Below are 56002 nucleotides of genomic sequence, written 5' to 3'. Positions count from 1 at the left end.
GAAATGCAACCGTTTATCCGGCGTGGCCAGCATCTCCTGGCGCTTGAGCCGCGCGGAGACGGCGGCCAGGACGGGCTTGTCAATCGTCTGCTCGCGGGTCGTCCGGATCAGGCTCTGGAAGGCGAGCAGGACGGCCTTGGCATATCCGCTTGTCTGCAGCAGTCCGGGAATGATGGTCGGCGTGAACTCCCGCACCGTGACGGCGTTCGTCTCCCAGTCTCCGACCGCGTTCTGGCGAGTGGCCAGGTTGAGTGGTGCCGGCCGCCAGTCGGTGATCCGGTTCTGCGCCTCCGCTGAGCGCTGAGCCAGGTCCAGGGCCAACTCGTGGCTCGCACCCAGTGCGCGAGCGATCTTCTCGATGTCCCGGGGATCCGGTGCGGCCTGGCCGCGCTCGATGCGGGATATCTTCGGCTGGCTCATGCCCACGAGCGCGGCGAGTTCCGTGCCGGAGAGGCCGCGCTGTTTGCGCAGGCGGGCGAGGGTGACGCCGGGTGGCTCGTCAGGGGCGGGAGGTGCACTGTCGGTTGCAGACATGATGCTCCTCCCGCCGCTGTGTGCTGACTTCGCTTGATCAGGAAAGCTTACGGAGCGCCTCGGCTAACAGATGGGACGGGATCTCGACGAGCATCTCGCCCTCCGGCACGTCGATGCCGGTGGACGCGGTAGGAACGATGTATCCCTGGACGACGATGTTGCCCGGAGTGCCCTCGTAGACGGTTGGGCAGGAGCTGGTCCCGCACTGCGTGGCGGCCAGTACTCGCAGGGGACCACGAGGCAGCGCTTCGTCGGAAGCGGGGAAGAGTGCCTCACCGATGTTCTTAGTCACGGGTGTATACCTTCATTCATCCTACATGGATAATCAAGGTCGACACGCCATCATCTGCGACATCGCTGCGTGCCGCCTCGCTGATCATCTCGAACCTAGCAGTGTATTCGGGTTCATGTTCGTAGTCTGCATACCCCCTTACTTATTCACGGCCGGTGAATAACACTCAGAGTTGCCGAAGCAAATCGATGAGTAGGGGTGAGCTCATGATCATTTACTCGGTACCGGAACCGGTGCTGACGGCAGCGGCCCTGCCGTTGCCCGAACATCCGGCGCTGTACCTGGCCGTCGCCGGCTTCTGTCTGATCGCCGCGTTGAGGTCGCTGCGGCAGGCGCTGGAGCCGATCGGGGTGGTTGTCGAGACGGTGAAAGCGACGATCGTGGTCGCGTTCTCGATCAGTGTTGCGCTGATCTTCCTGCTGGCCGCCGCGCTCAGCGGCTGACTGCCCGACCCGGGGGAGACGATGTCGACGTTCGTGGCGTTCGTCGTGGTGGCGATCGTGGTGGTGTTCTTTCTGGTGGTGGAGCTGGTCGTCGCGACGATTCCGCTGCTGATCGTGGTCACGCTGGTGCCGCCGGGGGAGCGGCGCGAGCTGGCCGAGGTGCTGGCAGCCGCCGATCACGGGCGGCGCCTGCGGGTCTGGCCGGCGCTCCGGGCCGCCGTCGCCGCACGCAGACTGCACTGACTCGCGGGTGACTGCACGGCCGTCACCGCCCGCGGACCGCGCTGCTGTGCCGAAAGGGCCCGCGCGGTCCTGCGGAAATGGGATGCCTGCCGCTCACCGGCGCGGCTATCCTGCCCGGGACATGGACATCAGACGTACCAGCAAACGCATCTCATCGGTTCTCCGGCATCGGCCGGACAGCGTCGGCATCACCCTCGCTCCGGACGGATGGGTTCCCGTTCCGACGCTGCTCGCGGCCCTGCACCTCACCCGCGAGCAACTCGGCCGCGTCGTCGCCGAGAACGACAAGCAGCGGTTCACCATCGAGCGGACGCCGGACGGGGAGCGGATCCGCGCCAACCAGGGCCACTCCGTCACCGTCGACCTGGGCTATGAGCCGCAGGATCCGCCGGGCACGCTCTTCCACGGCACGGCCGACCGGAACCTCGCCGCGATCCGCGAACAGGGCCTGGTCAAGGGCCGCCGGCACCACGTGCACCTCTCCCCGGACCCGGACACCGCCCGCACGGTCGGCGGCCGCCACGTACGGCCGGTCGTGCTCACGATCGACGCGGGCCGGATGGCGCGCGACGGCCACACCTTCTTCCGCAGCGCGAACGGCGTCTGGCTGATCGACGCGGTCCCGCCGCAGTACGTTACCGGCTGAAGACCGCAGCGCAGCAAGCGATCACCGCTGCCTAGACTGTGTTGATGAGCGCCATATCCGCGGAGTTCACGGATCCCCGGATCGTGGCGTTGCACGACGCGCGGCACCCCCAGCCGCCGCAGCATCCGTTCTACGTCGACGTGGCGGCGCAGCTGCCGGCGGTGTCGGTCGCGGATGTCGGGACCGGCACCGGGCGGCTCGCGGCGGAGCTGGCCCGGCGCGGCCATCGGGTCACGGCGGTCGACCCCTCCCGCGCGATGCTGGACGTGGCCCGGCGGCATCCGATCGGCGCGCTGATCACCTGGATCCACGGTGACGCGCGCGATCTCCCGGCGGCCGCGTTCGAGCTGGTGGTGCTCTCCGGCGGCGTGGTCTCCGAGATCGTCGACGACCGGGAGCTGATCGCCACGTTCGCGGCGGCCCGGCGTGCGCTGCGGCCGGGTGGGCGGTTCGCGTTCGACGCCCGCCGGTTCGGGGCCCGGGACTGGACCACCTGGACGCGCGCCCGGTCGTACCAGGAGCTTCCCGCGGGTGCGGCCGCCTGGCGGGACAATCCACGCGTGTCCGGCGACCGGGTCCGCTACCGGGCCGGCTACCGGCTCGCGGACGGCACCGAGATCGAACTGGAGCGGGAGATCCGGTTGCGCTCCGACGCCTGGTACGCCAGCGTGCTCGAAGAAACCGGTTTCCGTGTCGACCCGACCGACGACGACGGGCCCGGCCTGGTGGTGCTCGCCACCGCCGGCCCGCCGCGCCGCGCCTCCGCGCTGCGCTTCGACCCCCGCCCGGACCGGCTGTGGGCCGTCGTCGACGACGGTGCCGGCCGCCCGGCCAGCGTCCCGATGCCGGACGACTCGCTGGAGATGATCGCCCGCCTGCGCCGGATGGGCGTCGCGCTCGACCAGATCGTCACGGCCGCGCAGGCCGCGGGCCTGGACTGGGACCCGGCCGGCGAGGTCCGCGCCCGCTCCGAGGCCGGCATGGACGAGTGGCGCCGCCGTGACCGTGAGGAACGCGAACGCCGCAAACAGGCCTTCCGTGACCGAATGGCCCCACCGGCCGCCTCCGCGTGACTCGGCGCCTCCCCGGACCGCGGCCCTGACACTCGCGCGATGAGTGGCCCGCCGCTCGTAACGCGAAGACCAAGATCCTGACCATGTTCCCGCCACCACGCCGGAAGCGGGAAATGGTCTGATCTTGTCTTTGAGGTGGTTACTTCGCGAGGCTGCGGGCGATGACCAGGCGTTGGATCTGGTTGGTGCCCTCGACGATCTGGAGGAGCTTGGCCTCGCGGAACCAGCGTTCGACCGGGTGGTCGGTGACGTAGCCGGCGCCGCCGAGGACCTGGACGGCGTCGGTGGTGACGCGCATGGCGGTGTCGGTGGCGAAGAGTTTGGCCTGGGCGGCCTCGATGCGGAACGGGAGGCCGGCGTCGCGGAGGCGGGCGGCGCTGTAGAGGAGCGCGCGGGAGGCGGCGATGCCGGTGGCGGCGTCCGCGAGCATGAAGCCGATGCCCTGGAAGTCGACGATGCGCGAGCCGAATTGCGTGCGTTCGCGAGCGTAGGCCACGGCGTAGTCGAGCGCGGCCTGGGCGAGTCCGACCGCGCAGGCGGCGATGCCGAGGCGGCCGGCGTCGAGCGCGGACATGGCGATGTGGAAGCCCTGGCCCTCGGCGCCGATCAGGCGGTCGGCGGGGACGTGCGCGTCCTCCAGCACCACCTGTGCGGGTGCGCCGGCGTGCAGGCCCATCAGGCGTTCGCGCGGCTGCGGCGTGAGGCCGGGGGTGGTGGCGTCGAGCAGCAGGCAGGAGATGCCGTCGCGGCCGGGGCCGCCGGTACGCGCGAAGACCGTGTAGAAGTCGGCGCTGCCCGCGTGCGTGATCCACGCCTTGGTGCCGTTGAGCACGTATCCGGAATCGTCCCGGTCGGCGCGGGTGGCGAGCGCGGCCGCGTCGGAGCCGCCGGCCGGTTCGGAGAGGCAGTACGCGCCGAGGCGTTCGCCGCCGATCAGATCCGGGACCAGCTTCTGGACCGTGTCGTCGCCGAACACGGCCGCGGGGTAGGCGGAGAGCGTGTGCACGCTGACCGCTTCGGCGACGGTCAGCCAGCGGTAGGCGAGGCGTTCCAGCACGCGCAGGTACACCTCGTACGGCTGGTCGGCGCCGCCGAGCGCGGCGGGGTAGGGGAGTCCGAGCAGGCCGGCGCGGCCGAGCGTCCGGACGATCTCCCGGGGGAACTCGCCGCGTGCCTCGTGGGCGGCGGCGGTCTCCGGGGTGAGTTCGCCTTCGGCGATCTCTTCGACGAGGCCGAGCAGGTCGCGGGCCTCATCCGAGGGCGGGATCCACATGCGGCTCAGGTTAACGCTCGTTAGGCGGTACGTGCGAGTAACGTCTGCAGACCATGGATTACGTGCGGCTCGGTGCCACCGGACTGAAGGTTTCCCGGATCTGTCTCGGCATGATGACCTACGGCTCGCCCACGTGGCGGGAGTGGGTGCTGGACGGCGACGCGGCCAAGCCGATCGTGCGCCGCGCGGTCGAGCTGGGCGTGACGTTCTTCGACACCGCGGACATGTATTCCCTGGGCGGCAGCGAGGAGGTCACCGGCCGGCTGCTGCGCGCGTTCTTCCACGGCCGGGAGGACTACGTGCTGGCCACGAAGGTCTTCCACGTGATGGGCGACGGGCCGAACGACCGTGGCCTGTCCCGCAAGCACATCATGTCCTCGATCGACGACTCGCTGCGGCGGCTCGGCACCGACTACGTGGATCTCTACCAGATCCACCGGTGGGACTACGACACGCCGATCGAGGAGACGATGGAGGCGCTGCACGACGTGGTGCGCGCCGGCAAGGCCCGCTACCTCGGCGCGTCCAGCATGTTCGCCTGGCAGTTCGCGAAGGCGCAGCACGTGGCGCAGCGCAACGGGTGGACGCCGTTCGTGTCGATGCAGCCGCAGTACAACCTGGTCTACCGCGAGGAGGAGCGGGAGATGCTGCCGTTCTGCGCGGACTCCGGCGTCGGCGTGATCCCGTGGAGCCCGCTCGCGCGCGGCCTGCTGACCGGGTCGCGGACCCGGGAGGGGTCGCACACCACGCGTGCGCGTACCGATGCGATCGCCCGTGATCTCTACACGGACGACGATCTCGCGGTGGCGGAGGAGGTGCGGCGGATCGCGGACGCGCGCGGTCTGCCCGCGGCGCAGGTGGCGCTGGCGTGGGTGCTGTCCCGGCCGGTGGTGACCGCGCCGATCGTGGGCGCGTCCAAGGTCGGGCACATCGAGGACGCGGTGTCGGCGGTGTCGGTGACGCTGTCCGACGAGGAGATCAAGGCACTCGAGGAGCCGTACCGGCCGCACGTGGTCACTGACCACTCGTAAGCTCAGCGTCACTGACCACTCGTGAATCCTGCGAAAGTCCCGGACAAACGCGAATAAAGCGACAAAATGAACCGGTGACCGGATCTCATCGCTCGCCGGGACGGCATCACCAGGTTCAGCCCGCGGGGAACGCGCGCTGGCGCTGGCTCGTCGGCATGGGGGCGGTGATCGCGCTCGGTGCGCTCGGCGTGCACCAGGTCATGGCGGACGAGTCGGACCCGGTGCCGCCGGTCGAGGAGTTCACCAGCCGGATCGCCGGGATGAGCACGCTCGACGCGCTCCCGGCCGGGCTGCCGAGCTGGGAGCCGCAGCGGAAGATCGCGCCGAACGGGTTGAAGGTCGCGGCGCAGGCGATGGGCGAGCAGTTCCTGCTGCACACGAAGTCGGGCGACAAGACCTTCCTGCCCGGGGTGAACCTGGGGTCGACGACGCCGGGCCACCAGCCGGGCGAGCTGGCGATCACGGCGGAGGACTACCGCGCGTGGTTCGCCGCCATGGACCACCTCGGCATCCGCGTCGTCCGGATCTACACGATCCACCCGCCCGCGTTCTACCAGGAATTGGCTGCACACAACCGCAAATATCCCGAAAAATCGCTCTATCTGGTGCAAGGCGTGTACCTGCCGGACGAGTCGTATGTGCAGAAGGGCGACCTGTACGACAACGCCGTGACCACCGCGTTCATCCGCGAGCTGAAGGACGCGTCCGCCGCGGTCTCCGGCACGCTCGACCGTGAGCCACAGCCCGGTCGCGCGTCGGGGGAGTGGAGCGCGGACGTGAGCCCTTGGCTGGCCGCCTGGATCATCGGCGTCGAGTGGGATCCGACCGGCACCCACGCCTCGGACGAGAAGAACAGGGACCGACCGGCCTTCGCGGGTACGTACTTCCGCAGCGAACCGGACGCCTCGCCGACCGAGCGCTGGCTGGCGACCCGGATGGACAACCTGGCGTCCGCCGAGGCCGCACGCGGCCGGAGCGCGCCGATCGCGTTCGTGAACTGGCCGACCACCGACCCGCTGCGGCATCCCGAGGAGCCGCTGCCGCAGGAGGACCTGGCCGGCGTGGACGCCAACAAGATCAAAGCCACAGAAGCCTGGCCAGGGGGTACGTTCGCGAGCTACCACGCGTACCCCTATTATCCGGATTTTCAGCGACATGACCCGTCGCTGCAGAAGGCCATCTTCAATGGACGCCCGGACCCCTACGCGGGCTATCTGACCGCGCTGCGCCGTCACCACGCGGGCATGCCGGTGATGGTCACGGAGTTCGGCGTGCCGTCCAGCCTCGGCACCGCGCACGCCGGCCCGCTCGGCCGCGGCCAGGGCGACCACAGCGAACGCGAGGCGATGGGCATCGACGCGGACCTGCTGCGCGTCATCCGCGGCACCGGGATGGCCGGCGGTTTCCTGTTCGGCTGGACCGACGAGTGGTTCAAGTTCACCTGGAACACGATCGCCCACCAGCTCCCCGCGGACCGCCGGCAGCTCTGGCACGACCCGCTCACCAACGAGCAGCACTTCGGCATCATCGCCACCGACGCGAGCGGCCCGCCCGAGGGCTGGCCGCAGCAGGTGCTCGACACGCCCGAGTCGTCGATCGCCACGCACGCGGTCGCCGCCGTCAACGAGTCCTACCTCGAACTGGGCTTCAAACTGGCGAAGCCGGCACCGAAGGCGCTCACGCTCGGCCTGGACGTGCTCCCGGACGTGGTCGGCCCGCCGCCGCCCGGCTCCACCGACGAGGGCGCGGACCTGGCCGTCCAGCTCGACCTGGAGCAGAAGACCGGCCAGGTGTGGGTCCGCGAGAAGCTCGACCCGATGCCGCTGGACTACCAACTCCCCGACGGTCTGCGCCCGGCCCCGGTCAACGGCTGGCAGCGCTACCAGCAGATCATCAACCGGGACCTGACCGTGCCGTCCAGCGGCCGCGAGCTGCCCGCCGAACTGTTCGACGCCGGCGCGATCGACGCGGGCGTCTGGGACCCGACCGCACAGAACGCGGACGACCGGAACCTCTGGCGGATCACCGACGACGGCACGCTGACCATGCGCATCCCGTGGGCGTTCGCCGGCTTCGCCGACCCCTCCTCGCTGCAGGTGCTGGTCCCGGACGGGAACGTGGCGACCACGCGTACCGCCACCGGCGTCCGCGTCCGGCTGGCAGCGGAGGGCAAGCTGGAGCCGCTCGACGAGGTCGCCTGGGAGCCGTGGAACCGCGTCTACTACACCGAGCGCCTCAAGGCGGGCGCGTCCGTGCTGCGCGACGCGCTCCTCGAGACCGGCGGCGGCGCGATGCCCGCCCCGTCGTCCTCGCCCGTCCCGTCCGTGACCGCCGCACCGGTCGGCGACAGTGTCGGGTAAGTTTTCCGATGTGGAAGAGATCGACCGGGCGATCGTGACGGCGCTGACCGCGGACGGGCGGCTGTCGTACACGGACCTCGCGGAACGCGTCGGCTTGTCGGTGTCGGCCGTGCACCAGCGCGTGCGCCGCCTCGAGCAGCGCGGCGTCATCAAGGGCTACACCGCCCGCGTCTCCTACGAGGCGCTGGACCTGCAGCTCACCGCGTTCGTGGCGATCCGCCCGTTCGACCCGTCCCAGCCGGACGACGCCCCGGACAAGCTCGCGCACCTGTCGGAGATCGAGAGCTGCTACTCCGTCGCCGGCGAGGACTTCTACATGCTGCTGGTCCGGGTGGCGAGCCCCGGCGAGCTGGAGCGCCTGCTCCAGCAGATCCGCACCGCCGCCAACGTGACCACTCGGACCACGGTGGTGCTCTCCACGCCGTACGAGGGCCGTCCCCCCGCCGTCAGCGCGAGTTCCACTCCAGAATGACCGGCCGGCCGTGCTCGAACCCGAGCCGGCACATCGTCGCCGTGTCCAGCCTCAGCCGCCCGCCCACGCGCACCGGCTCCTCGATCCACCGCGCCCCGACGACGCGCAGCGCATGCCCGTGCGCGACCAGGGCCACGTCGCCGTGCTCAAGGTGCTCCTTCGCCTTCGTCAGTACGCGGTCGATGCGCGCCCCGATCTGATCCGGCGTTTCGCCGCCGGGCACCCCGTCGTCCCACAGGTACCAGTCCGGCGCCGTCTCGTGGATCTCCTTTGTGGTGATCCCCTCGTAGTCCCCGTAGTCCCACTCGGCCAGATCATCGTCGATCGCGGTCACCCGCAGCCCGGCCAGCTTCGCCGTGCGCTGCGCCCGTCCCCGCGGACTGCACAGCACCGCCGCGAACTCCCGCCCCACCAGTTTCAGTCCGACCTCGCGCGCCTGCTGCTCCCCGTCCGCGGTCAGCTCGATATCGGTCCGCCCGGTGTGCCGCCCCGCCTTGCTCCACTCGGTCTGCCCATGCCGCACCAGCACGATCTCCGCCATGATCCCCAGTCAACCAGACGCCGCATCCGTCCCTTGTCGTCCCCGCGCCCGCCCGTCTCCCCTGCACGTCAGCCCGCGTCGCTCACGTCCGAAATTATTCCAGCCTCCTAGGATGCCCTGCCGGCCGTGCGCGACCTGACAGAGTCTCCACCATGTCGACGAACCGGAAGACCGTAGAGACCTACCTGGACGGCTTTCGCCGGAACGATCACGCGCAGATCCTCAGCTGCCTCACCGAGGACATCGAGTGGACCGTCTTCGGCCACTTTCACCTCAAGGGCAAAGCCGCCTACGACGAGGCGATCGAAGGCCCCGGCTGGCTGGGCCCACCCCAGCTCGACGTCGTCCGCATGGTCGAGCAGGACGACACCGTCATGGCCGAGCTCCGTGGCGTCGTCCCCACCCCCGACGGCACGGCGACCCTCTCCATGGCCGAGGTCTTCGTCATGCGCGACGGCCTGATCGCCGAGCGCCGCGCCTGGGTCATCCCTGTAAACTAGCTTCCTAGGAAGCCTTTACACGTGGTGCTCCGCACCACAAAGAGCTGAACAGGTGCCTCCGGCACCCACCCCCGAAGAACGGACCTTTGTTTGGACGTGCGCGAGATTGGAGACCCTGAGGACAACAGCGCACAACCGGAGGTTGAGACATGAGCATCACCGACAAGATTCGGAACAAGGTCGATGAGCTGAAGGGCGAGACCAAGGAGCGCTACGGGGACGCGACCGACAACGAGCGTGTGCAGGCCGAAGGCGCCGCCGAGGCGACCGAGGCCCGCGCCCGCCAGGCCGGCGAGCACGTCAAGGACGCGGCCCACGACGTCGGCGACGCCTTCCGCGGTCACCGCTGACGCATAAGGACCGATAGAGCGACGGAGGGGCCCGGACAGGTGAGTCCGGGCCCCTCGCCGTGCGTGAAGCGTCGTATCCTCTGCGCCATGTCCAGCCGTCCGATGTCCCGTGACCGTTATCCGGAGCGTGTGCAGCGCGTGCGGGATCTGGCGGCCGCCGGTGATGATCGTCGGCTGGCGGAGGAGCTGGTCGATCTGGCCGGCGCGAACGATGACGTGTGGCGGCATGACGGGGCGACCGTGCGTACCGTCGTGTGGCGGTTGTCGCCTGCCCGCCGGCACGCGCTGATCCTGGACGCGGCGGATCGCGCGCCGATCCACACCCTGGTCGGTCTGCTGGGCTGGCTCGGTTACGGCCTGGAGGCGGACGCCCTGTCGTGGCGTGCCGGCCTGATCCTGATCGAGGCGGCGTCCGCGCGCCCGACCGGTTTCGTGGACGATCTGGCCGTGCTGGCGCAGGTGGCCATGCGGGAGACCGGTGTGGTTCCGCCCGGTCTGGTGGCGGTGATGCGGCGTACGCAGCGGTGGCTCGGCACGGATGCGACCTCGCTGGAGTCCTGGCTGGCCTCGGAGCAGTGCCTCAACGCCGGTGAGGTCTGGGCGGAGGCGGCGAACGCGGAGTGTCCCGACAGTCGTCTGCTCGCGCTGGCGCTGGAGGTGTCCACCCCGCAGCCGAAGATCAAGTGGTCGCGGCGGGCCGTGGCGCTGGTGGAGGAGCTGGGTGTGCCGTGGTGCCGGAAGCTGATCCACCGGTGGTGTGCGCTGGTTCCGGCGGGCCGGACGATCGTGTTGCGGCGGGTGGCGGACGAGCCGGACGTGAACGAGGCGCTGGATCCGTACAACGCGCAGGCTCTTCGGGGTCTGCTGTTCGTGCTGTCCGTGTTGCCGGCCGATGAGGAGGATGTGCCGGTGGCGGGCGCGCTGGGGGAGTACGCGGCGCAGAAGGTGCCGGGTCACGGCCCGCGGAGTCAGGTGGTGGCGTACGCGGCGGTGCACGCGTTGGAGTCGTTCGGTTCGGTGGGTGCGTTGCGGGAGTTGGAGCGGTTGCGGGCGCTGGGTCCGGCGCGTGGTGTGGCGGGCCGGTTGGATGCGGCGATCATGCGGCGCCGGGTGGCGTTGCGCTGATGGGCTCCGGCATGATCAAGTCGTGCTGGCGACGTGAGGGACGCCCTGATCACCGCTGGGGTAGCAGGTGTCGACGATGCGTGCCGCGATGTCCGGCCCGCTCCAGAGTCGCTCGAGCCAGGGTCCCGCGAACAGTCCGACGAGGGTGGGCGTCCCGTCTGCTTCCGTGGCGTCGAGCCATTCACTGATCGACCCCTCTTCCGGCCCATAAATCCGGAAATATGGGGCCGGATCAGGCCAGAAGCGCGTGTCGCTCCGGAGGATGATCTTCTCGACGCGGCCGGCCCCGAGGTGTGCGAGCGCCGCTTGGTGCGGCGCGGGAAGCGCCGGCGTGAACGTGATGTCGCGCAGCGGGCCGAGCGGCACGGTCACGATCGCCGCGTCCGCCCGCAGCTCTCCGTTGATCACCACGCCGTCCGCGTCGGCCCGGATGTCCCGCACCGGCGAGCTCAGCGACACGGCCACGCCGTCCGCGAGATGGTCCACGAGCCGCTGGTAACTTCCGACGATCCACCGATCGCCCTCGCCGACGCCGGGTTCGAATCCGTACCGCGCGCTCATCCAGTCCAGCGATGCCCCGGAGTCGATCGTGATGGCCGTGTCGACGACGCGTCGCAGGTGCTTGGAGACGCCGCCCGGCCAGGCGTCGAGCACGTCGGTGATGGACGAGTGCGTTTCCGCTGCCGCCAGCCGTGATCGAAGTTCGTCCTCAAGGTCAAGATCAAGAGATTCGAACTCCGTGGGTACGACTCGGAGCTCCAGTTTGTCCGCCAGTCTGCCGAGCACGTTGTCGTCGTACTGCTGCAGCCAGTTCGCCCCGAGATCGAAGACGAACCCGCCGACCTCGACCCCGGTGGTGCGCCCGCCGACCCGGTCCCGCGCCTCCAGCACCCGCACCTCGGCCCCGTGCGCGCGCAGTTGCTGCGCCGCGGCGAGCCCGGCCATCCCGGCGCCGACCACGATCACGTCCCGGTGCCCGGCGGTCCAGGCCCAGTCCGCCGCCGCGATCCCGGTCTCGTAGGCCCCGTGCGTCATCCCGGCTCGTGCCGGATGCGTGGCTTCCCCCGCGATCCGTAGCCGTCCGCCGATCGGGGTTCCCAGTGCGGTCCGGTCGTCCGGGCTGCCGTGCCGTCCGATCAGGCTCCAGGATCCCTGTGCCCAGGGGTCGTCGCCCCAGTTCGAGGCCGTGCTCGCGATGATCGGCATGGGCGGGGAGGGTATCAGCGTCCTGCCCAGTAGGCGCGGCCTTTTTCCGGGAGGGTGTCGATCGGGTCGTAGTAGGGGTGGAGGGTGTCGAGTTCTTCGTCGTCGAGCGGGGTGCGGTAGTTCTTGCTCCACAGGGTGATGCCGCGTTCCCTGTCGTAGTCGGTGACCATGTGGACCCAGCGTTTGCCGACGTAGGGGACGTCGCAGACGATGCGTGGCGTGGCGTATCCCGGGAGGTAGCCCATGATGTCGTGCTGCAGGGCCTGTGCGCGGTGGACCGGGAGTCGCCAGTGTTCGGCGCCGGGGATCATGTCGCACAGGTAGAAGTAATAGGGCAGGATGCCGGCCTCGCCCTGGAGTGCGAAGCAGAGGTCGAGCAGGTCCGTGGTGGTGTCGTTGACGCCGCGCAGGAGGACGCCCTGGTTGCGGACGTCGCGGACGCCGACGGCGAGTGCGGTCCTGGCGGCGCGGGCGACGAGTGGTGTGAGGGTCTGGGCGTGGTTGACGTGGGTGTGGAGTGCGAGGTTGACGCCGCGGCGGGCTGCGGTGCCGGCGACGCGTTCGAGTCCTTCGACGATGTCCGGCTGGAGCCAGTGCTGGGGGAGTGCGGCGAGGGCTTTGGTGGCGAGTCGGACGTCGCGGACGGTGTCGAGGTCGAGCAGTCGCATGAGGTAGGACTCGAGTTGCCGCCAGGGCACGTTGGCGATGTCGCCGCCGGACACGACGACGTCGCGTACCTCGGGGTGGGCGCGCAGGTAGTCGAGGTGGGCCTGGTGCCGGTCGACGGGTTTGAGCGCGAGTTTGAGCTTGGTGACCGCGGGTGTGCTGTTCCCGACGAGGTCCATGCGGGTGCAGTGCCCGCAGTACTGGGGGCAGGTGGGTGTGAGTTCGGCGAGCACTTTGGTGGGGTAGCGGTGGGTGAGTCCTTCGGCGACCCACATGTCGTGTTCGTGGAGTGAGTCGCGGCGGGCCATGGGGTGTGACGGGTGGTCGGTGCGGCGGTCGCTGTGGATCGGGATCATGTAGCGGCGGATCGGGTCGGCGCGGAACGCGTCGACCCGCATGGTGTTGAGCATCTGTGGCGGGATCAGCATGGACATGGTGGCGTTGCGGGTCTGGTCGGTCGCGAGGTCGTCGTAGAAGGCGTCGTCGGCGAGCGTGCCGAGGACGTCGCGGAGTTGCCGGATGTTCTTGATGCAGTGGGCGCGCTGCCATTGGGCGGATTCCCATTCGTCGCGGGTGACGTGGCGCCAGCCGGGGAAGCGGGTCCAGTCGGGTTCGGTGAGGGTGTGGCGGCCGTAGGTGTACGGCTGCCGGGTGAGGGTTTGCGTCACAACGGCCTCCCGCAAAGAATTTTCCTCAGTTGACCGCAGATTACTGGAAATCCTCCTGTGCAGTGAATATTCTGCCGTAAGTTTTACGTGAGGGAGGCGGGGATGGGAATCGGTCTGGACCGGGTGGTCTCGCCGCCGGGCGTGCTGCCTCAGGCGGCCTGGCGCCTGGACCCCGACCCGAGGATCAGCCCCGCGGAGACGCGGGTGCGCGTGGAGCGCCTGAACCTGGACGCCGCGAGTTTCCGGCAGTTGCGTACCGCGCACGGTGACGGCATCCGCGACGAGGTGCTGCGGATCGTGGCCGCGCGCGGCAAGATGCAGAACCCGGTGACCGGCTCCGGCGGGATGCTGGTCGGTGTGGTCGACGAGGTGGGTCCCGAGGCGACGCACGGCCTGAAGGCGGGCGACCGGATCGCGACGCTGGTCAGCCTCACGCTCACGCCGCTCGCGATCACGGACGGCCTGCGCCGCTGGGACGGCCGTTCCGAGCAGGTCCCGTGCGAGGGCCACGCGATCCTGCACGGCCGCACCATCGCCGCCGCGCTCCCCGGCGACCTGGACACCTCGCTCGCCCTGGCGGTGATGGACGTGTGCGGTGCGCCCGCGCTCACCGCCCGCCTCGTCGCTCAGCACCCGGGCTGCACCGTGGCGGTCGTCGGCGCCTCCGGCAAGTCCGGATCGTTGTCGCTGGCAGCGGCAGAAGGCGCTGGTCGTACCGTCGGCGTCTGCCCTGATGATGTCGAGGCCGCCCGTCTGCGGGAGGCCGGCCTCGCGGACGAGGTCGTGGTCGCCGACGCCCGTGACCCGGTCGCCATGGCGAGGGCGGTGCAGGCGGACATCACGGTCGTCTGTGTGGACGTGCCCGGCTGCGAGCACGGCGCGATCCTGGCGACCCGTCCCGGCGGTACCGTCGTGTTCTTCTCGATGGCCACCGACTTCGCCGCGGCCGCGCTCGGCGCGGAGGGCCTGGCCGCGGACGTGACGCTGCTGATCGGGAACGGTTTCGTGCCCGGTCACGCGGAGCTGGCGCTGGGCCTGGTGCGTGCTGTTCCGGCCCTGCGGGACCTGCTGCGTGCGCGGATCCGGGCAGACTGAGTCCCATGACTGACGACGTGCTCTACCGTGGCGGGACCGTCCACTCCGCCGCCGCGCCCGGGGCCACCGCGCTGCTGGTCTCCGGTGGCCGGATCACCTGGCTCGGCGCCGCCGCGGACGCGCCCGCGGCGGGCAGGACCGTCGACCTGGACGGTGGTCTGGTGACGCCCGCGTTCGTGGACGCGCACGTGCACGCCACGTCGACCGGCCTGAACCTCGGTGGCCTGGACCTGACCGCGACCCGCTCCGCCGGGGACGTGCTGGCCGCGGTCGAGGACGCGGCGAAGGGCCTGCCCGCCGACGGTGTGCTGCTCGGTCACGGCTGGGACGAGTCCACCTGGGAGTCCCCGGTGCTGCCCGGCGCGGACGAGATCGCGGTCGCGGCCGGTGGGCGGCGCGTCTACCTGTCGCAGGTGTCCGTGCACTCGGCGCTGGTGTCGTCGCCGTTGCTGCACGCGTCGCCGACGATCGCGGCCGCGGCCGGGTTCGACTCCTCCGGCTGGCTGCGCGTCGACGCCCACCACGTGGTGCGGGACCTCGCGCTCGCGTCGGTGAGCCCGGCGCAGCGGCGGCAGGCGCAGAAGACCGCGCTCGTGCATGCGGGTGCGCTGGGGATCGGTGCGGTGCACGAGTGCGGCGGCCCGCGGATCTCCAGCGAGGACGACTTCGCCGAGGTCCTGGCCGCGGGTGGCCCGGAGCGCGGGCATCCGGAGGTGTTCGGCTACTGGGGTGAGCTGGGCGCGGCCGCGAAGGCGCGTGAGCTGGGGGCGGTCGGTGCCGGTGGGGATCTGTTCGCGGACGGTGCGCTCGGCTCCCGGACCGCGTTCCTGGGGCACGACTACGCGGACGAGCCCGGTAGTCGCGGGCACGGCTATCTGACCGTCGCGCAGGTCCGTGATCACCTGTTGGACTGTCACGCGCACGGGGTGCAGGGCGGGTTCCACGCGATCGGGGATGCCGCGAGCGCCACGGTCCTGGCGGGGATCGGCGAGGTCGCGGCGCGGCTGGGTGTGGAGGTGGTGCGGGCGGCGAGGCACCGCATCGAGCATGCGGAGCTGCTGGACCGCACGCTGATCGCGCGGATGGTCGAGTCCGGGGTGGTCGCGTCGGTGCAGCCGGCGTTCGACCGGTTGTGGGGCGGCGCGCGGCTGATGTACGCGGCGCGGCTGGGTGTGGAGCGGGCGGCGGCGTCGAATCCGTTCTCGGCGCTGTACCGGGTGGGGGTGCCGATGGCGTTCGGTTCGGATGCGCCGGTGACGCCGCTGGACCCGTGGGGTGCGGTCCGGGCGGCGGTCGGCCATCACACGCCGTCGAGCCGGATGAGCGTGCAGGCCGCGTTCGCCGCGCATACCCGTGGTGGCTGGCGGGCGTTGCCGGGGACGGTGGCCGGGGGTGCTTTGGAGCCGGGTGCGCCGGCCACGTTCGCGGTGTGGGACCGGGTGGCCGACGTGGCCGCGGCGGCGGAGGTGACGCCGGTGTGCCGGCGCACGGTGGTGCACGGAGTGACGATCCACGAGGGATGAGGGGGTGCGATGGCCGGGAAACTGGACCTGGATCCGCTGCTGGTGGCGCGGGCGCGGGAGCTCGCGGCCGCGGCCGGTCGTCCGGTCGTCGATCTGGCCCGCACGCACACGACGGTGTCGGTGGAGCGGGCGATGCTGCGCCTGTTCGGCCTGACCGGTGCGGACCCGGACGGCACGCCGTGGGTGAACCGTCTGGTGGACGAGATCGTGGCGCAGAACGGCCTGGCCGGTGGTGTGGTGTTGCCGGCGATGCACGCGCTGCGCCGCTATCAGCCGTTGCGGGGTGCGTCGTTCGGTGAGGGCCTGCAGGTGCTGGCGCAGAAGGCGGCGGCCGGTGCGGTCTCGTTCGGCGGCCCTTTCCGCGGGGCCGCGCGTGAGGCGGCGGTCCGGGCCGCGCGACGCGCCGTGTCGAAGCTCGACGCGACGCGTCTGACCCGCGAAAAGCTGATCCGGCGGTACGGTGACGCGCCGCGGCGCCCGTGGATCTACCTGATCGTGGCGACCGGCGACATCTACGAGGACATTCCTCAGGCCGTCGCCGCGGCGCGGGCCGGGGCGGACGTGATCGCGGTGATCCGGTCGACCGGCCAGTCCCTGCTGGACTACGTGCCGGAGGGCGCGACCCGGGAGGGTTTCGCGGGTACGTATGCGACCAGGGAGAACTTCCGGCTGATGCGGGCCGCGCTGGACGGGGTGTCGAGGGAGCTCGGCCGGTACGTGCGGCTGACGAATTATGCCAGCGGGTTGTGCATGCCGGAGATGGCCGCGCTCGCCGGTCTGGAGCGGCTGGACATGATGCTCAACGACAGCATGTACGGGATCCTGTTCCGGGACATCAACCCGATCCGGACGTTCGTCGACCAGCGGTTCTCCCGGCAGATCCACGCCCGTGCCGGGATCATCATCAACACCGGCGAGGACAACTACCTGACCACGGCCGACGCGGTCGCGGACGCGCACACCGTGACCGTGTCGCAGCTGCTCAACGAGTATTTCGCGCACGAGGCCGGGCTGGCGGACGGGCAGTTGGGGCTGGGGCACGCGTTCGAGATCAACCCGGACCTGCCGGACTCGCTCAGGTTGGAGACCGCGCACGCGCTGCTGGCCCGCGAGCTGTTCCCGGACGCGCCGCTGAAGTGGATGCCGCCGACGAAGCACATGACCGGGGACGTGTTCCGCGGGAATCTGCTCGACGGCATGTTCAACCTGGTCGGCGCGCTGACCGGGCAGAGCATCCTGCTGGTCGGCATGATGACCGAGGCGGTGGTGACGCCGTGGCTGTCCGACCGGGACATCGCGCTGCAGAACGTGCGCTACGTGCTGTCCGCGGCCGGGGACATGGCCGAGGACTTCGTGCCCGCGCCCGGCGGTTTCGTGCAGCAGCGTGCGCACCGGGTGCTCGGTGAGGCGGTGGAGCTGCTGGAACGGATCGCGGCCGGGTCGCTGCTGGGCGCGATCGCGGACGGCACGTTCGGCATCATGAGACGGCCGCCGGACCGCGGCCGTGGTCTGGACGGGGTGGCCCGCATGTCCGAGGACTACTTCAGCCCGTTCGACGGGCTGCTGCCGTGATCCGCCCGTACGGGGACACCACCGGTGACGGCATGGTGCAGACCTCGTTCACGCTTCCCGTGCCGGCCGGGCGTCGTGCCGACGGTGCCGCGCTGCAGCTCGCGGCCAAGATGGGGATGGAGCCGGCGATGCTGGTGCATTCGCGGGCGATGGGGGACGGGCACACGTTCTTCGTCGTCTACGGCCGGGTGCGGCACGCCGTCGACCTCGGCGCCGTCACCGTGGCCGAGCGGGACTTCCCGCTGCTGACCGCGACCGAGATCAACACTGCGGTGAAGCGGCGGCTGCGCCGCAAGCTCGCGATCGTCGGTGCCTGCATCGGCACGGACGCGCACACGGTCGGCATCGACGCGATTCTCAACGTGAAGGGCATCGCCGGTGAGAAGGGCCTGGAGTACTACCGGGAGCTCACGGTCACGAACCTCGGCGCGCAGGTGTCCGTGCCCGACCTGGTCGAGGCCGCCGCCGGCGCGGATGCGGTCCTGGTCTCCCAGGTCGTCACCCAGCGGGATGCGCACCTGCACAACACGCGGGAGATGTCGGCGGCGTTCCGGGAGGCGATGCCCGCGCACCGGCGGCCGCTGCTGATCGTCGGCGGGCCGCGCTTCGACGAGGGCATGGCCGCGGACCTCGGCGTCGACCGGATCTTCGGCCGCGGCACCACGCCCCGCGAGGTCGCTTCCTACCTCGTGCACCGTCTGGCCGGGGAGCCGTCATGATCGGGTTGCAGGTCGTCCACCGCCGGTACGTGCCGTACGCGCACGCCCACTACGCCGGGAACCTCGTCGACGGCGCGTACGCGCTCGGCCTGTTCGGCGACGTCGCCACCGAGGTCTGCATCCGCGCCGACGGTGACGAGGGCCTGTTCGCCGGCTACGCGGACGTGCGGTTCCTCGCCCCGGTCCGGGCCGGGGACGTGGTGGAGGCGACCGCGGTCCTCACCCGGGCCGGGAACCGGTCCCGGACGCTCGACCTGCGCCTGACCGTGGTGTGCCGTGGCCGCCCGGACGTGCGTCCGTCCGCCGCGGAGGTGCTCGACCCGCCGCTGCTGGCGGTCACCGCGGTCGGCACCGTCGTCATCCCATGATCATCTGCGCGGACCTCGGTTCGACCTGGACGAAAGCCGCACTGGTACGCGAGGAGGACGGCGACCTGGTGGCCACGTCCGCGGTGCCGACCACCGTCGGCACCGACGTCGTCCACGGGCTCGACCGGGCGGTGGCGCTGCTCGGCCCCGACGCGCGCGGGGCGTCACTGCGGGTCTGCTCGTCGGCCGGCGGCGGGCTGCGGATCGCGGTCCTCGGCCACGAGCAGCTCGTCACGGCGGACGCGGGGCGGCGGGTGGCGCTCACCGCGGGCGGGCACGTCGTCCACGTCGCCTGGGGACGCCTGGGCACGGCCGCGATCGCGGCACTGCGCGCGGCCCGGCCCGACCTGCTGCTGTTCGCCGGCGGCACCGACGGCGGCGACGAGGAGACCGTCCTGCACAACGCGCGACGGCTCGCGACCACCCGCTGGCGGGTGCCGACCGTCTACGCCGGGAACGCCGTCTGCGCGCCTGCCGTCCGGGAGATGCTGCCAGGGGTGACCGTCTGCGGGAACATCCTGCCCCGCCTCGGCGTCCTCGACCCGGCGGCAGCCCGGGACGCGCTGCGGGCCGCGTTCCTGCACCACGTCATCGGCGGCCGGGGACTGTCCCGCAGCCGGCGCTTCACCCGCCACGTCCACGCCGCCACCCCCGACGCCGTCCTCACCGCGGTCACGCTCCTCGCCGCGCACCGGGACCTCATGGTGATCGACGTCGGCGGCGCCACCACCGACGTCTACTCCGCTGTCACCGCCGACCCCGACCGGCCGCGCACCACCACCGGCACGCTCCGGTGCGCCCGCACCGTCGAGGGCGACCTCGGCATGCGCGCCGGCGCCCCTGGCATCGTCGCCGCCGCCCGCGCCGAGCGCCTGCTGACCGACGACGACGCAGACCGGCTGGAGATCGCCGCAGCGGCCCGCGCGGCCGATCCCGGTTCCGTACCCACCACCGGCCGGGAAAGGGCCGCAGAGGAGCGCCTGGCCGGGCTCGCGCTGACCGTCGCGCTGCGCCGTCACGCCCGCCACGCCGACCCGGGCGGCGCGCTGCGGGACCTGAGCGCGGCCCGGCTCGTCGTCGGCTCCGGCGGCGTCCTGCGCCACCACGGCCCGGCCGCGCTGCACACCGCGCTCGGCGACCACGCCGGCGCCTGGCCCGTCCCGGCCGGTGCGGTCGTCACGGTCGACGCCGCCTACGTCCTCGCGGCCGCGGGACTGCTCGCCCCCGACCACCCGCGGGCGGCCCGGCGGCTGCTCGACCGGACGTCGGGGACGTGAGCGCACCCGAACGGGCGAACCGCCCAGCTGCGCCGGGGCACGGATATGCCGGTGACGCACGTAAAAGACCGCACCGCAACCAAAGAGAAAGCAAACCCCGGTTGACGCCCAACCATCCCCAACGCGTAAAGTTCTTGAGTCCAAGCGCGGGCAGATGAACCCACGTTCGCTCTAGCCCCTTCGTCCGCTGGCCGAGCCAGGCCACGCAGGCGGGGGTCGGCGGGGCGGCGCGAACCGGGATCGTCGCCGGCGGTACGAACGGCGAGGAACGCGAGGCCAGTAGACAACGGCCATACGACGGCAACCAGCCGGCGTGAGGTCGGTCCGAAGGTCTCGACACCTCGTCCGACGCGCCGGACCGCACTGGGCCAGGGAGCAGCGGGGCGCGGCTGACACCGGCCGTGCCCCGCTTTCGCGTGTCGGAGGCGGCGGCCGGGAACCGGCCCGCCTCGTTGTGCCTCACCCCACCGGTACTCTCACCCCTCTACCGGTGACCGTGGGTACCGCGACGACGAAGTGAGGCACGGGTGACGATGGTCGACACCACCGGCGCACCGGGCGTGACGCCCGAGGCCGGTCCGAGAACCCGCCCCGCCCCGGTCCTGCCGCTGTGGGGATCCGTGCTGGTCGCGGTCGCCGCCGGCGTGGCGCTGCTGTTCTCGTTCCCGCCGTACGGGCTGTGGTGGCTCGCCCCGATCGGCGTCGCCGCGCTCGCGGTCGCGATCCACGGCCGCCGCCTGCGGGCCGGGGCCGGGCTCGGGTTCCTGGCCGGGATCGTGCTGTTCATGCCGATGCTGTCCTGGACGAACCTGCACACCGGCTACCTGCCCTGGACGCTGCTGTCCGTCGCCGAGGCCGCCTACCTCGCCGCGATGGGCCTCGCCCACGCCTGGGCCGCCCCGCTCGCCACCCGCCACCGGTGGGTGACGCCGGTGCTGGTCGCGACGCTGTGGGTGGCGCAGGAGGCGGCCCGGTCGCGGACACCGTTCGGCGGGTTCCCGTGGGCGAAGCTCGCGTTCGGGCAGGGCGAGGTGCCGCTGCTGCGCTGGGCCGTCCTCGGCGGCGCCCCGCTGGTCACGTTCATGGTCGCGCTGACCGGCGGCCTGCTCGCCGCCGCGGCCCTCACGCTGCTGGCCCGTGGCGCGCGCACCGCCACGGCGGACGCCGAGGACCTCGGAGAGAAGCCGTCGACGCTTCCGGCCGTACCCTCGAAAGCCTTTGCATTCGGGGGCTGGGTTCTCGGGGCGGTCGCCGTGGCCGTGTCCGGAGCGCTGGTGCCCGTGGCGGCACCGGCGGGGGACACGATCACGGTCGCGATCGTGCAGGGCAACGTGCCCCGGCTCGGGCTGGACTTCAACGCGCAGCGGCGCGCCGTGCTCAACAACCACGTCCAGGGCACGCTCGACCTCGCCGCCCGCGTCACCGCCGGACAGGAACGCCGGCCGGACCTGGTCATCTGGCCGGAGAACGCCAGCGACGTCGACCCGCTCAAGAACACGCTCGCGATCGAGGGGATCACGCGCGCGACCGAGGCGATCGGCGTGCCGATCCTGGTCGGCGGCGTCACCGACGGCTCCACCCCGCGCAATGTCCGCAACATCGGCGTGCTGTGGTGGCCGGCCGGGACCGGCAACGGCGGCGGCGCCGACCTCGGCCAGCTCTACGCCAAGCGACGTCCGGTGCCGTTCGCGGAGTACATCCCGATGCGGACGATCGCCCGGATGGTCAGCACCGAGGTCGACCGCGTCGCCCGCGACTTCGAACCCGGCGACCACCCCGGCGTCATCGACAGCGGCGCGACCGTGATCGGCGACGTCATCTGCTTCGAGATCGCACTGGACGGGATCGTCCGCGACGTCGTCACCGGCGGCGCGCAGATCCTCGCGGTGCAGACCAACAACGCCACGTTCAACACCGCCGAGGCCGAGCAGCAGCTGGCCATGGTGCAACTGCGCGCCGTCGAGCACGGCCGGGACGCGCTCATGGTCTCGACCGTGGGCGTGTCCGCGTTCGTCGGCGCGGACGGGCGCGTGCACGACCAGACCGAGTTCAACACGGCCGCGGTCGTGGTGCGGGACATGGTCGAGAGCACCGGCCTGACCGTCGCCACCCGCGTCGGTGCGTGGCCGGAGACGGCGCTGACCGCGCTCGCCCTCGGACTGCTCATCGGCGCCGGACTGGTGCGCCGCAAGGCCTAGCAGCCTCACAGCAGGGCATCAGGATGGCGTGGCATGCTGTCAAGGGCCACCCGTTCACATCCTCACAGGGAGCCACGCATGCAAGCCACCCCGGTGACCGGCCCGCGGCGAAGTCGCCTGCGCACCTGGGCGCCGCTCGGGATCGCCGCGCTCATGATCGCCGAGATCGCCGCGTTCATCGTCGTCGCGCAGCAGATCGGCTACTTCTGGACCATCCTCGCCGGGCTGGTCCTGTCGACCGCCGGCGCGGCCGTCCTGCGCCGCGAGGGACTGCGCGGCTGGCGCCGCTTCCGGGACGCGTCCCGGGCCGGCCGCCACCCCGGCCCCGAGGGCGTCGACGGGATCGTCGGCATCACCGCCGGCGTGCTGCTGTCCGTCCCCGGGTTCATCACCGACACGATCGGCCTGCTGTTGATCATCCCGCCGTTCCGCGGCCTCGCCCGCAAGGCCGTCATCCGCCGGCTCGAGCGGCGGCTGCCGTCCGCGCAGGCCGGCGACCTGTTCGGGCCCCGCCGGGTCCGCCCGGCCAACGACTACGCGCACGCGGCCCCCCAGCAGACGCCGCCCGCCTCGACCGGTGACCCCGTCATCGAGGGCGAGATCGTCTGAAGGACATGAAAAAGCCCTCCACCGGTACGGGTGGAGGGCTTTTCTCGTGCTGTCCTACGCGACCTGGCCGCGGCGGGCCCGGACCTCCTGCAGACGCTCCTGCAGAATGTCCTCCAGCTCCGCGATCGACCGGCGCTCCAGCAGCATGTCCCAGTGCGTGCGCGGAGGCTTCACCTTCTTCTGCTCCGGCTCGGAACCGTCGACCAGCCGGGCGACGCTCCCGTCGAACTTGCACTCCCAGGTCATCGGCACCTCGGCGTCGACCGCGAACGGGACCTCGAAGCGGTGCCCCTTGCCGGCGCACAGGTACTCGCGCGTCTGCCGGGGCGCCAGCTCCGTGTTACGGTCCGACTCGTAGCTGACTGCGCCCAGACGGCTGCCGCGCAGCATGCGCTCGCCCATGAAGCTTCCCCTCGCTCGGTGCTGATCGTGCTCACTGCTCTGATCGTGCTCACTACGCTGTGAAAAACGCTGTACTGCAAGGTATCGATGGCGTGCCACCCGTGCCCGGGGTGTGCAACGATCCGGCCGCCCCGACGATTCCCCTCGGACCGGCGGTTGTGTCCGCTGTGTTAACAGTCTTCAGGGTAACCGGCCGGTAGACGGTTCGTCGATCTAGGGCAAACCACCCGTGAAGGCCGTTGCAGGCATGACTACCCCGAATTCGGCCCGCCATTCACGGTACGCGCGCCCAGGTTCGCCAGCGCGGACGCCAGGTTCGACACCTGACCCGCCAGCTGACCGGCCTGCGCGACCGCGGCGTCACGCTCCGCACGCGCCATGGTCATCCGGGAGGTGAGCTGCGCGAGCTCCCGGTCCCGTTCCGCGACCGTGTCGGCCAGCGTGCGCGCCTGTGCCAGATCCGTCGTGAGTTGCGCCACCTGTGCACCCAGACGGGCGGTCTCGGCCTGCTCTTTCGTGAGCGTCTCGCCGGCCGCGGCCAGGTCCCGGCGGGCCTGCGCGGTCTCCGCCCGGGACGCGGCCAGGTCGGCGTGCGCGGCCGCGAGCGTCGCCGCCGTGCCGGTCAGCTCCGCCCGCACCTCGGTCAGCGCCTCGCCGGCCCGCTCCAGATCCACGGCCAGGGCGGCCTTCGCGGCCTTGGCCGTGTCCAGGTCGCGGGACAGCTCGTCCTGGTAGCGGCGCTCCGCCTCCAGCTCACGGCGCAACGCGGTCACCTCGGTCCGCGCGGTGTCCCGGTCGTCGGCGGCCTGACGGCGCAACGCCTCCGCCCCGGTCGCCTTCTCCTCCGCCGCGGCCCGCGCCGCGCGCGCCTCCGCGGCGGCACTGTCGGCGGCCCGTGCGATCGCGTCCGCGGCCTCGGCCCGGCGCTGCGACGCCGCCGCCTCCTCCTGCGCGGCCGCCGTGGCGTGCTCGGCCAGGGTCAGCGCGGACCGGGCCGCCTCCGCGTCCTCACGCGCCTCGTCCCGCGACGTGTGCGCGGCCGCGACCTGCGCCGACGTCTCCGCCCGCACCTGCGCCAGCTGCCGCTCCACCCCCGCCGGGGACAACTCCGCGTGCAACGCGTCGCTCAGCGTCTCGACCAGCTGATCCAGCCGGTCGACCGTCTCCCACGTGCGCGCCACCTGACCCGCCAGGCCCGGCGCGGAACGCTGCCGCATCCGCGACGTGCGTGAGGCGCGCTGGCACTCGCCGTCGTTGTCCCGGCAGTAGCGGAACGGCCGCCCCGCGCTCGCCCGCTGCGGCACCGGACGGCCACAGTGCGCGCACGGGCGCACGACCTCATCCGCCGCCTGCGTGTCCGTGTCCATCGCCGCCGGAGTCTAGCGGCTGTGCCTCGAACGTGGGTACGAGGCACACCGGCTTGACCTCTACCGCGGATGAGGTCATACCGTCGGCCCATGAGCATGGAGATGACCGCCTGGAACTCGCTCTACCACGCGATGAACGCCCAGGAACAGAAACGCCCGTTCAGCCGGGCCACGCTCCGGCGCATCCTCGCGTTCGCCCGGCCGCACAGACGCAAACTCACCGCGTTCCTCGCCGTCGGCGTCGTCACCGCGCTCCTCGCGGTCGCCGCACCGGTCCTGGCCGGACGGATCGTCAACGCCATCGTCGACGGCGACCCGCTCGGCAGCGTCCTCACGCTCGCGGCCTGCATCGGCGTGATCGCGGTCGCGGAGGCCGGGCTCGGGATCCTCAACCGGTGGCTGTCGTCCGGGATCGGTGAGGGGCTCATCCTCGACCTGCGTACCGCGGTCTTCGACCACGTGCAGCGGCAGCCGGTCGCGTTCTTCACCCGCACCCGTACCGGCGCGCTCGTCAGCCGGCTCAACAACGACGTCATCGGCGCCCAGCGCGCGTTCTCCGACACGCTCTCCGGCGTCGTCGGCAACACCGTCACGCTCATCCTCACGCTGATCGTCATGGTCGGGATCTCCTGGCAGATCACGCTGCTCGCGCTGCTGCTCCTGCCCGTGTTCGTGCTCCCGGCCCGGCGCATGGGCGGCCGCATCGCCCGGCTCGAACGCGAGGCCGCCGGGCACAACTCCGCGATGAGTACGCAGATGACCGAACGGTTCTCCGCACCGGGCGCCACGCTGATCAAGCTGTTCGGGCGGCCGGGCACGGAATCGGCCGAGTTCGCGGCACGGGCACGGCGGGTGCGGGACATCGGCGTGCGGACCGCGATGGTGCAGTGGCTGTTCATCACCGCGCTCACGCTCGTCTCCACGCTCGCGCTCGCCGTCGTCTACGGCGTCGGCGGGTTCTACTCCCTGCGCGGCCAGCTCGACCCCGGCGCGGTCGTGTCCCTCGCGCTGCTGATCACCCGGCTGTACGCGCCGCTGACCGCGCTCGCCTCGGCCCGGGTCGAGGTGATGAGCGCCCTCGTCAGCTTCGAACGTGTGTTCGAGATCCTTGATCTGCGACCGCTCATCACCGAACGCGACGGCGCCGTGGAAGCGCCGGGCGGGGCGCTCACGGTCGAGTTCGACAAGGTCCGGTTCGCGTACCCGTCCGCGGAGAAGGTCTCGCTCGCCTCGCTCGAGGAGGTCGCGGTCCTCGACGCCCGCGGCGGCGCCGAGGTGCTGCACGAGATCTCGTTCACGGCCCAGGCCGGGCAGATGGTCGCGCTGGTCGGGTCGTCCGGCGCGGGGAAGTCCACGATCGCGCAGCTGCTGCCCCGGCTCTACGACGTCGACTCCGGCGCGGTACGGCTCGGCGGGGTCGACGTGCGGGACCTGACGTTCACATCGCTGCGCGACAGCCTCGGGCTGGTCACCCAGGACGGGCACCTGTTCCACGAGTCCGTCCGCGCGAACCTGCTCCTCGCCCGGCCGGAGGCCACCGAGGACGAACTGTGGGACGTGCTGGAGCGGGCCAGGCTCGAAGAACTGGTCGCGTCGCTGCCGGACGGGCTGGACACCATCGTCGGGGAGCGCGGGTACCGGCTGTCCGGGGGAGAACGGCAGCGGCTCACCATCGCCCGGCTGCTGCTGGCCCGGCCCCAGGTCGTCGTGCTCGACGAGGCCACGGCACACCTGGACAACACCTCGGAGGCGGCCGTGCAGGCGGCGCTCGCCGAAGCACTCGAAGGACGGACCGCGATCGTGATCGCGCACCGGCTGTCGACCGTCCGCGCGGCCGACCAGATCCTGGTCATCGAGGCCGGGAACATCGTCGAACGCGGACGCCACGACGAACTGCTCGCCGCGGACGGGAGGTACGCGGAGCTGTACCGCACCCAGTTCGCCGCGCACACGGAGGTGACGGCGTAACCGACGTCACCATGTCTGCCGTTACCAGTGCGTATGCGCGAGAGTAAACGCAACTTCGACACCGTGGGAGGCGCACGTGGGGGACGGGCTGACACCAGCCGGGGCACTCGACGACCTGATCGCCGGCAACGAACGCTTCATCGCCGGCGTCAACGTCCACCCCAACCAGGACGCCGCCTACCGCGCCTCCCTCGCCGAGGCCCAGGCGCCCAAGGCCGTGCTGTTCGGCTGCTCCGACTCCCGCCTCGCCGCCGAGATCATCTTCGACCAGGGGCTCGGTGACCTGTTCGTCGTCCGCACCGCCGGGCACGTCATCGGCCGCGAGGTCCTCGGCAGCATCGAGTACGCGGTCGCGGTCCTGCGCACCCCGCTGATCGTCGTGCTCGGCCACAACTCCTGCGGCGCGGTCCAGGCCGCGCTGGAGGCGGACGAGACCCGCATCCCGCCGACCGGCCACCTGCGCGCCATCGTCGACGGACTGCTGCCCAGCGTCCAGCTGTCCGCCGCCCGCGGCGTCACCGACGTGGACGGGATAGTCGACGTCCACATCCAGAGCACCGTCGACCAGCTCCGCGCGAACTCGGCCACGCTCGCCGCCGCCGTCTACGCCCGCACCTGCGCCATCGTCGGCATGTCCTACCAGCTCGACGCCGGCCGCGCCCGCCTGATCACCCCGGACCCGCGCTAGAAACCTTGTAATCTCGCGTCGTGTTCGCACATGACAACGGTTCCGGAACCCCGGTCGTGCTCCTGCACGGCTTCGGCCTCGACCACCGCAGCCTGCTCCCCCTGGAGCCCACGTTCACGCGCTCCGGGGGCTGGCGGCGCCTCTACCTCGACCTGCCCGGCGCGACCGGCACCCCGGCCGACGGGATCAGCAGCACCCAGGAGGTCGCGGAAGCGACGGTCGCGGAGATCCGCGAACGCCTCGGTGACACGCCGTTCGCGGTGCTCGGGTGCTCGTTCGGCGGCATGATCGCCCGGTACGTCGCCCACGCGCTCCGGCCGCAGGTGCTCGGGCTCGCCACCGTGGCCGGCGTGTTCGTCGCCGCACACGCGCGGCGGGACGTGCCCGCGCGGACGGTCCTGCGGCACGAGCCCGAGGTCGACGCGATCCTCGGCGCGGCCGTGGAACAGTACCGGGAGGACGCGGTGGTGGAGTCCGCGGACGACGCGCGCGCGTTCCTGGAATACCTGCTGCCGGGGCTGGACGGCGCGGACCCGGACGCGATCGCACGGATCGGCGCCCGGTACTCGCTCGACCGGGAGCCGGAGGACGCGCACCCGGAGCCGTTCCTGGCGCCGGCACTGCACATCACCGGGCGGCAGGACCACGTGGTCGGCTACGCCGACGCCTGGCGACGCGTCGCGCACTACCCGCACGCCACGGTCACCGCACTCGACGCGGCCGGGCACAACCTCCTCTTCGAGCAGGCCGGACTCTGCGCCGCCCTCGTCACGGACTGGCTCGACCGCATCCGGCGGACCACCGGCAACTGAGCCGGGAACGGCCGGAGTTCTCCCGAGCGAGAAGCGCGCGGGACGCGCGTACCCCCGTGATCATGCTTGTGGGTTTATTCTTAGACCGGCGGTCGGTCTGAGAATAGGGGGTGCGCGCGATGGCCCGCACGGTCGATCCGGTGGCGCACGCGGCACGGCGTGAGGCGTTCCTGGACGCGGCGCAGCAGATCATCGCGACCAGGGGGTACGACGCGCTCAGCATCCAGGACGTGCTCAGCGCGACCGGCGCGTCCAAGGGCGCGTTCTACCACTACTTCGACGGCAAGGCCGCACTGCTGGACGCGCTCGTGCTGCGCATGGTCGACACCGCCGGACCGCACCTCACCACGGACGGCAGCGCACTCGAACGGCTCGACGCGGTCTTCGGCGGGCTCGCCGACCTCAAGGCCGGGCAACGCGACCTGATCATCGGCATGGCCCGGGTCTGGATGTCGGACGAGAACGCGGTCGTGCGCGAGCACTTCCGCCGCCGCGCCATCACCGCGCTCACCCCGATCCTGGCCGACATCATCCGGCAGGGCGCCCGCGAACGGATCTTCGCCGTCACCGACCCGGACGCCACCGCCGCCGTCTTCGCCGCACTGGTCCTCGGCACCAACGAGGCCGCCATGTCCATGATCGGCCAGGAACTCACCTTCACACAGGTCAGTGCCCGGCTCGGCGCGTTCGGGGAGGCGTTCGAGCGCGTGCTCGGCGTCGCGCCCGGCGCCCTGCGATTCGACCGGAGACTCGACGTCGTCCGGGAATGGTTCGATGCGATCGCCTGAGAGAAGGCAAAAATGATCATCGAAACTGAAAGGCTCACCAAGCGGTACGGCACGCGCCGCGGCATCGACGAGGTCACGCTCGCCGTCGCGCCCGGCGAGATCCACGGGTTCCTCGGGCCGAACGGTGCCGGGAAGACCACCACCATCCGCACGCTCCTCGGCCACCTGCGGCCCACGTCCGGCACCGCCCGGGTCTTCGGGCTCGACGCGCACGCGGACCCGGTCGCGATCCACCGCCGGCTCGGATATCTGCCCGGCGAGTTCGGGCTCTACGACCGGCTCACCGGTGCCCAGACCGCGGACTACTTCGCCCGGCTGCACGGCGGCGTCGACACCGCCTACCGGGACGCGCTGATCGCCCGGCTCGGGATCGACCCCGGGCGCCGGTTCCGCGAGCTGTCCAAGGGGAACAAGCAGAAGATCGGACTGCTCATCGCCTTCCAGCACCGGCCCGGCCTGCTCATCCTCGACGAACCCACGTCCGGGCTGGATCCGCTCGTGCAGCAGGAGTTCCAGGCGCTGCTGCGCGAGGCGCGTGACGAGGGGCGGACCGTGTTCCTGTCCAGCCACGTGCTGTCCGAGGTCGAAGCCGTCTGTGACCGGGTCACGCTCATCCGGGACGGGCGGATCGTGCGCACCGGAAAGGTCGCGGAGCTGCGCGACCTCGCCCACCACCAGGTGCTGCTGCGATTCGCGGACACGGTGCCGGTCGAGGCGTTCCAGGGACTGCCGGGCGTTTCGGACGTGGAGGTCGTCGACCACACGCTGCGGATGCGGGTCAGCGGGCCGATGACGCCGGTCGTGCGGGCCGCGGCCGGATACGAGCTGCTCGACTTCGAGTCCCGGGAACCGGGCCTGGAGGAGACGTTCCTGCGCGCGTACGAGACCGCGTCATGACCACCGTCGCGATGCGCGCCTGGCGGGACGCACGACGCGGGCTGATCACGCTGCTGATCCTGCTCGCCGGACTGGTGTTCGCGGTCCTCGGCGGGGTCGCGTCCGCGTACCCGACCGTCGAGGCGCGGACGGAGATCGCCCGGCTCGCCACCACGCTCGGGCCGGCCGCGACCGGGATGACCGGGCCCGCGGTCGGCGTGGAGACCATGGGCGGATACGTGCAGTGGAAGTACGGCACGGTCCTGGTCGTCATCGCGGCCGTCTGGGCGATCATCGCGCTGACCGGCACGATCGCGGGGAAGGCCCTGGAGCTGCTCGCGGCGGTGCCGCTCTCCCGGCGACGGATCGCGCTCGCCACGACCGGCGGCCTGGCGGGGGTGCTCACGGTCGTGTGCGCCGCGGCGTCGGCCGGGGCCTGGCTGGGCGGGCAGGTCTTCGCGCGGCTGCCCGGCGACGGGATCAGCGTGGGCATGGCGGCCGGGCTCGGGGCCTGGCTGTGGGTGATGGCGCTGGCGTTCGGCGGGCTGGCGTCCGCGCTCGCGCCGTGGTTCGGGCGGGCCGTCTCGGCGTGGATCGCGGGTGTGGTGCTGGTGGGCGGGCTGGTCGCGGTCGGGTACCGCACGCTCAGCCCGGCGCTGGACGCGATCGCGCCGCTGACGCCGTGGGCCTGGACCCACGATCACCTGCCGCTGGCCGGACGGCTGGACTGGGCGTCGCTGCTGTGGCCGCTGCTCGCCGGCGTGGTGCTGCTGGGCGTCGGGGTGGAGTCGTTCGCGCGGCGGGACCTGGGGGCGCGAGTCGGGTTGCCGCGGGTACGGATGCCCGCGTTCGGGCTCGGGGGTGTTGCCGGGCGGACGTTCGCGGAACGCTTCCCGACCGCGGTCGCGTGGGGGAGCGGACTGGGCGTGCTCGGCTTCGTCCTGGCCGCCACCAGCGAGTCCATGGCCCGCCAGTTCGCCGGCTCACCCGCCCTCGCCGACACCTTTGAACGGATATTTCCGGATTTTGACGTGAGTACGGCGGGCGGGTTCCTGCAACTGCTCGTCCAGCTGCTGTTCGTGCTCGCCGGGTTCGCGGCCGTGGGCCTGGTGACCGGGTGGGGCGCGGACGAGGAGACCGGGCGTCTGGAGATGCTGCTGGCCACCCCGGTCAGCCGCGCAGGGCTCGTGCTCCGCGGCGGGATCGGGCTGCTCGGCGCCGTCACCGTCATGACCGCGCTGGCCGCGGCCGGGGTCGGGCTCGGCGCGGTCGCCGCCGGCAGCACGGACGTGTTCCAGCCGGTCGCCGGCACGGCCGTTCTCGGACTCTTCACGGCCGCGTGCGCCGGCGTCGGCGTGGCCGTCGGCGGCATCACCCGGATGTCCACCGCCGGGACCGTCGCCGGAGCGGTGGTGGTGCTCACCTACCTCATCGACCTCGTCGCGCCGGCGCTGCGGCTGCCGGACTGGGTGCACGGCCTCGCGCTCACCGCGCACCTGGGCAAACCCATGGTCGGCGACTGGGACCCCGTGGGCGTCACCGTGTGCGTGGTGCTCGCGGTCGGCGGCGTGCTCGCCGGCGCGGCCGGACTCTCCAGGCGGGATCTCAGCCATTGAGACGGGTGGGCGGTGGCGCGCCCACCCGTACCCCCTGGTCATGAAGGGTTTTATGGGTGGTTTCCGCAGGCCGCACCGGTGAGCCTGCCGGAGACCCGAGTCGGGTAGTCTTGGCGACCGGGCCGAGAGGCGCTGCGACGGGACGACCCCGCCACGCTCGACCTGGATCGACTGACGACAAGGGCGCCTCCGAAGACAGCCTTTCGGAGGAGGTCGCAGTGAGTGACACCACACGCATCGATGCGTTGAGAAAACTGCTGAGCGAGCGGATCGGGGTCCTCGACGGCGCCTGGGGCACCATGCTCCAGGCCGCGAAACTGGCACCCGCCGACTACCTCGGCCCGATGGTCCCGGCCGACCACCACAAGGACGTCACCGGCGACCCGGACCTGCTCAACCTCACCCGCCCGGACATCATCCTCGACGTCCACCGGCAGTACCTGGCCGCGGGCGCGGACATCACCACCACGAACACGTTCACCGCCACCGGCATCGGCCAGGCCGACTACGGGCTCGAGCACCTCGTCCGCGACATGAACCTCCAGGGCGCACGCCTGGCCCGGCAGGCCGCGGACGAGGCCGGCGGCAAATGGGTCGCCGGTTCCGTCGGGCCGCTGAACGTCACGCTGTCGCTGTCGCCGCGCGTCGACGACCCCGCCTACCGCGCGGTCACGTTCGACCAGGTCAAGGCCACGTATGCGGAGCAGATGACGGCGCTGGTCGAGGGCGGCGTCGACCTGTTCCTGATCGAGACGATCTTCGACACGCTCAACCTCAAGGCCGCGATCTCCGCCGCCCGCGAGGTCGCACCGCAGATCCCGCTCTGGATCTCCGTCACCATCGTCGACCTGTCCGGGCGCACGCTCTCCGGGCAGACCGTCGAGGCGTTCTGGCGGTCCGTCGAACGCGCGGAGCCGTTCGCGGTCGGCGTGAACTGCTCGCTCGGCGCCGCCGAGATGCGCCCGCACGTGGCGGAGCTCGCGAAGATCTCCAACGCGTTCGTGACCTCGCACCCGAACGCGGGGCTGCCGAACGCGTTCGGCGGCTACGACCAGACGCCGGAGCAGACCGGGGCGCTGGTCGGGGAGTTCGCGCACGCCGGGCTGGTCAACATCGTCGGCGGATGCTGCGGCACGTCGCCGGCGCACATCGCGTCCATCGCCACCGCGGTGCGGTCCGAGAAGCCGCGCGTGATCGACCCGCCGGCGCCGACCACCCGCTTCTCCGGGCTGGAGCCGTTCGCGATCGGGCCGGACACCGGCTTCGTCATGATCGGCGAGCGGACCAACGTCACCGGGTCCGCGAAGTTCCGGCGGCTGATCGAGGCGGACAACTACCAGGCCGCGGTCGACGTGGCGCTGGAGCAGGTCCGCGGCGGGGCGAACCTGCTGGACGTGAACATGGACGCGGACCTGCTCGACAGCGAGACCGCGATGACCACGTTCCTGAACCTGATCGCGACCGAGCCGGAGGTCGCCCGCATCCCGGTCATGATCGACAGCTCGAAGTTCAGCGTGCTCGAAGCGGGCATGAAGTGCGTGCAGGGCAAGGGCGTGGTGAACTCCATCTCGCTGAAGGAGGGTGAGGACGCCTTCCTGGCCCAGGCGCGCGTGATCAAGTCGTACGGGCTCGGCGCGGTCGTCATGGCGTTCGACGAGCAGGGGCAGGCGGACACGACCGACCGCAAGGTCTCGATTTGCGGGCGCGCCTACGACCTGCTGGTGGAGAAGGCCGGCTTCGCTCCCGACGACATCATCTTCGACCCGAACGTGCTCGCCGTCGCGACCGGCATCTCCGAACACAACGGATACGCGAAGGCGTTCATCGACGCGCTGCCGCTGATCAAGGCGCGCTGCCCCGGCGCCCGCACCTCCGGCGGCATCTCCAACCTGTCGTTCGCGTTCCGCGGCAACGACGTGGTCCGCGAGGCCATGCACTCCTCGTTCCTGCTCCACGCCGTCCGCGCCGGCCTCGACATGGGCATCGTCAACGCCGGCCAGCTCGCCGTCTACGCCGACATCCCCGCCGACCTGCTCGAAATGGTCGAGGACGTCATCTTCGACCGACGCCCCGACGCCACCGACCGGCTCGTCACGTTCGCGTCCACGGTCACCGGCTCCGGCACCAAGCGCGAGGTCGACCTCTCCTGGCGCGAGGGCACGGTCGGCGAGCGCCTGTCGTACGCGCTCGTGCACGGCATCGTCGACTTCGTCGAGGCCGACACGGAGGAGGCCCGCCAGCAGCTCCCACGGCCGCTCGACGTGATCGAGGGCCCGCTGATGGACGGCATGAAGGTCGTCGGCGACCTGTTCGGCTCCGGCAAGATGTTCCTCCCGCAGGTCGTCAAGAGCGCCCGCGTGATGAAACGGTCCGTGGCCTACCTCGAGCCGTACATGGAGAAGGAGAAGGCCGGCAACCGCGGCCAGGGCAAGGTCGTGCTCGCCACCGTCAAGGGCGACGTCCACGACATCGGCAAGAACATCGTCGGCGTCGTGCTCGGCTGCAACAACTACGAGGTCATCGACCTCGGCGTGATGGTCCCGACCGCGAAGATCCTGGAGACCGCGCTCGCCGAGGGCGCGGACGCGATCGGCCTGTCCGGCCTGATCACGCCGTCGCTGGACGAGATGGTCGCGGTCGGCGTGGAGATGCAGGCGCGCGGCATGACGCTCCCGTTGCTCATCGGCGGCGCCACCACCTCCAAGCAGCACACGGCGGTACGGATCGCGCCCGCCTACACCGGCGACACCGTCCACGTGCTCGACGCGTCCCGGGTCGTGGGCGTGGTCTCCGACCTGCTGGACAAGGACCGCCGCGTGACGCTGCGGACTGCGAACCTGGCCGAGCAGGAGCGGCTGCGGATCGCCCACGAGAACCGGCACTCCCAGCCGCTGCTCTCAGTGGAGGCCGCGCGGGAGAACCGGGAGACCGTCTCCTTCGACGAGATCCCCACGCCCGTGTTCACCGGCGTGCGCCGGGTGAACCCGTCGATCGCGGAACTCCGCACGATGATCGACTGGCAGTTCCTGTTCCTGGCCTGGGAGCTCAAGGGCAAGTACCCGGCGATCCTGGACCAGCCGGTCGCCCGCGAGCTGTTCGACGACGCCAACACGATGCTCGACAAGATCATTGCCGACGGTACGCTGCGCGCGTCCGGCGCGTACGGCTTCTGGCCCGCGCACGCCGACGGCGACGACATCGTGCTCGACAACGAGGGCGTCACGTTCCCGATGCTCCGCCAGCAGACGCAGAAGCCTTCCGGGCGCGCGAACCGGTGCCTGGCGGACTACGTCGCGCCGGCCGGTGCGGGCGACCACCTGGGCGGGTTCGCGGTCGCGATCCACGGCGCGGAGGAGCTGGCCGCGACGTACGAGGCCGAGCAGGACGACTACAAGGCGATCATGGTCAAGGCGATCGCGGACCGGCTCGCCGAGGCGTTCGCCGAACACCTGCACCTGCAGGCCCGCCGCGAATGGTTCGAGCCGGACGCCGACCCGGTCCTCGCCGACCTGCACGCCGAGCGCTTCCGCGGCATCCGGCCCGCGCTCGGCTACCCCGCCAGCCCCGACCACAGCGAGAAGCACGAGCTGTTCGACCTGCTCGGCGCGCAGGAGATCGGCATCGGCCTGACCGAGTCGTTCGCGATGACCCCGGCCGCCGCCGTCTCCGGCCTGATCTTCGCCCACCCGGACTCGCGCTACTTCACCGTCGGCCGCCTCGGCCGCGACCAGGTCGCCGACTACGCGACCCGCCGTGGCATGCCGCTCGACGAGATCGAGCGCTGGCTCCGCCCGAACCTGGCCTACGACCCGTCCTGACCCGTTCTCCGTGTGATGGGGCGTCCTCCGGGGCGCCCCATTTTCGTCTCGTCCCGGTCATGGGACGCCGCTTCGGCGGCCGTCGCGGGAACCTGGTCCGCGGGCTGGGAGCAGCGGCACGCGCGTACCGATGGCGGCATTATGCTCGTGATCTATGCATGATGTCCTCGCCGCGTTCGAGGCGGAGTCCGCGGCCCTGTCCGACGCCATGTCCACGGTGGACGATGCCGGATGGGCGCGGCCGTCACCCTGCCCGCCGTGGAGCGTGGCGGGGCTGTTCGGGCACGTCATCGTGACCGTCGATCGCGTGCCGGGGATGTTGCGCGCGGACGCGCCGCCCGCGGCGACCGTGGACGCGACCGGCTACTACCGGCCCGGCGAACGCTTCTCGGCCGCGACGAACGCCACCAGGATCGCGGTCGGCGAGGACCGTGCGGCGCTGCCCGGACCGTCGCTGGTCACCGAGTTCACGACCATCAGTGGGTACGTCGTGCGCCTCTGCCGCCAGGAGTCGGCCGGACGGGTGGTGCGCACCCGGCACGGCGACGCGATGACGCTGACCGACTTCATGCTGACCAGGGTCGTGGAGGTGGCGGTGCACGGGATCGACCTCGCGGCCGCGCTCGACCGGCCCGCGTGGACCACGCCCGAGGCGGCGTCCGCGGTGAGCGGGCTGCTGCTCGGCGGCGACGGGCCGGCGCCGCTGGGCTGGGACCGGCTCACGTTCCTGCGCAAGGCGACCGGGCGGGCGCGGATGACCGAGGGCGAACGGGACGCGGTGGCCCGCGGCGGGATCCGCTGGCTGGCGCTCGGCTGACCCGGGGTGTGCGGAACCGGCCACGGATCCGCCGGCCGCGGGAGCGCGCGGCACCGGACCACGCCGGAAGCGGGAAGGTGGCTGTGGTTTTGCGGCTTTTGGGGTTTTGAGCGGCGTAGACACTGCGTGTATAAACCGGGTGTAGAGTGGCGGGCATGTCGGTGGGATTCGCTCTGCTCGGGCTGCTGGAGAACGGGCCCGCGCACGGCTACGACCTGAAGCGCAACTACGACGAGCGGTTCGGTGCCGGGCGCGCGCCGCTGCACTACGGGCAGGTCTACTCCACGCTCGCCCGGCTTCTCAAACACGGGCTGGTCGAGGTCGAGTCCGAGCCCGGCGACGGCCCCGACCGCAAGCGATACGCGATCACCGACGCCGGCATCACGGACGTCGCCGACTGGCTGGCCCGCCCGGAGAAGCCGGAGCCATATCTGCAGAGCACGCTCTTCACGAAGATCATCCTCGCGCTGATGACCGGCCGCGACGCCAACGACCTGCTCGACACCCAGCGGCACGAGCACCTGCGGCTCATGCGCGAGCTGACCCGCCGCAAGACCGACGGCGACCTGGCCGACGCGCTGATCTGCGACCACGCGCTGTTCCACCTGGAGGCCGACCTGCGCTGGCTCGAGCTGACCGCCGCCCGCCTCGACCAGCTCGCCGAGGGGATCACCCGATGACCGACGCCCTGCTCACCGCCCATGACCTGCGCCTGCGCTTCGGCGAGACCACCGCGCTGGACGGCGCGTCGCTGCGCGTGCGCGCCGGCGAGGTGCTGGCGCTGATGGGCCCGTCCGGGTCCGGCAAGTCCACGCTGCTGCACTGCCTGGCCGGCATCCTCACGCCCGAGTCCGGGCAGGTCACGTTCGACGGAGACGACCTGGCCGCCCTGACCGACGCGGCCCGCAGCGCGCTGCGGCGCACGAAGTTCGGGTTCGTGTTCCAGTTCGGCCAGCTCGTGCCGGAGCTCACCTGCCTGGAAAATGTGGCGTTACCGCTGCGCCTGTGCGGCGTCAGCCGGCGGGAGGCGCGCGTCGCGGCCGCGGGCTGGCTGGAGCGGCTGGAGGTCGACGACGTCGCCGGCAAACGCCCCGGCCAGGTCTCCGGCGGCCAGGGCCAGCGCGTCGCGGTCGCCCGCGCGCTCGTCACCCGCCCGACAGTGATCTTCGCGGACGAGCCGACCGGCGCGCTCGACTCGCTCAACGGCGAGCGCGTGATGAAGCTGTTCACCGCCGCCGCCCGGCAGACCGGCGCGGCCGTGGTCCTGGTGACGCACGAGGCACGCGTCGCGGCCTACTCCGACCGGGAGGCCGTGGTCCGCGACGGGCGCGTCCGGGAGCAGGAGTTCGCCGCATGACCGAGTTCCCGACCCGGTCCGCGCCACGCCGCTGGGCCGCCGACCTCGCGCTCGGCGTGCGGCTGAGCGTGGCCGGCGGCCGGGCCGGCTGGGCACGACTCACCATGATCGCGGTCGGTGTCGGGCTCGGCGTCGCGATGCTGCTGGTCACGGCCACCGTGCCGACGCTCGTCGCCGCCCGCAGCACCCGGCTCGCCGAGCGCGCCGAGCCGGTCTCCGCCGAGCAGACCGTGGCCCGCGGCGACACCACCGTGCTCGTCGCCGTCGCCAACACCGACTACCGCGACCGGCGCATCCAGGGCCGCCTCCTCCAGGCCGAGGGCACCCGCCCGGTCCTGCCGCCCGGCGTCACCACCATGCCGCGCGCGGGCGAGATGATCGTCTCCCCGGCGCTCGCCGCGCTGATGGCCTCCGCCGACGGCGCGCTGCTCCGTGACCGATGGCGGGCGCGCGTGGCCGGTGAGATCGGCCCGGCCGGGCTCGCCGGGCCCGGTGAGCTCGTGGTCTACCTCGGCACCGACCGGCTCACCGAGGAGACCGCGCACCGCGCCGACCGGTTCGGCCGCCCCGAGCTCGACGAAGGCATGGACCCGACCCTCATCCTCCTCGGCATCATGGGCCTGGCCGCGCTGCTCGTCCCGGTCGGCGTGTTCGTCGCCACCGCCGTCCGGTTCGGCGGCGAGACCCGCGACCGGCGCCTCGCCGCGGTCCGCCTCGTCGGCGCGGACACCGGCATGACCCGGCGGATCGCCGCCGGCGAGACGCTCACCGCCGCGCTCCTCGGCCTTCTGGTCGGCGCCCTGTTCTACATCGTCACGGTCCTCGTCGCGGGCCGGTTCGTGCCCGCCGGCATGAGCTTCTACGCCGCCGACGCCCGCCCGGTCCCCGCGCTCGCGATCCTCGCCGCGGTCCTGGTCCCGGTCTCGGCCGTGCTCGTCACGCTGTCCGCGCTGCGCAAGGTCGTCGTCGAGCCGCTCGGCGTCGTCCGCCTCAGCGCCGACCGGCACCGGCGTCTGTGGTGGCGGCTCGTCCTGCCGGTCCTCGGCCTGGCACTGCTCTGGCCGATCTACGACGGCTTCGGCGAGGGCGACAACGGCGCCGGCACCGCCGCCCAGGTCCTCGCCGGGCTGGCCGCGCTGCTCGTCGGCGTCGCCCTGCTGCTGCCCTGGTGGGTCGACGCGACCGTGCGCCGGCTCGGCGGCGGCAGCGTCGCCTGGGAGCTGGCCGTCCGACGCCTGCAGCTCGACAGCGGCACCGCCGTGCGCGCGGTCTCCGGCATCGCGGTCTCCGTCGCCGGCGCGATCGCACTGCAGGGGCTGCTCGTCGCGGTCCAGGCGCAGTACACGCACGAGACCGGCCGCAGCGTCGACGACTTCCAGGCCACGGTCTGGCCGATGGACAACGACACCGCCCGCTGGGAGCCCGCACTGCGCGGCTCACCCGGCGTCGCCGCACTCTCCACCGAAACCACGGTCTGGGCCACCACCGCCGGCACCGAGGCCCTGATCCAGATCGGCGACTGCACGGTCCTGCGCCAGTTCGCCCGCCTCGACACCTGCACGGACGGCGACGCGTTCGTCTCCGCCGGCGCCGCCCCCGGCACCCGCTACGACCTCGGCAGCCCCGACGCACAGTGGACGCTCCCCGCGACCGCCACCGCCGTCACCCCGATCCCGGACGCGATGGGCGCCGCCCCCGCCGCCGTCCTGCTCACCCCCGGCGCGCTCGGCGGCGTGCAACCCTCGTCGGCCAACGTGGAGTACTACGTGGCGCTCACCGAGCCGGCCGCGATCGACCTGCTCCGCAACACCGTCACCGGCGTCGACCCGACCGCCGGCGTCAGCCTCATCCAGGACCGCACGTTCGAGTCAATCCTGGTCGGCATCCGCCAGGCACTGCTCGTGCTCGCCACCGCACTGCTGCTGCTCATCGGCGCCAGCATGGTCGTCACCGTCGCCGAACAACTCCACGAACGCCGCCGCCTGCTCGCGATCCTGACCGCGTTCGGCACCCGCCGCGCCACGCTCACCGGCTCCGTGCTCTACCAGGTCGCCATCCCGGTCCTGCTCGGCATGTCCTTGGCCATCCTCACCGGCGCCGCCCTCGGCATCATCCTGCAGCGCGCCGCCGACGCCCCGATCAGCCTCGACTGGACCGGCATGGCCATCACCACCGGCGCCGCCGTCCTCGTCATCCTCCTCGCCACCACCGCCAGCCTCCCCCTCCTCTACCGCCTCACCACCCCCTCCGCCCTCCGCACCGAATGACAGCGCCTCGGTCCGGCGTCATGTCGTACCCGTCGATGTCCAGCACCGCCCCGGTCACCTGCAGAAAGCCGAGCGCGTTACGGCCGGGATCAGCTGTGTCCGGCCTCGGCCGGCAAGCCTGGCGTGTGCCCACGTCGGCGGACGTCGCCGGCGTGCAGGCGTTCACCGCGGCAGCACTGCGCGAGCTCGGCGGTGTCGACATCATCGTGAACCCAGAGCTTCGCCGACGCGATGGGCGTGGAGCTCGCCGCGATCACCGCGGGCATCCCGCTCGGCCGCCCCGGTGACCCGCGTGACGTCGCCGAGGCCGTCGCCTTCCTCGTCTCCGACCGAGCCCAGTGGATCACCGGCGCCGGCCTGAACGTCGACGGCGGCGAGCTTTCCGCCATCTAACCCCGGACCCGGTCAGCCGCGCGGGCCCGGCTTTCCCTCGCCGGGCCCGCGCGGACGGTCTCTCCGAGCGCGCGCCGACCCGGCACGGTGTGCAGCATGTCCCCGGTGATGACGGCGGGTGCTTGCCGTTGCGCGCTGCGGTGTCGAGGCCTTCGAGGGTGGGCTGACGCCGCAGCGCGGTCCCAGAGGCTGGCGACGGCATCGCGGTCGAGGCGCGGGGTGCGGATCGGCTGCGGATTCCTTGACTGGCTACGGGCGCACCGCTCGCCGGGCCCGCTGGACGGACTCGTGCACGACATGCTGCTGGAACAGATGGGGCGCGTGCACGCGAGCGCGGTCAACGCGAGCATCCGGCGCGACGGCGAGTGGCCGTCGCTCAGCTACACGCACGAGCTGGGGCGTGGCGCCCGGAAGCTCGTGGAGGTGTCCATGGGCGGATCGGTAGCGGCGTTCCGTACCGTGTGCGAGCTTTTGAGTAATTCGCTGCCGGAGGCGCGGGAGCTGCTGATCCAGGGCGAGCGGCTGATGACCTCCACCTACACCGAGCTGCTGCACACGGTGGAGGAGAGCGCCCGGGGTCTCTACCGGGGTCAGCTCTCCGGCGACCGGCAGTTCTGGATCGACAGCGCCAACGAGTGGGGCAAGGGCTCCGGCTACCTGGACCGCGTCCTCGACCGTAACCGCGCCTGGTTCCAGGAGCCGTCCCGCCGCGCGCTCCAGGCGGATCTCGAGTCCCTTCTCGACCGTGAGTGGGCCGCGCTGCTCCACCGTGTCCAGGCCATCTTCGAGCAGCCCTGAGCCGACGGTAAGATCGACTCATGTCGCACCCGGAACGACCTGTCCGCGTCGTGGTCGCCGGGATGGGCGATACCGGGCTGATAACGGCCGTGAATCTGAGTCGGCACCGGCGTCTCGTCGACGTGGTGGGCATCTCCAGCAAGCCGGGCCTGTTCAGCGGCAAGGATCTGGGTTGGCGGCTGGCCCGGCCGGAGCAGTGGGCGGCGAAGTACCACGTGCCGTTCGGCCGGTACCGCGCGCTGGACGGTGTGCGGCTGGTGCACGGCACGATGACCGGCCTCGACCCGGACGGCCGGCTGGTCACCGTGGAATCGGCGGACGGCGCCACCACACAGGAACCCTATGACGTGCTCGTGCTGGCCACGGGCGTGCGCAGCGGATTCTGGCGCCGTCCGGAGCTGCAGGGGCAGGCCCAGCTCGACCAGGGCCTGCGCGACATGCACGACCGCTTCGCCGCCGCCGGCTCGATCGCCATCGTCGGCGGCGGGGCGACCGCGGTGAACAGCGCCGCCCAGCTCGCCGAGGCGTTCCCCGCCACGCGGGTCGACCTGTACTTCCCGGGGGACAACGCGCTGACCAGGCATCATCCCCGGGTCTGGGGCGTGGTGCGGGCCCGGCTCCAGCGGCTCGGCGTGCGGCTGCACCCCGGGCATCGTGCGGTGCTGCCGGCCGACCTGTCACCGTCGCCGGGCCCGGTCGCCTTCACCACCGGTCGGCCGTCCGCCGAGGCGGAACTCGTGCTGTGGGCGGTCGGCCGGGCCGAGCCGAACACCGCCTGGCTGCCGGATCAACTGCTTGACCAGGACGGATTCGTACGGGTGCGCGCCGACCTGCGCACACCCGGCCATGACGACATCTGGGCCGTGGGTGACGTGGCCGCCAGCGATCCGCTGCGTGCCTCGGCCCGGAACCTGGGTGCGGAGCTGGTCGCGCGCAACATCGTGGCCACGGTGCGCGGGAGGAGCGGCCGCGACCTGCGCATCCCGGCGTACGCGCAGGGCTCCGTGCTCGGCCCGCTCCACGACGGACTGGAGATCTTCTTCGCCAGTGGCCGTCGTGTCCGGCTTCCGCGCCGGCCGTACTTCGCCATCGAGCATCATCTCACCGGCCCGCTCATGTACCGCGGGATTCGGCCGGCACCGGTCAGGTCGTGACGACGATCTTGCCGAGCGGGTGGTGGCGGGCGTAGTCGATGACGGCGTCGACGCCGTCGTCGAGGGAGTAGCGGCGGGCGATCGGGGTGGCCAGGCGGCCCGCGGTGGCGGCCTCGGCCACGGCCCGCGCACCGGTGGACTCGTTGCCGCTCTGCATGACGAAGGCCAGCTCCACGTCGTCGCGTTCCAGCTGCTCGGGCGTGGGCGGCGGGAAGATGATCGAGAGCAGCCGGCCGCCGGGGCGCAGGCTGCGGGCTGCTGCGGGCAGGCCGTCCGCGAACAGCGCAAGGTTGAGAACGACGTCGACGCCGGTGGGGTAGTCGTCGTAGCCGACCGTGCGGTGGGCGCCGAGGCTCCGCAGCAGGCCGGCACCCTCGGCGGTGCGGGCGGTCGCGGTGATCTCGGCACCGGCGGCGGCCAGGTCCGGGACCAGGGTCAGGCCGACCGCGCCGGTGGCGCCGATGACGAGCACGGTCTCGCCGGGCCGGATCTTCGCGGCGTCCATGACCGCCAGCGTCGTGCCGCCCGCGATCAGCAGCGACGCGGCCTGCGCCGCGCCGAGCGAGGCGGGCCGATGGTCCAGCGCCGGCGTGTCCGCCTCGCACACCGCGTAGTCGGCGAGCGCCCCGGTGCTCAGTGACGGCCGCACCGGGTCGGCGGCGAGGCGTAGCTGGCGGGGCATGGCCAGACCGAAGATCTCGTCGCCGGTACGGAAGCGCGTGACACCCGGCCCGGCCTCGACGACCGTGCCCGCGAACTCGTTGCCGAGCGTGTAGGGAAACTCCAGGTCGACCAGTGTCCGGAAGCCGCCGGTGATCACGCGCAGGTCGGTCGGGTTGATCGTCGACGCGGCGATCCGCACCAGGATCTGGCCGGGACCGGGTCGTGGAACGGGCAGGGTGGCGACCGTGAGCTGCTCGGGCTCGCCGTAGCCGGTGGCGATGAGCGCCCGCATGGTGTCGGTTGTCATGACCTCACCGTAGGCAGCGAGCATTGGGCAGTCGATGCTCATAAAACTCAGATTCTTGCCCGTCTGCGTCACGTCAGGCGGTGTGGCGGGCGATCAGCTCGGTGATCCGCCGGGTGAGTCCGGGTGCGAAGAACGGGTGGTGGCCCATGCCCGGCACGATCTCCAGCCGGGAGCCCGGGATCTGCGCCGCGAGCGCCTCGCCGTGGGCCGGCGGGAACAGCGGGTCCGCGTCGCCGTGCACGACCAGCGTCGGCGCGGTGATGCGCGACAGCGGCGCCCGCCGGTCGTCGTCCCAGTGCCGGCCGGCGAGATCGTGGTTCGTGGCGGCGGCGAGGTCCCGGGCCCGCGCGTAGGACTCCTCGACGAAACGCCGCGCGGCCGGCTCGTCGAACGGCAGCACGTCGCCGTTGAGGACACGCCAGGTCTCCACGTCGGCATCCAGACCACGCGCCGGGGCCGTGACGTGCCGGCGGAACCGTGCGGTCGGCGGCGGCAGTTCACCGTCCGCGGCGGGCTGTCCGGCGAACGCCCGCGCCCAGGCCGGCCCCGGGTTGTGGCCCATCGGGGACGAGGAGATCGCGGTCAGCGTGCGGACGCGGTCCGGCCGGTGCACGGCGAGCCACTGCCCGATCGTGCCGCCCAGCGAGATCCCGGCGACGTGCGCGGCGGCGACATCGTGACCGTCCAGCACCGCGGTCGCGTCGGCGGCAAGGTCGGCGAGCGCGTACGGCTCCGCCGCGAAGTCGACCGAGTCGGAGCGGCCGGTGTCGCGATGGTCGAACCGGATGACCTGCCGCCCAATGCCCACCAGGCCCTCCACCAGCGCGTCGGGCCAGCCGATGCCCTGCGTGGCGGTGCCCATGATCAGCAGCACGGTGGGATCGGCCGGGCTGCCGAAGCGCTCGGTCCACAGTCGTACCCGTCCGGAACGTATTGACGTCTGCATGCCGGCGACCGTATCGGTCACCGAATCCGCGGAATGCAACTACCCTTCGTGAGGGTCGGCAGCGCCCGTGAGATAATGATGAGCGTGTGATCCTTCCGTTGCCGACATTCCGGGCCGGGCGCACCGCGGGCTGTCTAGCCTGCAGATATGCAACTTCACGCAGTGCTTGTCAGGGCGTTCGCGGACACGGGCGCGGTGGTGCGGGGTGTCACGCCGGAGCAGCTCGGCGCACCCACGCCGTGCGCGGACTGGGACGTGCGCGCGTTGACCAACCACGTGCTCCAGGTCGGGTACGCGTTGAAACTCGCCGGACGCCGCGCCCCGGCACCCGATGACCTCTGGACGCGGGACCTGATAGGCGCGGACGGCCCGTCCGACCGGTTCGAGGACGACCGGCGGGACGCGCTGGAGGCCTGGTCCGAGCCGGCGACCTGGGACGGCAAGGTCGATCTGGGAATGCCGATGACCGCCGCCGAGGCCGTCACGATGCTGGTCAGCGACCTGGCCATCCACGGCTGGGACCTGGCACGGGCCACCGGGCGGGACTACCTGTGCGACCCCGCCGTCGCGGTCGTGACCAGGGATTTCGTGGCCGCATCCGGTGATCAGGGCCGGCAGATGAAGATCTTCGGCGAGGCGTTGCCGGTGCCGTCCGGCGCGACGCCGTTCGAGGAGGCGCTCGCGCTCAGCGGTAGAGCGCCGCGGTGAGCGTCGCGGCCTCGCGCATCCGCGCCCGCAGGTCCGCCGGCGCCAGGATCTGCGTGTAGGCGACGTCGGCCGACTCGACGGGCAGGCCGGCGTACGTCCACCCCTGCCCGTCGACCGCGATGACCTCCAGGTCCCCGGCGGCCTGCGGTTCCACGGCCCAGCGCAGCGCGCGCATCCCGCCCGGGTGCTGAGCGCGGCCACGTCCCGGTACACCGTGCGTTCGGAGACGCCCAGCTCAGCCGCGATCTGGGCGGCCGTCACCGTGCCGCGGGACATCAGCCGGGACGCGCGCACGGTCCCGATTGTCCCCGAGGAACCCGTCCGACTGCCGCGCCCACAGGTCCGCGTACAGTCCGCCGCCGTCCAGCAGCTCGGTGTGCGTGCCCTGGGCGACGATCCGGCCCGCGTCCAGCACCACGATCCGGTCCATCCGGGCGATCGTGGACAGGCGATGGGCGATCGCGATCACGGTACGGCCGGCCACCACCTCGTCCAGCGTGTCGTGGATCGCGGCCTCGGACTCGGAGTCGAGCGCGGACGTGGCCTCGTCCAGGACCAGGATCGGGGCATCGCGGTAGAACGCGCGGGCCAGCGCGATCCGCTGCCGCTGCCCGCCGGACAGGCGCACCCCGCGCTCGCCGACGTGCGCGTCCAGCCCGGTCCGGCCGTCCGCGTCGCGCAGCTGTGCCACGAAACCGTCCGCGGCGGCCTGTCGCAGCGCGGTCGCGATCCGGTCCGGGTCGGTGCCGATGTTCGCCCGGATCGCGCGGTGCAGCAGTGTGGCCTCCTGCGAGACCATGGCGATCCGGGCGCGCAGGCTCTCCTGGGTCACGTCCGTGATGTCCGTGCCGTCGATCGTGATCGTGCCGGACTCCGGATCGTGGAAGCGCAGCAGCAGCCCGACCAGCGTGGACTTGCCCGCGCCGGACCTGCCGACCACGCCGACGCGCTCACCGGCCCGCACGTCGAGACTGAGCCGGTCCAGCCCGCCCGCACCACGCCCGTAGTGGTGGCTGACCTGTGCGAACCGGATCGCTCCACCCCGTACCCCCAGCGTGGTGGCATGTGGTTTGTCCGCGACCCGCAGCGGCTGCGCGACCGTGCGCAGCGCCTGCCGCAGCGCGCCCACGGCCCCGAACAGCGACGACACGGCGTCGAGCAGCCATTCGGCCATCCCGGTGATCTGGAAGCTGAGCGCCAGCGCGGCCGCGATCAACCCCAAGGGCGCCTCGCCGGTACGCCAGAGCGCGATCCCGAGCCCGGTCAGCCCCACCAGCAGCGCGCTGCTGAGCGCCTTCATCGTGCCGTTGATCGTCACCTCGACGCGCTGCAGACCGAGGTGCGCCTGGCGGGCCTCGGCGAACACCCGCCGGTCGTCGTCCGGCCCGGCGCCGCCGAGCAGCGCCAGCGTGTCCGCGTTGGCGTAGGCGTCGACGAGCAGGCCGGTCAGCGCGGACTCCGCGTCCTGCAGCCGTGCGGAGGCACGGCGGTAGCGGGGCACGGCCCAGCGCATGAGCAGCGCGTACGCCACGATCCAGGCGCCGAGCGGGAGCAGCAGGCGCACGTCGATCGCGGACATCACCCACACCGACCCGGCGATGTAGGCGGCCACCGCGACCAGCGTGTGGATGACGCTGTAGACGGCGGTGGCCGCCGCATCACCGCCGTCCCGGACGTAGGTGGCGGTCCGTCCGGCAAGATTGTCGCGGAACCAGCCGACGGACTGCCGGGACACGTGCCGATGGGCCCGCCAGCGGGCGAGCGCGCGGGCGTTGGCATGGAAGCTGATGTCGTCCAGCGCCTCGCCGGCCAGCCCGAGCAGCGGTCTGGCCAGGAGGATGACGGCGGCGACCGCGATCAGCTCCCGGCCGTGCGCGGCCCAGAGCGTGTCCGGGCTGCCGGTGGCCAGGGTGTCGACGAGCCGTCCGGCGTAGCCGATCAGCCACACCTCGACCAGCGCGCTGAGGATCGTGGTGGCGACCGCGGCCACGATGACGGGCCGCAGCGGGCGCAGCTCCTCCCGGAGGAAACGGCCGGCGCCGCGGGCCGGCGTGCCGGTGCGGTCGGGGAACGGGTCAGTGGGGTTCTCGAAGAGGTCGCGCAACACGGAGTGCCTTTCCGGCGGAGGCGAGAATCGGGGATCCGAGGTGACCGCCGGAAGTCCTCATCATCGATCTCCTTCTCCGTGTGCCGATCTTCCTTCGCAGGCTAGGCGATGCGGGACGCCGCCCGCACCGCCTTTTCACGGCTTCCCGTGCGCTGTCCGGCGGATCGGGCGGATCAGGCGGTGAACACGGTGCGGACCAGCGTGTCCAGGGCCCGAGGAAAGAACTCGGCCGGGTCGTGCGGGGCGTCGCCCATGGTCAGGCCCGCGGTCATGGTCCTGCTGCCGTCCGGCGAGCTATACATCGGCGCGCCGTACCCGCCCGGCGCGCCGCCGTTGTGATGGTAGATCGTGCCCGCCTCGCCGAGATCCTGGACGAACACGCCGAGGCCGTAGTCGATCGGGCCGGCCGGGGTGCGCATCTCGGCCAGCAGCGGGGCAGGGAGCAGCCGGCCGCCGTTCAGCGCGGAGAAGAACAGGTGCAGGTCCTTCGTGGTGGTGATCGCGGCGCCGGCGCCGGGCAGCATGGACAGGTTCTGCCGGGAGACGTCGGCGACCGTCCACTCCTCGCCGTCCTGGTAGCGGTAGTAGCCGATCGCGTGCGGCTCCGGCAGGTCCGTGACCTCGCCGGACAGCACGGTGTCGCGAAGGCCATCGCCCGCGCCGCCGACGAGGCCCGCACCATCCTCCACCCCGCACCCGGGCCGGACGCCACCGATGCGTGAGCGCCTCGACGCCGCCGCAGCCCCGGGCGAATCGCACCTGTCCCGCGTCGTTTCCCCGCCCGGCGCGACGGGCTCAGCGGGCGCGGCGGTAGTGCATGGACACCGCGCCGTTGCTGAGTGGCTCCGCCGAGATCAGGTCGAGCCGGCGCGTGACGGGCAGGCCACCCTGGTGCAGTGTCGGGCCGTGACCGGCGATCCGGGGGTGGACGAGCATCCGGTACTCGTCGATCAGGTCCAGACGGTCGAGCGCGGTCGCTAGCTTGCCGCTTCCGAGGAGGACCCCGGCCGGGGTGGCGTCCTTGAGCTCCTGCACGCTCTCCCGCAGATCGCCGGCGATGTGGTGGCTGTTGGTCCAGGGGAAGTCCTTGCGCGTCGACGACACCACGTACTTGGGTTTGGCCTCCAGCTTGACCGCCCACTCGCGCAAGGCCGGCGGCGCCTCCACGTCCCCGCGGGCGACGGCCGGCCAATAGCTCTCCATCATCTCGTAGGTGACGCGGCCCCACAGCATCGCGCCGCCCTCGTCCATGAGCCGGGTGAAGAGGGCGTGCGTCTCGTCGTCGGCGATCCCTTCCTGGTGGTCGACGCAACCGTCCAGAGTGACGTTGAGGCTGAAGGTCAGGAGTCCCATGGCCTGCGAGTCTAGCGCCACAACGACATCGCCCCAGGTGGACAGCGCGCCACGGGACCCTCCTCGGTCGGCGTGAGTGCGGCGGTCGTCACGGCCGACCGGCAGCCCGGCTTCGATCATGTTCGATTCCACGGGCTGCCGGGCACGGCAGCACGAACAACCTCGTGGCGTGGCGCGGCTGCGTCGATGATCAACGACGCTTGGATCTGGTGACCGTTCCTTACCGGCGCCCCTGGACCGCTGGCTGGGGCCGCGCCACGATCGCGGCGGTAACGATGGCGAGCAGGCCGGCGACCGTGCAGATCGCCGTGAGCGTCGCACCGAGCGCGACGGGCACGTTGCCCGGGACCGGTGAGCCGTGCGGGTACGCCATCACGTCGTACGCCTCGCGGTAGAACCGGTAGGCAGGCAGCGTGGCGACGGCGAGGCCGGCCGCGGCCAGGCCGGTCGCGGGTCGGTGGCGGGCGAGTGCGGCCACCAGCAGCCAGCCGGCGAGCAGGCCGGCGACGGTCCCTGCGATGGTCAGCGGCCGCAGCACGGCGGGCTCGACCGGCCACACCTTCACTCTGTACTGGCCCTGGCCGGTGAACTGGGAGCCCGTGAAGACCCAGATGTGGCCTTCCATCTTCAGCCCGTCGCTGGTCGCCGTCCACGCGAGGAACGTGCTCGGGAGGCGGAGATCCATGTCCTCGCGGGGAGCGGCACGCGGGACGTCGCTCTCCCGGAACGACGTGATCCGCCACCCGGCGCCGGTCAGCGTGTCGCGGATCCGGGAGGACGACCAGTCCGTGATGCCCTCGGCCACGATCACCACGCTCGGTCCCCGCTGCGCCGACGTCTCGTGGTGGTGAGAGGCATCGGCCGGGATGCTGCCCAGGGCGGTGTTGAGGGCGTGCAGTTCCTGGTCGGACGGGAGGGCGGGGGCCGTGCGCCAGGCGATCCAGGTGCCGGCTGCGGCGCCGAAGCCACCCAGCACGGCGGCGGCGAGCAGAGCGGCCACCCAGGTGAGGGGGCGCCGGGCGGGCAGTCTGAAGCGCTCCCGCAGGCCGGAGAGGAGCAGGTGCAGGTGCAGGTTCAGGCCCGGTCGGCGGCCGTCCTCGGCCATCTCCAGCAGGGTGGTGAGGATCTCGGTGCCACGGTGGTCGCGGTAGGGCCGAGGGTAGGCCCAGAGCAGCCGCCGGTAGCGCCGTTCGGTACGGGTGGTCACAGCGCACCCCCGAACGCGAGACGCAACCGGCTGGCGGCCGCGTCGGCGTTGCGGCGCAACCGCTGCACCTGCGTGGTCAGGGCCGCGGCCCCGGACTCGGTGAGCCGGTAGTAGCGCCGGAGCCGGCCGTCGACGGCCTCCTCGTGGTCGATCTCGACGAGGCCCTGCTCGGTAAGCCGGTCGAGCGCGCCGTACAGGGTGCCGGGCCGCAGCACGACGTCCCCCTGGGAGAGTTCCTCGACGGCGCGGATCACACCGTATCCGTGGGTGGGTCCGGCCGCGAGGGCGGTAAGAATCAGAAACGTCGGCTCTTGCATACCGAACGACACTACCTCAGCCGATATATAACGCCAAGCGTTATATGGGTCGGGCCGCGAGCCGGCCGATCCGGACCACGCCGCGCGTGGCGCCAGCGACCAGCGCGACCCTGCCTTCCAGTGTTCGTTCCATGCGGTCACGGTCTCAAGAAAACCTGACAGATCATGGCAGGGGTACGGGATGAGCCTGTCACGGCCGGTATTCGACCACGTCCTCCAGCTCGTCGACGACCTGACGCCAGTGCTCGGCCACCCGCGCCGGGTCGAGGCCGCGCAGCTTCCACCGGTTCTGGCGGCGCAGCGCCTCGTCGAGATCGTCCAGCAGTGAGCCCGGGGCGAGCAGCGTCCACACGTCGAGGTCCAGCGCGTACGAAAGGTCACGCGAGACGACGGCGGCGCCGAGCACCAGCTCCGGGATCCACGAGTCGCGGCCGGCGGCCAGGTTGTCGGCGACCAGGTCCAGCTCGTAGCGGTGATCCGGTGCGGGGAACAGCACCGGCGGCGTCACCCAGTGCAGGTAGGCGGGCCAGCCCGGACGGCCGCGCAGGTCGTGGGCGGCGTCGCTGTGCAGGTAGGCGACCAGGCCGTCCGCGGTGCGGAACACCTGGACGCGGCCGTCGGCGGCGAGGAAACGGGGCTCCTCGTGGGTGCCGCCGGTGCCGTCGTCGTCGGGCTCGCGCTCGATCCAGCGCAGCGTGATGCCGACGTCGCCGTTGATCGCGATCTCGATCGGCTCGACGCGCGGGTAACCGGGGGTGGGCGGGGCGACGTAGGGCGGGGCAGGTGGTGCCCAGCCGGTCGCGGGCGCCTGCGGGTGCGGCATCACCGGCATCACCGGTGTTGCTGTCGGTGCGGGCGTCTGCCCGGCCGGCGTCACAGGGGCATGCGTGGGCACGGGCGGCGACGCGGGGGCGTGCAGCGGGCTCACCTGCTGGAACGGCGCTGCCGGTGCCGGAGCGCCGAGCGCGGGAGCTGCCGCCCCGGCACCGCCCGCCCCCGGCCACCCCATCGCCAGCGCCCCTCGCGCCACCACCAGCTCCGGCCGCTCCGGTGTCACTGGTGCGAACCCGAGCGCCCGCTCCAGCAGCGCCGCCACCAGCGGAGTACGGCTCACGCCACCGGCCAGCAGCACTCCTGCCACCGGCCCGCCCACGGCCTGCAGCACCTGCAGCGTCAGCGCCACCGTGCGCTCCAGCAGTGGTGTCGCCTCCGCCTCGAACTGTGCGCGACCGATCTCGACCGGCGTCCCGATCATCGGCACCTGCAGCAGCGCGGCCGCCTGCGTGGACAGCTGCTCACGGGCCGCGCGGGCCGACTGCCACAGCAGCGCTTGCGCGCGCCGGTCGTCCGTGGTCTGCGGCCGTTCCAGGCGCGCCCACACGTCCGGCGCGGCGGAGGCGGTCACCCGCCGGGCCGTTCCGACCACGATCGCGTCCAGGTGCAGGCCGCTCACGTCCGCCAGCCCGGTCGCGGCGAGCAGCGTCCCCGCGCGCACCACCGCGACGTCGAACGTGCCCGCGCCCAGGTCGTAGACGACGACCGGTTCCGCGCCGCCGAACGTGTGCGCGGCCGCGACCGGCTCCGGCACGAGCCGTACCGTGGAAAGGTTTGCCCATGTCGCGGCCTCGGCCAGCAGCGCCAGCTGCGGCGGGCCCCACGTGGCGGGGTGGGTGAGCGTGACCTCCCGTGCACCGTCGCCGGCCACGCGCGTGAGTTCGGCGGCGGCCCGGTACAGGACCGCGCCGATCGTGTATCCGGCCGGCAGCTCACGTCCGCCGGCCCGGATCACGCCGTCGGCGACGCGGAGTTTCGGGTGCCGTTCGGTGTTCTCCGGCGGGGCCGCGGCGACGTCCGGGCCGGTCAGCATGCCGCCCTCCGCGGTGACCGCGATGGCTGAGTCGAGGAACAGCGGCTGCGGCGGCTCGCCGAACACGGTGACGGTGGACGAGGTGCCGAAATCTATCGCGGTCTGCACCTGTCTAGTGTGACCAGAGGCGGCAAACGTAGTCCCGCAACTCGCCGGTCGTCGCGATCCAGCCACGGTCCATATAGGTCACCATGCGCGCGACCTCGCCCGGCAGCAGGTCGTAGGCGGTCGCGCCGGTCTCGGGCACGCGTGCGTCCGGCGAGATCGCGACCGGTACCGGCCACATCGGCACGCACAGGCCCGCCCGGCCGAGCGCCTTGAGCACGGTGAGATAAGCCCTGACCAGGTGGTACGGGGAGACGACCAGTCCGAAGCTGGTGATGCCGAGCGCGGCGACCCGGTCCGCGATCCAGGCGGCCTGCAGCGCGGTGTTCGGCGCCGGGTCCGCCTGCACGTGCACGCCGGCCGTCCGGCGCAGTCCGAGGCCGTGCAGGTAGTCCGGCGTCAGCGCGTCGTAGGTGGTCTCGGCCGGGTTCCCGTTCGCGATCAGCAGCAGCCGCAGGCGCGGGTTCGCCTCCCACAACCGGATCGCGTGCGTGATCCGCCACTCCTCGCCCTGCCCGCTGGGCACGATCAGCGCGTCCGCGGTGTCGGCCGCCGCCTGCGGCAGGCTGAGCACCGCGGTTGTCGCGCGCATCACGTCGAGCATCCGTGCCACCGGGATCCCGTCGAGTTCCCGGTCGTGGACGATCCGCGGTGTCGTACTGCCGAGCTGCACCTGTGCTCCTGATCTTCGTTTCCGTCATCCTGCCTTGCCTCCGTGGAGAACGCGGCGCGCGGGACGACGACACGGGCCGCCGTTTTCCTGCGGGGGCGAAATCTCAGGAGGATGGCGCTGACAGAAGAACTCCAGCGGGCTTTCCTGGGGTACCTCTAGCGCCCTATTACTGGATTGCTATTACCGGTAATTCAATAATCAAGGGAGACTGCACGAAACGGACATAACGCTCCCGGATCGCGATACACCATAATGACAGTTATGTGGTCGCACTACACACCGTGTATGGTGTGAGCATGTCTGACCAGCACATACAGTGCCGCCGGTGCGGTGAGGAGAAGCCGCGCGACGAGTTCTACAACCTGCGGCACACGACGCAGCCGCGGATGCCGTGCAAGGAGTGCATCAGCGTGGAGAAGCGCGCGCGATACGCGGCGGCGGGCGGCGATCGGGCCTCGCACGCGCAGGTGCTGCGGGAGAAGCACAACCTGACCTCGGCGGAGTACGACAGGTTGCTCGCCGCACAGGACGGGCTGTGCGCGATCTGCCGGCAGGAGGAAACGGCGCGCGGCCGTGGTGGCCGGCCCCGCCGCCTCGCCGTCGACCACGATCACCGCACCGGTGCGGTCCGGCAGCTCCTCTGCCACCGGTGCCACCAGGTCACCCGGGCGGCAGAGGAGAACCCGGCCCTGCTGGAGGCGGTCCGCGCCTACCTGCTCCGGCACGGACCGCCCGAGCGTTAGGCGCTGAAGTCCCAGGCGTCGAGACGGTCCAGGACACCGCGGTCGCCGGTGATCTCAAGATCGCCGGGGGAGATGCGGCCGTACAGGAGGAACACGAGATCGCTCGCGGAGGCCCGCACGGACATCGTGCCCGGGGCGGCCGCGGGGTCCAGGCGGTAGACGCGGGAGCCGGTGGGGGAGAGCTCCTGGCGCCAGGACCGGCCCTCGGCCGCGTGGTAGTCGACGGTCGCGGGAGCGTGCGGCCAGGGCGAAGTCGTCGTGCAGCAGGTGTGGAGGAACTCCTCCACACCGTCCAGCGCGATCCCGGCCGGGAGCGGCTCCGGCGTACCCACGGTGAGCTGGGCGTCGTAGGCGTGGACCGCGTACTGCTGGAGCTGGTGCCGGGCCACCGCGTGACACGTCAGCGGGGACTGCGAGCCGGCCCACCACGACCAGCAACCGCGGTCCGGACCGGCGTCGCGCAGCGCGTCCACCAGCTGCTGCGTCGAATCGGCCAGCCAGACCTGCAGCGCCTCGCGCTCCCGGGGCGCGGTCTCCGTCTCCGGGGACTTCGCGGTCGCGTCCGGGCCGGCGAGCACGGTCGCGGCCCACGAGCGACGGCCGGCGCCGATGTGCTGGGCCAGGTCGAACAGCGTCCACTCGGGGCAGGACGGCACCTGCACGTCCAGGTCCGGCGCGGACGCCACCGCCCGGCGGAAGGCCTCGGAACGGTCGTCGATCAGGCGCAGCAGCTCAGTGAATTCCACTGCGGGTGTCTACCACCGGAACCCGCCGACGAACAGCGAATTACGCGTACGGCCACTGGCCCCGGCTGCGCGCCGACCGGACCGCCGCGGGGTCGAGCCTGGCCAGCACCGCGGCGTGCTTCCGGGCCAGCGCGACCATCTGGGCGGCGGCCGGGCCGAGACGGACGAGCAGCGGGGCGGCCGTGACCAGGTGCGTGACGCCCGCGCCGGGCCGGCCGTCGGCGGAGGCGATGCCGGCGGCCAGGACCAGCGTGTTCGCGTACTCCCACACGGTCAGCGGCTCGGACTCGTCGACCAGGGATCGGCGCAGCGTGACCGCGCGTTCCGCGTGGGCGGCCATGTCCGGGGTCATCGCGTTCGCCAGGTTGTGCAGCGCGGTGCCGAGCGCGCGGCGTACCGCCCGGTCCGGGACGTCCCCGCACCGGGCGATCGCGTCGTCGAGCAGCGTGATCTGGGCGTCGGGATGTCCGGCCGCGGCGGCGATCTGGCTGGCGTCGGTCAGGTAGACGGCGGTGTCGGCGAGCGCGGTGCGCCGGGCCTCCGTGCCGTCGGGCAGCGCGTCGAGGTGCCGGGTGGCGACGGTGACCGAGGTCTGCGCGGTCTCCCAGGCGTCGGGGATCCGGCCGAGCGCGGCCTCCACCATGGACTGCCGCCACAGCGTGCGCGCCCGGAGCGCGTCGTTCCCGTCGCCCGTGGCCAGCTCGCCGGCGAGCGTGCTGAGCAACTGGTACGCCTCGGCGAGCCGGCCGCCGCGGGACAGGGCGATGCCGCGTTCGAGCCGTTCGGCGTATCCGTGGGTGGCGGCGCCCCAGGGCGGGGTCACGCTCGCCCGCCGCTCCGCGCTGTCCTTGCGCGCGCCGCCGGGCCGCACCGGGGAGGACGGCGTCAGGTACGCGCCGTACGATCCGCGGTGGCGCCACGCGTCCGGGCCGGGGATCACCACGGTCACCTCGGGTGCGATCGTGCGTAGCTCGCGGAGCTGCTGCGCCACCACCTCCAGCTGAGCTCGCGCGCCGCCGCCGTCGAACATCATCAGGATCGACATCTGTTCGGCCATCGCCACGCCGATCAGGTCCGGGCGCCGCAGGAACACCGCGGCGCGTGCGAACGTGCCCAGCGCCTCGGCCAGGTCGAAGGTGATCGCCGGGTCGTTGCCTGCCGTGACCGCCAGTGCACGCTGGCCGTCAACATAGGCGACCGCGAGCGCGCCGAGGTCCGGCGGCGCCGCCACGTTCTCACCGGCCTGCGCCCGCTCGGTCAGGTCGTCGAGCCGGACGGTGAGCAGCGCGCCGGTCGCGGCCGTCCTGCCCCGGCCCGGTCCCGCGGCCTCGAACGCCTCCGACACCAGCGCGCGGCCCTCGTCGACGCGCCCGGCCGAGGCGAGGATCTGTCCCGCCTGGGCGAGGCGCAGGACGGCCTCCTCGCGTACCGTGTCGTCGTCCGTCTGCTCGTGAAGCAGTTCGCGGGCGAGCGTGACGGTCTGGTCCGCCAGGTCTTGCACGAGTGTGGAGTCACCGGCGTCCAGCGCCACGTTGACCGTCGACCGGCCGCTCGCGCGCAGCAGCCGCCCCCGGTTCTCCCGGCTCGGATCGCGGGTGGCGAGCTTGCGCGCGGCCATCAGCGCGCGGACCGCCGCATCTCGCGAGGCGGGCGTGATCCCCTGCTGCACGGCGAGATTCTCGGCGACTGTGAACAGCCGGTCGACCTCGTCCGGCGACGGTGTGCTCCACGGCATCCTCACCATGCCGTCAACCTAGGCGCCCGGCGCAAGTCACCTTCGATGCGGCTATGTCGTCCCTGGAGCATGTTCATCGCCTATGTCACGGTCACCGCCGTCGCGATCCTGTTCAACGGGGCCGCCGCGTTCACCTACCTGAGCGGCCACGACTACCCGAACCAGCAGGCCGACATGAAGCGCATCCCGCGTTCCTGGGTGCCGGTGCTCGGCTCGTTGCTGGCCGCGGGCACGCTCGGACTGGCCGCGGGTCTCGTCGTTCCGCTGCTGGGCGCGCTCGCCGCCGGCGGCCTGGTCCTCTACTTCATCGGCGCGCTCGTCGCCCACGCCCGCGTCGGCTCCCGCGCCCTGATCGGCCCCTCGGTCTTCCTGCTCACCGCGGCCGCCACGCTGATTCTGACGCTGCTCCACCGCTTCTAGCCCGCGCGGCCCTGACGCTCGTACGCCGCCTGCTTCGCAAGAATCAAGATCAACGTCAAGATCCAGAACATATTCCCGCTTCCGGCGTGGTCCGGCAGCGCTGCTCCCGACTCTGTTGCCTATTGATGGTTATGGGGTGTGTTCGAGGCGTGCGAGGTGGGTGGTGTGTTGTGGGGTGAGGTGGTGTCCGGTCCACCAGG

The 56002-nt window shown here is 72.0% G+C and carries 55 protein-coding genes (1 of these 55 cut by a window edge); 35 read left to right on the top strand and 20 right to left on the bottom strand.

Features of this window, described 5'->3' with window-relative positions; all coding sequences use genetic code 11:
- Both OP04_RS50445 and OP04_RS34620 read right to left on the bottom strand, forming a co-directional pair.
- On the bottom strand, window positions 1-534 hold the 5' portion of the coding sequence (locus OP04_RS50445) for a helix-turn-helix domain-containing protein (protein WP_085067001.1). The gene continues 375 nt to the left of window position 1, outside the view; the window shows 534 of its 909 coding nt (coding positions 1-534); its start codon is at window positions 532-534; its stop codon lies off the left edge, out of view.
- Between the two features lie 37 nt (window positions 535-571).
- Window positions 572-826, bottom strand: coding sequence for a hypothetical protein (locus tag OP04_RS34620; protein ID WP_232323848.1), 255 nt, complete (start codon window positions 824-826; stop codon window positions 572-574).
- A 206-nt stretch (window positions 827-1032) separates the two neighbouring features.
- On the opposite strand from OP04_RS34620, the gene OP04_RS34615 reads away from it, so the two are divergent.
- The 4 genes from OP04_RS34615 (at window position 1033) to OP04_RS50440 (ending at window position 3231) form a co-directional block, all read left to right on the top strand.
- Complete coding sequence (locus tag OP04_RS34615) at window positions 1033-1269, top strand: hypothetical protein (protein WP_033344151.1); 237 nt, start codon at window positions 1033-1035, stop codon at window positions 1267-1269.
- Window positions 1270-1290: 21 nt separating this feature from the next.
- Window positions 1291-1512: a hypothetical protein gene (locus OP04_RS34610; RefSeq protein ID WP_033344150.1), complete on the top strand. Its 222-nt coding sequence runs from the start codon at window positions 1291-1293 to the stop codon at window positions 1510-1512.
- Between the two features lie 121 nt (window positions 1513-1633).
- On the top strand, window positions 1634-2158 hold the full coding sequence (locus tag OP04_RS34605) for an RNA 2'-phosphotransferase (protein ID WP_033344149.1): 525 nt from the start codon (window positions 1634-1636) through the stop codon (window positions 2156-2158).
- A 44-nt stretch (window positions 2159-2202) separates the two neighbouring features.
- The gene (locus OP04_RS50440; RefSeq protein ID WP_051799537.1) at window positions 2203-3231 is read left to right on the top strand and encodes a class I SAM-dependent methyltransferase; all 1029 of its coding nucleotides are present in this window, start codon (window positions 2203-2205) and stop codon (window positions 3229-3231) included.
- Between the two features lie 139 nt (window positions 3232-3370).
- Here the strand turns inward: OP04_RS50440 and OP04_RS34595 are convergent, their stop codons facing one another.
- The gene (locus OP04_RS34595; protein ID WP_033344148.1) at window positions 3371-4504 is read right to left on the bottom strand and encodes an acyl-CoA dehydrogenase family protein; all 1134 of its coding nucleotides are present in this window, start codon (window positions 4502-4504) and stop codon (window positions 3371-3373) included.
- A 53-nt stretch (window positions 4505-4557) separates the two neighbouring features.
- Between OP04_RS34595 and OP04_RS34590 the strand changes: the two genes are divergently transcribed.
- The 3 genes from OP04_RS34590 (at window position 4558) to OP04_RS34580 (ending at window position 8367) form a co-directional block, all read left to right on the top strand.
- Window positions 4558-5535 (top strand): aldo/keto reductase, encoded by a 978-nt coding sequence (locus tag OP04_RS34590; protein WP_033344147.1) that lies wholly within the window; start codon window positions 4558-4560, stop codon window positions 5533-5535.
- Window positions 5536-5609: 74 nt separating this feature from the next.
- A complete protein-coding gene (locus OP04_RS34585; RefSeq protein WP_157240785.1) occupies window positions 5610-7895 on the top strand; it encodes a hypothetical protein in 2286 nt (761 codons plus the stop codon).
- Between the two features lie 10 nt (window positions 7896-7905).
- Window positions 7906-8367, top strand: a complete 462-nt coding sequence (locus OP04_RS34580) for an Lrp/AsnC family transcriptional regulator (protein WP_033344146.1) — start codon at window positions 7906-7908, stop codon at window positions 8365-8367.
- On the opposite strand, the gene OP04_RS34575 is transcribed toward OP04_RS34580, so the two are convergent.
- Window positions 8342-8908, bottom strand: a complete 567-nt coding sequence (locus OP04_RS34575; protein ID WP_033344145.1) for a histidine phosphatase family protein — start codon at window positions 8906-8908, stop codon at window positions 8342-8344. The two genes, OP04_RS34580 and OP04_RS34575, sit on opposite strands and share 26 nt — an antisense overlap.
- A gap of 152 nt (window positions 8909-9060) precedes the next feature.
- Between OP04_RS34575 and OP04_RS34570 the strand changes: the two genes are divergently transcribed.
- From OP04_RS34570 to OP04_RS34560, 3 genes are all read left to right on the top strand, one after another.
- Window positions 9061-9408: a nuclear transport factor 2 family protein gene (locus OP04_RS34570; protein ID WP_033344144.1), complete on the top strand. Its 348-nt coding sequence runs from the start codon at window positions 9061-9063 to the stop codon at window positions 9406-9408.
- A 149-nt stretch (window positions 9409-9557) separates the two neighbouring features.
- Complete coding sequence (locus OP04_RS34565; protein ID WP_033344143.1) at window positions 9558-9758, top strand: CsbD family protein; 201 nt, start codon at window positions 9558-9560, stop codon at window positions 9756-9758.
- An 87-nt stretch (window positions 9759-9845) separates the two neighbouring features.
- On the top strand, window positions 9846-10883 hold the full coding sequence (locus OP04_RS34560) for a hypothetical protein (RefSeq protein WP_157240783.1): 1038 nt from the start codon (window positions 9846-9848) through the stop codon (window positions 10881-10883).
- Window positions 10884-10898: 15 nt separating this feature from the next.
- Here the strand turns inward: OP04_RS34560 and OP04_RS34555 are convergent, their stop codons facing one another.
- Together OP04_RS34555 and OP04_RS34550 are read right to left on the bottom strand one after the other, a co-directional pair.
- Window positions 10899-12089, bottom strand: coding sequence for a flavin monoamine oxidase family protein (locus OP04_RS34555; RefSeq protein WP_063746738.1), 1191 nt, complete (start codon window positions 12087-12089; stop codon window positions 10899-10901).
- A 14-nt stretch (window positions 12090-12103) separates the two neighbouring features.
- On the bottom strand, window positions 12104-13462 hold the full coding sequence (locus OP04_RS34550; protein ID WP_051799579.1) for a KamA family radical SAM protein: 1359 nt from the start codon (window positions 13460-13462) through the stop codon (window positions 12104-12106).
- Between the two features lie 63 nt (window positions 13463-13525).
- Here OP04_RS34550 and kdd point away from each other — a divergent pair, with 63 nt between their 5' ends.
- The 8 genes from kdd (at window position 13526) to OP04_RS34510 (ending at window position 22784) form a co-directional block, all read left to right on the top strand.
- Window positions 13526-14518, top strand: coding sequence for an L-erythro-3,5-diaminohexanoate dehydrogenase (gene kdd, locus OP04_RS34545; RefSeq protein ID WP_033344140.1), 993 nt, complete (start codon window positions 13526-13528; stop codon window positions 14516-14518).
- 5 nt (window positions 14519-14523) lie between these two features.
- The gene (locus tag OP04_RS34540) at window positions 14524-16041 is read left to right on the top strand and encodes an amidohydrolase (RefSeq protein ID WP_033344139.1); all 1518 of its coding nucleotides are present in this window, start codon (window positions 14524-14526) and stop codon (window positions 16039-16041) included.
- Window positions 16042-16050: 9 nt separating this feature from the next.
- Window positions 16051-17613, top strand: a complete 1563-nt coding sequence (kamD, locus tag OP04_RS34535) for a lysine 5,6-aminomutase subunit alpha (RefSeq protein ID WP_033344138.1) — start codon at window positions 16051-16053, stop codon at window positions 17611-17613.
- 32 nt (window positions 17614-17645) lie between these two features.
- Window positions 17646-18332 (top strand): lysine 5,6-aminomutase subunit beta, encoded by a 687-nt coding sequence (gene kamE / locus OP04_RS34530; RefSeq protein WP_051799578.1) that lies wholly within the window; start codon window positions 17646-17648, stop codon window positions 18330-18332.
- Window positions 18329-18700, top strand: coding sequence for a 3-aminobutyryl-CoA ammonia lyase (gene kal / locus OP04_RS34525; RefSeq protein WP_033344136.1), 372 nt, complete (start codon window positions 18329-18331; stop codon window positions 18698-18700). Before kamE ends, kal begins: the two co-directional genes overlap by 4 nt.
- Window positions 18697-19977, top strand: a complete 1281-nt coding sequence (locus OP04_RS34520) for a glutamate mutase L (protein ID WP_033344135.1) — start codon at window positions 18697-18699, stop codon at window positions 19975-19977. The genes kal and OP04_RS34520 overlap by 4 nt, the downstream gene beginning before the upstream one ends.
- 533 nt (window positions 19978-20510) lie before the next feature.
- Entirely contained in the window at window positions 20511-22175 is a 1665-nt protein-coding gene (gene lnt / locus OP04_RS34515; protein ID WP_085067022.1) for an apolipoprotein N-acyltransferase, read from the top strand.
- Window positions 22176-22253: 78 nt separating this feature from the next.
- Window positions 22254-22784, top strand: coding sequence for an FxsA family protein (locus OP04_RS34510; RefSeq protein ID WP_051799535.1), 531 nt, complete (start codon window positions 22254-22256; stop codon window positions 22782-22784).
- A gap of 54 nt (window positions 22785-22838) precedes the next feature.
- Here the strand turns inward: OP04_RS34510 and OP04_RS34505 are convergent, their stop codons facing one another.
- Both OP04_RS34505 and OP04_RS34500 read right to left on the bottom strand, forming a co-directional pair.
- The gene (locus OP04_RS34505; protein ID WP_033344134.1) at window positions 22839-23186 is read right to left on the bottom strand and encodes an RNA polymerase-binding protein RbpA; all 348 of its coding nucleotides are present in this window, start codon (window positions 23184-23186) and stop codon (window positions 22839-22841) included.
- 251 nt (window positions 23187-23437) lie between these two features.
- Complete coding sequence (locus OP04_RS34500) at window positions 23438-24553, bottom strand: coiled-coil domain-containing protein (RefSeq protein WP_051799534.1); 1116 nt, start codon at window positions 24551-24553, stop codon at window positions 23438-23440.
- Window positions 24554-24643: 90 nt separating this feature from the next.
- Between OP04_RS34500 and OP04_RS34495 the strand changes: the two genes are divergently transcribed.
- The 14 genes from OP04_RS34495 to OP04_RS34435 all read left to right on the top strand — a co-directional run bounded on the left by OP04_RS34495 (window position 24644) and on the right by OP04_RS34435 (window position 41905).
- Entirely contained in the window at window positions 24644-26521 is a 1878-nt protein-coding gene (locus OP04_RS34495) for an ABC transporter ATP-binding protein (RefSeq protein ID WP_033344133.1), read from the top strand.
- Between the two features lie 76 nt (window positions 26522-26597).
- A complete protein-coding gene (locus tag OP04_RS34490) occupies window positions 26598-27209 on the top strand; it encodes a carbonic anhydrase (protein WP_033344132.1) in 612 nt (203 codons plus the stop codon).
- 20 nt (window positions 27210-27229) lie between these two features.
- The gene (locus tag OP04_RS34485; RefSeq protein WP_033344131.1) at window positions 27230-28021 is read left to right on the top strand and encodes an alpha/beta fold hydrolase; all 792 of its coding nucleotides are present in this window, start codon (window positions 27230-27232) and stop codon (window positions 28019-28021) included.
- Window positions 28022-28140: 119 nt separating this feature from the next.
- Entirely contained in the window at window positions 28141-28809 is a 669-nt protein-coding gene (locus OP04_RS34480) for a TetR/AcrR family transcriptional regulator (RefSeq protein ID WP_157240778.1), read from the top strand.
- Between the two features lie 12 nt (window positions 28810-28821).
- Window positions 28822-29706, top strand: a complete 885-nt coding sequence (locus tag OP04_RS34475) for an ABC transporter ATP-binding protein (RefSeq protein ID WP_033344129.1) — start codon at window positions 28822-28824, stop codon at window positions 29704-29706.
- Window positions 29703-31301, top strand: a complete 1599-nt coding sequence (locus tag OP04_RS34470; protein ID WP_033344128.1) for a hypothetical protein — start codon at window positions 29703-29705, stop codon at window positions 31299-31301. Before OP04_RS34475 ends, OP04_RS34470 begins: the two co-directional genes overlap by 4 nt.
- A 218-nt stretch (window positions 31302-31519) precedes the next feature.
- Window positions 31520-35119, top strand: a complete 3600-nt coding sequence (gene metH / locus OP04_RS34465; protein WP_157240776.1) for a methionine synthase — start codon at window positions 31520-31522, stop codon at window positions 35117-35119.
- 154 nt (window positions 35120-35273) lie between these two features.
- Complete coding sequence (locus tag OP04_RS34460; RefSeq protein WP_033344127.1) at window positions 35274-35936, top strand: maleylpyruvate isomerase family mycothiol-dependent enzyme; 663 nt, start codon at window positions 35274-35276, stop codon at window positions 35934-35936.
- A 155-nt stretch (window positions 35937-36091) separates the two neighbouring features.
- A complete protein-coding gene (locus OP04_RS34455; RefSeq protein WP_033344126.1) occupies window positions 36092-36616 on the top strand; it encodes a PadR family transcriptional regulator in 525 nt (174 codons plus the stop codon).
- Window positions 36613-37293, top strand: a complete 681-nt coding sequence (locus OP04_RS34450; protein ID WP_033344125.1) for an ABC transporter ATP-binding protein — start codon at window positions 36613-36615, stop codon at window positions 37291-37293. The genes OP04_RS34455 and OP04_RS34450 overlap by 4 nt, the downstream gene beginning before the upstream one ends.
- Entirely contained in the window at window positions 37290-39560 is a 2271-nt protein-coding gene (locus OP04_RS34445) for an ABC transporter permease (protein WP_033344124.1), read from the top strand. The genes OP04_RS34450 and OP04_RS34445 overlap by 4 nt, the downstream gene beginning before the upstream one ends.
- 231 nt (window positions 39561-39791) lie before the next feature.
- On the top strand, window positions 39792-39953 hold the full coding sequence (locus OP04_RS52305; RefSeq protein ID WP_232323847.1) for an SDR family oxidoreductase: 162 nt from the start codon (window positions 39792-39794) through the stop codon (window positions 39951-39953).
- A 219-nt stretch (window positions 39954-40172) separates the two neighbouring features.
- The gene (locus OP04_RS34440) at window positions 40173-40751 is read left to right on the top strand and encodes a hypothetical protein (protein WP_033344123.1); all 579 of its coding nucleotides are present in this window, start codon (window positions 40173-40175) and stop codon (window positions 40749-40751) included.
- 20 nt (window positions 40752-40771) lie between these two features.
- Complete coding sequence (locus OP04_RS34435) at window positions 40772-41905, top strand: NAD(P)/FAD-dependent oxidoreductase (RefSeq protein WP_033344122.1); 1134 nt, start codon at window positions 40772-40774, stop codon at window positions 41903-41905.
- On the opposite strand, the gene OP04_RS34430 is transcribed toward OP04_RS34435, so the two are convergent.
- A complete protein-coding gene (locus OP04_RS34430) occupies window positions 41895-42875 on the bottom strand; it encodes an NADP-dependent oxidoreductase (protein WP_232323846.1) in 981 nt (326 codons plus the stop codon). The two genes, OP04_RS34435 and OP04_RS34430, sit on opposite strands and share 11 nt — an antisense overlap.
- Window positions 42876-42948: 73 nt before the next feature.
- On the bottom strand, window positions 42949-43821 hold the full coding sequence (locus OP04_RS34425; RefSeq protein ID WP_033344243.1) for an alpha/beta fold hydrolase: 873 nt from the start codon (window positions 43819-43821) through the stop codon (window positions 42949-42951).
- Window positions 43822-43968: 147 nt separating this feature from the next.
- On the opposite strand from OP04_RS34425, the gene OP04_RS34420 reads away from it, so the two are divergent.
- Window positions 43969-44529: a TIGR03086 family metal-binding protein gene (locus OP04_RS34420; protein ID WP_033344121.1), complete on the top strand. Its 561-nt coding sequence runs from the start codon at window positions 43969-43971 to the stop codon at window positions 44527-44529.
- On the opposite strand, the gene OP04_RS54955 is transcribed toward OP04_RS34420, so the two are convergent.
- The 8 genes from OP04_RS54955 to OP04_RS34380 form a co-directional block, all read right to left on the bottom strand.
- Entirely contained in the window at window positions 44507-44704 is a 198-nt protein-coding gene (locus OP04_RS54955) for a hypothetical protein (RefSeq protein ID WP_033344120.1), read from the bottom strand. The two genes, OP04_RS34420 and OP04_RS54955, sit on opposite strands and share 23 nt — an antisense overlap.
- 60 nt (window positions 44705-44764) lie before the next feature.
- Window positions 44765-46636 carry an ABC transporter ATP-binding protein gene (locus tag OP04_RS34410; protein WP_085066999.1) on the bottom strand — a complete coding sequence of 624 codons (1872 nt, stop codon included), beginning with the start codon at window positions 46634-46636 and terminating at the stop codon, window positions 44765-44767.
- A 173-nt stretch (window positions 46637-46809) separates the two neighbouring features.
- Complete coding sequence (locus tag OP04_RS34405) at window positions 46810-47325, bottom strand: serine hydrolase (RefSeq protein ID WP_232323845.1); 516 nt, start codon at window positions 47323-47325, stop codon at window positions 46810-46812.
- 106 nt (window positions 47326-47431) lie between these two features.
- Window positions 47432-47989: a dihydrofolate reductase family protein gene (locus OP04_RS34400; RefSeq protein WP_033344119.1), complete on the bottom strand. Its 558-nt coding sequence runs from the start codon at window positions 47987-47989 to the stop codon at window positions 47432-47434.
- 220 nt (window positions 47990-48209) lie between these two features.
- Window positions 48210-49196, bottom strand: coding sequence for a hypothetical protein (locus OP04_RS34395; protein ID WP_033344118.1), 987 nt, complete (start codon window positions 49194-49196; stop codon window positions 48210-48212).
- A complete protein-coding gene (locus tag OP04_RS34390; RefSeq protein WP_033344117.1) occupies window positions 49193-49513 on the bottom strand; it encodes a PadR family transcriptional regulator in 321 nt (106 codons plus the stop codon). Before OP04_RS34390 ends, OP04_RS34395 begins: the two co-directional genes overlap by 4 nt.
- A 190-nt stretch (window positions 49514-49703) precedes the next feature.
- The gene (locus OP04_RS50435; protein ID WP_051799533.1) at window positions 49704-51488 is read right to left on the bottom strand and encodes an Hsp70 family protein; all 1785 of its coding nucleotides are present in this window, start codon (window positions 51486-51488) and stop codon (window positions 49704-49706) included.
- Window positions 51489-51492: 4 nt separating this feature from the next.
- Window positions 51493-52158: a YdcF family protein gene (locus OP04_RS34380; protein WP_033344116.1), complete on the bottom strand. Its 666-nt coding sequence runs from the start codon at window positions 52156-52158 to the stop codon at window positions 51493-51495.
- Between the two features lie 296 nt (window positions 52159-52454).
- Here OP04_RS34380 and OP04_RS50430 point away from each other — a divergent pair, with 296 nt between their 5' ends.
- Complete coding sequence (locus tag OP04_RS50430) at window positions 52455-52901, top strand: endonuclease domain-containing protein (RefSeq protein WP_157240772.1); 447 nt, start codon at window positions 52455-52457, stop codon at window positions 52899-52901.
- On the opposite strand, the gene OP04_RS34370 is transcribed toward OP04_RS50430, so the two are convergent.
- Together OP04_RS34370 and OP04_RS34365 are read right to left on the bottom strand one after the other, a co-directional pair.
- Window positions 52898-53647 (bottom strand): maleylpyruvate isomerase family mycothiol-dependent enzyme, encoded by a 750-nt coding sequence (locus OP04_RS34370; RefSeq protein ID WP_033344115.1) that lies wholly within the window; start codon window positions 53645-53647, stop codon window positions 52898-52900. The genes OP04_RS50430 and OP04_RS34370 overlap by 4 nt on opposite strands.
- A gap of 40 nt (window positions 53648-53687) precedes the next feature.
- Window positions 53688-55391 (bottom strand): hypothetical protein, encoded by a 1704-nt coding sequence (locus OP04_RS34365; protein WP_033344114.1) that lies wholly within the window; start codon window positions 55389-55391, stop codon window positions 53688-53690.
- A 60-nt stretch (window positions 55392-55451) separates the two neighbouring features.
- Here OP04_RS34365 and OP04_RS34360 point away from each other — a divergent pair, with 60 nt between their 5' ends.
- Entirely contained in the window at window positions 55452-55802 is a 351-nt protein-coding gene (locus OP04_RS34360; protein ID WP_033344113.1) for a DoxX family protein, read from the top strand.
- Window positions 55803-56002: the final 200 nt, after the last annotated feature.

Origin of the sequence: Catenuloplanes japonicus, assembly GCF_000717135.1 — a bacterium.
Lineage (GTDB): Bacteria > Actinomycetota > Actinomycetes > Mycobacteriales > Micromonosporaceae > Catenuloplanes > Catenuloplanes japonicus.
Note: the sequence above shows the minus strand (reverse complement) of the source record. Positions and strands in the feature narration are given on the sequence as shown.

What these genes read in the sequence shown, in the direction of transcription:
- kamE (WP_051799578.1), top strand. Translation starts at nt 17,646, where the DNA reads ATGGTGCAGACCTCGTTCACGCTTCCCGTGCCGGCCGGGCGTCGTGCC.
- OP04_RS34470 (WP_033344128.1), top strand. Translation starts at nt 29,703, where the DNA reads ATGACCACCGTCGCGATGCGCGCCTGGCGGGACGCACGACGCGGGCTG.
- OP04_RS34430 (WP_232323846.1), bottom strand. Translation starts at nt 42,875, where the DNA reads ATGACAACCGACACCATGCGGGCGCTCATCGCCACCGGCTACGGCGAG.
- OP04_RS54955 (WP_033344120.1), bottom strand. Translation starts at nt 44,704, where the DNA reads ATGCGCGCGCTGCGCTGGGCCGTGGAACCGCAGGCCGCCGGGGACCTG.
- lnt (WP_085067022.1), top strand. Translation starts at nt 20,511, where the DNA reads ATGGTCGACACCACCGGCGCACCGGGCGTGACGCCCGAGGCCGGTCCG.
- OP04_RS34565 (WP_033344143.1), top strand. Translation starts at nt 9,558, where the DNA reads ATGAGCATCACCGACAAGATTCGGAACAAGGTCGATGAGCTGAAGGGC.
- OP04_RS34480 (WP_157240778.1), top strand. Translation starts at nt 28,141, where the DNA reads ATGGCCCGCACGGTCGATCCGGTGGCGCACGCGGCACGGCGTGAGGCG.
- OP04_RS34450 (WP_033344125.1), top strand. Translation starts at nt 36,613, where the DNA reads ATGACCGACGCCCTGCTCACCGCCCATGACCTGCGCCTGCGCTTCGGC.
- OP04_RS34400 (WP_033344119.1), bottom strand. Translation starts at nt 47,989, where the DNA reads ATGGGACTCCTGACCTTCAGCCTCAACGTCACTCTGGACGGTTGCGTC.
- OP04_RS34445 (WP_033344124.1), top strand. Translation starts at nt 37,290, where the DNA reads ATGACCGAGTTCCCGACCCGGTCCGCGCCACGCCGCTGGGCCGCCGAC.
- OP04_RS52305 (WP_232323847.1), top strand. Translation starts at nt 39,792, where the DNA reads ATGGGCGTGGAGCTCGCCGCGATCACCGCGGGCATCCCGCTCGGCCGC.
- OP04_RS34510 (WP_051799535.1), top strand. Translation starts at nt 22,254, where the DNA reads ATGCAAGCCACCCCGGTGACCGGCCCGCGGCGAAGTCGCCTGCGCACC.
- OP04_RS34570 (WP_033344144.1), top strand. Translation starts at nt 9,061, where the DNA reads ATGTCGACGAACCGGAAGACCGTAGAGACCTACCTGGACGGCTTTCGC.
- OP04_RS34455 (WP_033344126.1), top strand. Translation starts at nt 36,092, where the DNA reads ATGTCGGTGGGATTCGCTCTGCTCGGGCTGCTGGAGAACGGGCCCGCG.
- OP04_RS34425 (WP_033344243.1), bottom strand. Translation starts at nt 43,821, where the DNA reads ATGCAGACGTCAATACGTTCCGGACGGGTACGACTGTGGACCGAGCGC.
- OP04_RS34505 (WP_033344134.1), bottom strand. Translation starts at nt 23,186, where the DNA reads ATGGGCGAGCGCATGCTGCGCGGCAGCCGTCTGGGCGCAGTCAGCTAC.
- OP04_RS34540 (WP_033344139.1), top strand. Translation starts at nt 14,524, where the DNA reads ATGACTGACGACGTGCTCTACCGTGGCGGGACCGTCCACTCCGCCGCC.
- OP04_RS34590 (WP_033344147.1), top strand. Translation starts at nt 4,558, where the DNA reads ATGGATTACGTGCGGCTCGGTGCCACCGGACTGAAGGTTTCCCGGATC.
- OP04_RS50430 (WP_157240772.1), top strand. Translation starts at nt 52,455, where the DNA reads ATGTCTGACCAGCACATACAGTGCCGCCGGTGCGGTGAGGAGAAGCCG.
- OP04_RS34575 (WP_033344145.1), bottom strand. Translation starts at nt 8,908, where the DNA reads ATGGCGGAGATCGTGCTGGTGCGGCATGGGCAGACCGAGTGGAGCAAG.
- OP04_RS34605 (WP_033344149.1), top strand. Translation starts at nt 1,634, where the DNA reads ATGGACATCAGACGTACCAGCAAACGCATCTCATCGGTTCTCCGGCAT.
- OP04_RS34555 (WP_063746738.1), bottom strand. Translation starts at nt 12,089, where the DNA reads ATGCCGATCATCGCGAGCACGGCCTCGAACTGGGGCGACGACCCCTGG.
- OP04_RS34560 (WP_157240783.1), top strand. Translation starts at nt 9,846, where the DNA reads ATGTCCAGCCGTCCGATGTCCCGTGACCGTTATCCGGAGCGTGTGCAG.
- OP04_RS34475 (WP_033344129.1), top strand. Translation starts at nt 28,822, where the DNA reads ATGATCATCGAAACTGAAAGGCTCACCAAGCGGTACGGCACGCGCCGC.
- OP04_RS34495 (WP_033344133.1), top strand. Translation starts at nt 24,644, where the DNA reads ATGAGCATGGAGATGACCGCCTGGAACTCGCTCTACCACGCGATGAAC.
- kamD (WP_033344138.1), top strand. Translation starts at nt 16,051, where the DNA reads ATGGCCGGGAAACTGGACCTGGATCCGCTGCTGGTGGCGCGGGCGCGG.
- OP04_RS50440 (WP_051799537.1), top strand. Translation starts at nt 2,203, where the DNA reads ATGAGCGCCATATCCGCGGAGTTCACGGATCCCCGGATCGTGGCGTTG.
- OP04_RS34610 (WP_033344150.1), top strand. Translation starts at nt 1,291, where the DNA reads ATGTCGACGTTCGTGGCGTTCGTCGTGGTGGCGATCGTGGTGGTGTTC.
- kal (WP_033344136.1), top strand. Translation starts at nt 18,329, where the DNA reads ATGATCGGGTTGCAGGTCGTCCACCGCCGGTACGTGCCGTACGCGCAC.
- OP04_RS34460 (WP_033344127.1), top strand. Translation starts at nt 35,274, where the DNA reads ATGCATGATGTCCTCGCCGCGTTCGAGGCGGAGTCCGCGGCCCTGTCC.
- OP04_RS34595 (WP_033344148.1), bottom strand. Translation starts at nt 4,504, where the DNA reads ATGTGGATCCCGCCCTCGGATGAGGCCCGCGACCTGCTCGGCCTCGTC.
- OP04_RS34420 (WP_033344121.1), top strand. Translation starts at nt 43,969, where the DNA reads ATGCAACTTCACGCAGTGCTTGTCAGGGCGTTCGCGGACACGGGCGCG.
- OP04_RS34390 (WP_033344117.1), bottom strand. Translation starts at nt 49,513, where the DNA reads ATGCAAGAGCCGACGTTTCTGATTCTTACCGCCCTCGCGGCCGGACCC.
- OP04_RS34360 (WP_033344113.1), top strand. Translation starts at nt 55,452, where the DNA reads ATGTTCATCGCCTATGTCACGGTCACCGCCGTCGCGATCCTGTTCAAC.
- OP04_RS34365 (WP_033344114.1), bottom strand. Translation starts at nt 55,391, where the DNA reads ATGGTGAGGATGCCGTGGAGCACACCGTCGCCGGACGAGGTCGACCGG.
- kdd (WP_033344140.1), top strand. Translation starts at nt 13,526, where the DNA reads ATGGGAATCGGTCTGGACCGGGTGGTCTCGCCGCCGGGCGTGCTGCCT.
- OP04_RS34615 (WP_033344151.1), top strand. Translation starts at nt 1,033, where the DNA reads ATGATCATTTACTCGGTACCGGAACCGGTGCTGACGGCAGCGGCCCTG.
- OP04_RS34435 (WP_033344122.1), top strand. Translation starts at nt 40,772, where the DNA reads ATGTCGCACCCGGAACGACCTGTCCGCGTCGTGGTCGCCGGGATGGGC.
- OP04_RS34500 (WP_051799534.1), bottom strand. Translation starts at nt 24,553, where the DNA reads ATGGACACGGACACGCAGGCGGCGGATGAGGTCGTGCGCCCGTGCGCG.
- OP04_RS34520 (WP_033344135.1), top strand. Translation starts at nt 18,697, where the DNA reads ATGATCATCTGCGCGGACCTCGGTTCGACCTGGACGAAAGCCGCACTG.